General features: G+C 65.8%; 59 protein-coding genes and 1 riboswitch (1 of these 60 only partly in view). Of the genes, 39 read left to right on the top strand and 20 right to left on the bottom strand.

Features of this window, described 5'->3' with window-relative positions:
* Positions 1–111: riboswitch (SAM riboswitch) on the top strand (it extends 5 nt beyond the left edge of the window).
* Between the two features lie 50 nt (positions 112–161).
* On the top strand, positions 162–1,517 hold the full coding sequence (locus tag J1M87_RS17375; RefSeq protein WP_206490758.1) for an aminotransferase class V-fold PLP-dependent enzyme: 1,356 nt from the start codon (positions 162–164) through the stop codon (positions 1,515–1,517).
* A gap of 24 nt (positions 1,518–1,541) precedes the next feature.
* On the opposite strand, the gene J1M87_RS17370 is transcribed toward J1M87_RS17375, so the two are convergent.
* The 3 genes from J1M87_RS17370 to J1M87_RS17360 form a co-directional block, all read right to left on the bottom strand.
* Entirely contained in the window at positions 1,542–2,015 is a 474-nt protein-coding gene (locus tag J1M87_RS17370; RefSeq protein ID WP_206490757.1) for a YbaK/EbsC family protein, read from the bottom strand.
* A 67-nt stretch (positions 2,016–2,082) separates the two neighbouring features.
* Positions 2,083–3,042 carry an allantoicase gene (alc, locus tag J1M87_RS17365; protein WP_206490756.1) on the bottom strand — a complete coding sequence of 320 codons (960 nt, stop codon included), beginning with the start codon at positions 3,040–3,042 and terminating at the stop codon, positions 2,083–2,085.
* A 4-nt stretch (positions 3,043–3,046) separates the two neighbouring features.
* Positions 3,047–4,051 (bottom strand): hypothetical protein, encoded by a 1,005-nt coding sequence (locus J1M87_RS17360; RefSeq protein WP_206490755.1) that lies wholly within the window; start codon positions 4,049–4,051, stop codon positions 3,047–3,049.
* A 46-nt stretch (positions 4,052–4,097) separates the two neighbouring features.
* Here J1M87_RS17360 and J1M87_RS17355 point away from each other — a divergent pair, with 46 nt between their 5' ends.
* Complete coding sequence (locus tag J1M87_RS17355; RefSeq protein ID WP_206490754.1) at positions 4,098–4,742, top strand: TetR/AcrR family transcriptional regulator; 645 nt, start codon at positions 4,098–4,100, stop codon at positions 4,740–4,742.
* 28 nt (positions 4,743–4,770) lie between these two features.
* Positions 4,771–4,995 (top strand): DUF6480 family protein, encoded by a 225-nt coding sequence (locus tag J1M87_RS17350; protein ID WP_206490753.1) that lies wholly within the window; start codon positions 4,771–4,773, stop codon positions 4,993–4,995.
* A 37-nt stretch (positions 4,996–5,032) separates the two neighbouring features.
* On the opposite strand, the gene J1M87_RS17345 is transcribed toward J1M87_RS17350, so the two are convergent.
* Positions 5,033–5,530: a 2-oxo-4-hydroxy-4-carboxy-5-ureidoimidazoline decarboxylase gene (locus tag J1M87_RS17345; protein WP_206490752.1), complete on the bottom strand. Its 498-nt coding sequence runs from the start codon at positions 5,528–5,530 to the stop codon at positions 5,033–5,035.
* Between the two features lie 120 nt (positions 5,531–5,650).
* On the opposite strand from J1M87_RS17345, the gene J1M87_RS17340 reads away from it, so the two are divergent.
* The 3 genes from J1M87_RS17340 (at position 5,651) to J1M87_RS17330 (ending at position 8,101) form a co-directional block, all read left to right on the top strand.
* Positions 5,651–6,478, top strand: coding sequence for a crotonase/enoyl-CoA hydratase family protein (locus tag J1M87_RS17340; protein WP_206490751.1), 828 nt, complete (start codon positions 5,651–5,653; stop codon positions 6,476–6,478).
* Position 6,479: 1 nt separating this feature from the next.
* Positions 6,480–6,938 carry a MarR family winged helix-turn-helix transcriptional regulator gene (locus J1M87_RS17335; RefSeq protein ID WP_206490750.1) on the top strand — a complete coding sequence of 153 codons (459 nt, stop codon included), beginning with the start codon at positions 6,480–6,482 and terminating at the stop codon, positions 6,936–6,938.
* Positions 6,939–7,024: 86 nt separating this feature from the next.
* The gene (locus J1M87_RS17330; protein WP_206490749.1) at positions 7,025–8,101 is read left to right on the top strand and encodes a GGDEF domain-containing protein; all 1,077 of its coding nucleotides are present in this window, start codon (positions 7,025–7,027) and stop codon (positions 8,099–8,101) included.
* A gap of 45 nt (positions 8,102–8,146) precedes the next feature.
* On the opposite strand, the gene J1M87_RS17325 is transcribed toward J1M87_RS17330, so the two are convergent.
* A complete protein-coding gene (locus tag J1M87_RS17325) occupies positions 8,147–8,605 on the bottom strand; it encodes a PAS domain-containing protein (protein ID WP_206490748.1) in 459 nt (152 codons plus the stop codon).
* Positions 8,606–8,666: 61 nt separating this feature from the next.
* Complete coding sequence (locus J1M87_RS17320) at positions 8,667–9,158, bottom strand: inorganic diphosphatase (protein WP_206490747.1); 492 nt, start codon at positions 9,156–9,158, stop codon at positions 8,667–8,669.
* Between the two features lie 145 nt (positions 9,159–9,303).
* Here J1M87_RS17320 and dacB point away from each other — a divergent pair, with 145 nt between their 5' ends.
* The 19 genes from dacB (at position 9,304) to J1M87_RS17225 (ending at position 29,873) form a co-directional block, all read left to right on the top strand.
* A complete protein-coding gene (gene dacB / locus J1M87_RS17315; RefSeq protein WP_206490746.1) occupies positions 9,304–10,707 on the top strand; it encodes a D-alanyl-D-alanine carboxypeptidase/D-alanyl-D-alanine-endopeptidase in 1,404 nt (467 codons plus the stop codon).
* Complete coding sequence (locus J1M87_RS17310; RefSeq protein WP_206490745.1) at positions 10,704–11,804, top strand: zinc-dependent metalloprotease; 1,101 nt, start codon at positions 10,704–10,706, stop codon at positions 11,802–11,804. The genes dacB and J1M87_RS17310 overlap by 4 nt, the downstream gene beginning before the upstream one ends.
* A complete protein-coding gene (gene tilS, locus J1M87_RS17305; protein WP_374222400.1) occupies positions 11,780–12,784 on the top strand; it encodes a tRNA lysidine(34) synthetase TilS in 1,005 nt (334 codons plus the stop codon). The genes J1M87_RS17310 and tilS overlap by 25 nt, the downstream gene beginning before the upstream one ends.
* 11 nt (positions 12,785–12,795) lie before the next feature.
* On the top strand, positions 12,796–13,347 hold the full coding sequence (gene hpt / locus J1M87_RS17300; protein WP_206491377.1) for a hypoxanthine phosphoribosyltransferase: 552 nt from the start codon (positions 12,796–12,798) through the stop codon (positions 13,345–13,347).
* Positions 13,348–13,729: 382 nt separating this feature from the next.
* Complete coding sequence (gene ftsH, locus J1M87_RS17295) at positions 13,730–16,618, top strand: ATP-dependent zinc metalloprotease FtsH (protein ID WP_241257112.1); 2,889 nt, start codon at positions 13,730–13,732, stop codon at positions 16,616–16,618.
* A gap of 218 nt (positions 16,619–16,836) precedes the next feature.
* Positions 16,837–17,424 (top strand): GTP cyclohydrolase I FolE, encoded by a 588-nt coding sequence (gene folE, locus J1M87_RS17290; protein ID WP_206491375.1) that lies wholly within the window; start codon positions 16,837–16,839, stop codon positions 17,422–17,424.
* A gap of 19 nt (positions 17,425–17,443) precedes the next feature.
* On the top strand, positions 17,444–18,292 hold the full coding sequence (folP, locus tag J1M87_RS17285; RefSeq protein ID WP_206490744.1) for a dihydropteroate synthase: 849 nt from the start codon (positions 17,444–17,446) through the stop codon (positions 18,290–18,292).
* Positions 18,289–18,693, top strand: coding sequence for a dihydroneopterin aldolase (gene folB / locus J1M87_RS17280; RefSeq protein ID WP_206490743.1), 405 nt, complete (start codon positions 18,289–18,291; stop codon positions 18,691–18,693). Before folP ends, folB begins: the two co-directional genes overlap by 4 nt.
* Positions 18,690–19,235, top strand: a complete 546-nt coding sequence (gene folK / locus J1M87_RS17275) for a 2-amino-4-hydroxy-6-hydroxymethyldihydropteridine diphosphokinase (protein ID WP_206490742.1) — start codon at positions 18,690–18,692, stop codon at positions 19,233–19,235. The genes folB and folK overlap by 4 nt, the downstream gene beginning before the upstream one ends.
* Positions 19,229–19,702, top strand: coding sequence for a DUF3180 domain-containing protein (locus J1M87_RS17270; RefSeq protein WP_307830843.1), 474 nt, complete (start codon positions 19,229–19,231; stop codon positions 19,700–19,702). Before folK ends, J1M87_RS17270 begins: the two co-directional genes overlap by 7 nt.
* 90 nt (positions 19,703–19,792) lie before the next feature.
* Complete coding sequence (locus J1M87_RS17265; protein ID WP_206490741.1) at positions 19,793–21,139, top strand: DUF6779 domain-containing protein; 1,347 nt, start codon at positions 19,793–19,795, stop codon at positions 21,137–21,139.
* A gap of 114 nt (positions 21,140–21,253) precedes the next feature.
* Positions 21,254–22,168 carry a Rossmann-like and DUF2520 domain-containing protein gene (locus J1M87_RS17260; protein WP_206490740.1) on the top strand — a complete coding sequence of 305 codons (915 nt, stop codon included), beginning with the start codon at positions 21,254–21,256 and terminating at the stop codon, positions 22,166–22,168.
* Positions 22,165–23,064 carry a pantoate--beta-alanine ligase gene (gene panC / locus J1M87_RS17255; RefSeq protein ID WP_206490739.1) on the top strand — a complete coding sequence of 300 codons (900 nt, stop codon included), beginning with the start codon at positions 22,165–22,167 and terminating at the stop codon, positions 23,062–23,064. The genes J1M87_RS17260 and panC overlap by 4 nt, the downstream gene beginning before the upstream one ends.
* A gap of 45 nt (positions 23,065–23,109) precedes the next feature.
* On the top strand, positions 23,110–23,541 hold the full coding sequence (panD, locus tag J1M87_RS17250) for an aspartate 1-decarboxylase (protein ID WP_206490738.1): 432 nt from the start codon (positions 23,110–23,112) through the stop codon (positions 23,539–23,541).
* Between the two features lie 4 nt (positions 23,542–23,545).
* Positions 23,546–24,346 (top strand): type III pantothenate kinase, encoded by an 801-nt coding sequence (locus tag J1M87_RS17245; protein WP_206490737.1) that lies wholly within the window; start codon positions 23,546–23,548, stop codon positions 24,344–24,346.
* Positions 24,347–24,505: 159 nt separating this feature from the next.
* Positions 24,506–25,063 carry a cysteine dioxygenase family protein gene (locus J1M87_RS17240; protein ID WP_206490736.1) on the top strand — a complete coding sequence of 186 codons (558 nt, stop codon included), beginning with the start codon at positions 24,506–24,508 and terminating at the stop codon, positions 25,061–25,063.
* Positions 25,064–25,074: 11 nt separating this feature from the next.
* Positions 25,075–25,497, top strand: coding sequence for a rhodanese-like domain-containing protein (locus tag J1M87_RS17235; protein WP_206490735.1), 423 nt, complete (start codon positions 25,075–25,077; stop codon positions 25,495–25,497).
* Between the two features lie 36 nt (positions 25,498–25,533).
* Positions 25,534–27,057: a lysine--tRNA ligase gene (lysS, locus tag J1M87_RS17230; protein ID WP_206490734.1), complete on the top strand. Its 1,524-nt coding sequence runs from the start codon at positions 25,534–25,536 to the stop codon at positions 27,055–27,057.
* Between the two features lie 275 nt (positions 27,058–27,332).
* Positions 27,333–29,873: an ATP-dependent Clp protease ATP-binding subunit gene (locus J1M87_RS17225; protein WP_206490733.1), complete on the top strand. Its 2,541-nt coding sequence runs from the start codon at positions 27,333–27,335 to the stop codon at positions 29,871–29,873.
* Positions 29,874–29,889: 16 nt separating this feature from the next.
* Here J1M87_RS17225 and J1M87_RS17220 read toward each other — a convergent pair whose 3' ends face one another.
* Both J1M87_RS17220 and J1M87_RS17215 read right to left on the bottom strand, forming a co-directional pair.
* Positions 29,890–31,242, bottom strand: coding sequence for a serine hydrolase (locus tag J1M87_RS17220; RefSeq protein WP_206490732.1), 1,353 nt, complete (start codon positions 31,240–31,242; stop codon positions 29,890–29,892).
* An 86-nt stretch (positions 31,243–31,328) separates the two neighbouring features.
* Positions 31,329–32,489, bottom strand: coding sequence for a lipase family protein (locus J1M87_RS17215; protein ID WP_241257111.1), 1,161 nt, complete (start codon positions 32,487–32,489; stop codon positions 31,329–31,331).
* A 137-nt stretch (positions 32,490–32,626) separates the two neighbouring features.
* On the opposite strand from J1M87_RS17215, the gene J1M87_RS17210 reads away from it, so the two are divergent.
* A complete protein-coding gene (locus J1M87_RS17210; RefSeq protein ID WP_206490731.1) occupies positions 32,627–33,064 on the top strand; it encodes an OsmC family protein in 438 nt (145 codons plus the stop codon).
* A gap of 173 nt (positions 33,065–33,237) precedes the next feature.
* Positions 33,238–35,565, top strand: a complete 2,328-nt coding sequence (locus J1M87_RS17205) for a bifunctional diguanylate cyclase/phosphodiesterase (RefSeq protein ID WP_206490730.1) — start codon at positions 33,238–33,240, stop codon at positions 35,563–35,565.
* Positions 35,566–35,601: 36 nt separating this feature from the next.
* Here the strand turns inward: J1M87_RS17205 and J1M87_RS17200 are convergent, their stop codons facing one another.
* Positions 35,602–35,913: an antibiotic biosynthesis monooxygenase gene (locus tag J1M87_RS17200; RefSeq protein WP_206490729.1), complete on the bottom strand. Its 312-nt coding sequence runs from the start codon at positions 35,911–35,913 to the stop codon at positions 35,602–35,604.
* Positions 35,914–35,949: 36 nt separating this feature from the next.
* On the opposite strand from J1M87_RS17200, the gene J1M87_RS17195 reads away from it, so the two are divergent.
* Both J1M87_RS17195 and J1M87_RS17190 read left to right on the top strand, forming a co-directional pair.
* The gene (locus J1M87_RS17195) at positions 35,950–36,687 is read left to right on the top strand and encodes an alpha/beta fold hydrolase (protein ID WP_206490728.1); all 738 of its coding nucleotides are present in this window, start codon (positions 35,950–35,952) and stop codon (positions 36,685–36,687) included.
* A gap of 5 nt (positions 36,688–36,692) precedes the next feature.
* A complete protein-coding gene (locus J1M87_RS17190; RefSeq protein ID WP_206490727.1) occupies positions 36,693–37,502 on the top strand; it encodes an alpha/beta fold hydrolase in 810 nt (269 codons plus the stop codon).
* 22 nt (positions 37,503–37,524) lie between these two features.
* Here J1M87_RS17190 and J1M87_RS17185 read toward each other — a convergent pair whose 3' ends face one another.
* Entirely contained in the window at positions 37,525–37,869 is a 345-nt protein-coding gene (locus J1M87_RS17185) for a MerR family transcriptional regulator (protein ID WP_206490726.1), read from the bottom strand.
* 56 nt (positions 37,870–37,925) lie between these two features.
* Between J1M87_RS17185 and J1M87_RS17180 the strand changes: the two genes are divergently transcribed.
* Complete coding sequence (locus J1M87_RS17180; protein WP_206490725.1) at positions 37,926–38,504, top strand: alpha/beta hydrolase; 579 nt, start codon at positions 37,926–37,928, stop codon at positions 38,502–38,504.
* Between the two features lie 26 nt (positions 38,505–38,530).
* On the opposite strand, the gene J1M87_RS17175 is transcribed toward J1M87_RS17180, so the two are convergent.
* Entirely contained in the window at positions 38,531–39,415 is an 885-nt protein-coding gene (locus J1M87_RS17175; RefSeq protein WP_206490724.1) for an A/G-specific adenine glycosylase, read from the bottom strand.
* A gap of 90 nt (positions 39,416–39,505) precedes the next feature.
* On the opposite strand from J1M87_RS17175, the gene J1M87_RS17170 reads away from it, so the two are divergent.
* The 3 genes from J1M87_RS17170 (at position 39,506) to J1M87_RS17160 (ending at position 41,885) form a co-directional block, all read left to right on the top strand.
* The gene (locus J1M87_RS17170; RefSeq protein WP_206490723.1) at positions 39,506–40,132 is read left to right on the top strand and encodes a carbonic anhydrase; all 627 of its coding nucleotides are present in this window, start codon (positions 39,506–39,508) and stop codon (positions 40,130–40,132) included.
* Positions 40,133–40,224: 92 nt separating this feature from the next.
* The gene (locus J1M87_RS17165; protein ID WP_206490722.1) at positions 40,225–40,965 is read left to right on the top strand and encodes a hypothetical protein; all 741 of its coding nucleotides are present in this window, start codon (positions 40,225–40,227) and stop codon (positions 40,963–40,965) included.
* 50 nt (positions 40,966–41,015) lie between these two features.
* Positions 41,016–41,885 (top strand): hypothetical protein, encoded by an 870-nt coding sequence (locus J1M87_RS17160; protein WP_206490721.1) that lies wholly within the window; start codon positions 41,016–41,018, stop codon positions 41,883–41,885.
* Between the two features lie 27 nt (positions 41,886–41,912).
* Here the strand turns inward: J1M87_RS17160 and disA are convergent, their stop codons facing one another.
* The 3 genes from disA to J1M87_RS17145 form a co-directional block, all read right to left on the bottom strand.
* Positions 41,913–42,998, bottom strand: coding sequence for a DNA integrity scanning diadenylate cyclase DisA (disA, locus tag J1M87_RS17155; RefSeq protein WP_206490720.1), 1,086 nt, complete (start codon positions 42,996–42,998; stop codon positions 41,913–41,915).
* A 149-nt stretch (positions 42,999–43,147) separates the two neighbouring features.
* A complete protein-coding gene (gene radA, locus J1M87_RS17150; protein ID WP_206490719.1) occupies positions 43,148–44,545 on the bottom strand; it encodes a DNA repair protein RadA in 1,398 nt (465 codons plus the stop codon).
* Between the two features lie 55 nt (positions 44,546–44,600).
* Positions 44,601–45,209, bottom strand: coding sequence for a hypothetical protein (locus tag J1M87_RS17145; RefSeq protein WP_206490718.1), 609 nt, complete (start codon positions 45,207–45,209; stop codon positions 44,601–44,603).
* A gap of 288 nt (positions 45,210–45,497) precedes the next feature.
* Between J1M87_RS17145 and J1M87_RS17140 the strand changes: the two genes are divergently transcribed.
* Genes J1M87_RS17140 through rlmB form a run of 5 tightly spaced genes read left to right on the top strand, consistent with a single transcriptional unit; the run spans position 45,498 to position 49,559 of the window.
* Positions 45,498–45,986 (top strand): CarD family transcriptional regulator, encoded by a 489-nt coding sequence (locus tag J1M87_RS17140; RefSeq protein WP_206490717.1) that lies wholly within the window; start codon positions 45,498–45,500, stop codon positions 45,984–45,986.
* 18 nt (positions 45,987–46,004) lie between these two features.
* Positions 46,005–46,682, top strand: a complete 678-nt coding sequence (gene ispD, locus J1M87_RS17135) for a 2-C-methyl-D-erythritol 4-phosphate cytidylyltransferase (protein WP_206490716.1) — start codon at positions 46,005–46,007, stop codon at positions 46,680–46,682.
* On the top strand, positions 46,679–47,143 hold the full coding sequence (gene ispF, locus J1M87_RS17130; RefSeq protein ID WP_206490715.1) for a 2-C-methyl-D-erythritol 2,4-cyclodiphosphate synthase: 465 nt from the start codon (positions 46,679–46,681) through the stop codon (positions 47,141–47,143). The genes ispD and ispF overlap by 4 nt, the downstream gene beginning before the upstream one ends.
* A gap of 23 nt (positions 47,144–47,166) precedes the next feature.
* Positions 47,167–48,582 carry a cysteine--tRNA ligase gene (gene cysS, locus J1M87_RS17125; RefSeq protein ID WP_206490714.1) on the top strand — a complete coding sequence of 472 codons (1,416 nt, stop codon included), beginning with the start codon at positions 47,167–47,169 and terminating at the stop codon, positions 48,580–48,582.
* Positions 48,582–49,559: a 23S rRNA (guanosine(2251)-2'-O)-methyltransferase RlmB gene (rlmB, locus tag J1M87_RS17120; RefSeq protein WP_206490713.1), complete on the top strand. Its 978-nt coding sequence runs from the start codon at positions 48,582–48,584 to the stop codon at positions 49,557–49,559. Before cysS ends, rlmB begins: the two co-directional genes overlap by 1 nt.
* 118 nt (positions 49,560–49,677) lie before the next feature.
* On the opposite strand, the gene J1M87_RS17115 is transcribed toward rlmB, so the two are convergent.
* From J1M87_RS17115 to J1M87_RS17090, 6 genes are read right to left on the bottom strand one after another with little or no spacing between them, the layout of a single operon-like run.
* Positions 49,678–50,532 (bottom strand): biotin-dependent carboxyltransferase family protein, encoded by an 855-nt coding sequence (locus J1M87_RS17115; protein WP_206490712.1) that lies wholly within the window; start codon positions 50,530–50,532, stop codon positions 49,678–49,680.
* On the bottom strand, positions 50,529–51,131 hold the full coding sequence (locus J1M87_RS17110) for an allophanate hydrolase subunit 1 (protein ID WP_206490711.1): 603 nt from the start codon (positions 51,129–51,131) through the stop codon (positions 50,529–50,531). Before J1M87_RS17110 ends, J1M87_RS17115 begins: the two co-directional genes overlap by 4 nt.
* On the bottom strand, positions 51,131–51,889 hold the full coding sequence (locus tag J1M87_RS17105) for a LamB/YcsF family protein (RefSeq protein ID WP_206490710.1): 759 nt from the start codon (positions 51,887–51,889) through the stop codon (positions 51,131–51,133). The genes J1M87_RS17110 and J1M87_RS17105 overlap by 1 nt, the downstream gene beginning before the upstream one ends.
* A 10-nt stretch (positions 51,890–51,899) precedes the next feature.
* Complete coding sequence (locus J1M87_RS17100) at positions 51,900–52,778, bottom strand: metal ABC transporter permease (protein WP_206490709.1); 879 nt, start codon at positions 52,776–52,778, stop codon at positions 51,900–51,902.
* A complete protein-coding gene (locus J1M87_RS17095) occupies positions 52,775–53,608 on the bottom strand; it encodes a metal ABC transporter ATP-binding protein (protein ID WP_206490708.1) in 834 nt (277 codons plus the stop codon). The genes J1M87_RS17100 and J1M87_RS17095 overlap by 4 nt, the downstream gene beginning before the upstream one ends.
* A gap of 31 nt (positions 53,609–53,639) precedes the next feature.
* Positions 53,640–54,650 (bottom strand): metal ABC transporter solute-binding protein, Zn/Mn family, encoded by a 1,011-nt coding sequence (locus J1M87_RS17090; protein WP_206490707.1) that lies wholly within the window; start codon positions 54,648–54,650, stop codon positions 53,640–53,642.
* Between the two features lie 142 nt (positions 54,651–54,792).
* Here J1M87_RS17090 and J1M87_RS17085 point away from each other — a divergent pair, with 142 nt between their 5' ends.
* Positions 54,793–55,899 (top strand): LacI family DNA-binding transcriptional regulator, encoded by a 1,107-nt coding sequence (locus J1M87_RS17085; RefSeq protein WP_206490706.1) that lies wholly within the window; start codon positions 54,793–54,795, stop codon positions 55,897–55,899.
* The last annotated feature ends 24 nt before the right edge of the window (positions 55,900–55,923 follow it).

Here is a 55,923-nt window from a genome sequence, read left to right as displayed (position 1 = left end):
CGAGTACCAGCATCGAGCCCCGGCTAGCTGGTCGGCAACCCTCCTCCGCGGTGGGGTGCTCCGGGTGACGACCAGGCTGTGGCCGGAGAACCGGCGCGGCAAGCGCGGACTCGTTCACCCATTGCTCCGGTTGCGGGTCCCTCGAACGTGAGGGTGTTGCCATGACGTCTGTACTTTCTCGACCCTGCACTCCTTTTGCCCCTGTTTCGGGCACGGATCTGCAGGTGCCCCTGGTACAGGGCGGTACGTGCACGTACGCCAACTTCGACTACGCCGCCAGTGCACCGGCGCTGGCGGCGGTGACGGACCGAATCGCGGACCTGCTGCCGTTCTACTCGAGCGTGCACCGCGGTGCAGGTTACGCCTCGCGGGTATCGACGGCGGCCTACGAGAAGGCGCGGGTGACGGTCGCCGATTTTGTTGGTGCACAGACAGATTCGGTGGTGGTGTTCACCCGGAACACCACCGACTCACTCAACCTGCTTGCTGGATGTGTACCCGGCGACACCGTGGTGCTCGATATCGAACATCACGCGAATCTGCTTCCGTGGCGTGATCGTCGCGTGGTGACGGCAGCGTCGACATTGGCCGAGACGATCGACCGGCTCGAGGCCGAACTGGCTGCGAAACCGGCTGCGCTGCTGGCGATCACGGGCGCATCCAACGTCACCGGCGAAGTTCTGCCCATCGCCGAACTCGCAGCACTGGCGCACCGGCACGGCGCCCGCATCGTGGTGGACGGTGCCCAACTGTTGCCGCACCGACGCATCGACATCGCGGCACTCGGCGTGGACTACCTCGCGTTCTCCGGGCACAAGCTGTACGCCCCGTTCGGCGCGGGAGTGCTGGTGGGACAGCGTGATTGGCTCGACCTCGGCGAGCCGTACCTGGCCGGCGGCGGCGCGGTGCGCCGGTTGAGCGTCGACAACACCGAGTGGGCTCCGGCGCCGCAGCGACACGAGGCGGGAACCCCCAACGTACTGGGTGTCGCCGCACTCGCCGCGGCCTGCGAGACCATCGCCGGATTCGACGACGCCGCAGCGCAAAACCAAGAGGAGGAACTGTCGGCCCGGCTGCGCGAAGGGCTGGCAGCTCTGCCGGGCGTCGAGCAGCTGCACGTGTGGACCGACGCCCCCGAGTGCGTCGGCATCGTCACGTTCACCGTGGCCGGACGCGACCCCGGCGAGGTGGCAGCGTACCTGTCCGCCGAGCACGGCATCGGCGTTCGAGACGGACAATTCTGCGCACATCCGCTGCTCGCGAGGCTGGGGCACCCGGCAGGAGCCGTTCGAGCCAGCATCGGGCTCGGCAGCTCCTCGGCCGATGTGACCCGACTGGTCGACGCCGTGGCCGCTCTCGTGGACTGCGGACCGAAGTGGAACTACACCGAGGACTCCGGCTGGTGGAATCCGGTGCCCGACCCTCGGCCGTTTCCCGACCTGGTCGACGGGACCGCCGGGGTGGGATCCCCGTGCGCCACTCCCGCAGACGATCAGCGTGACGTGACGGCAGGCTGACGCGTCCCCGCACGCCCTAGCGGGTCATCGGACGTCGATGGCCAAACCGGCGGTGATCCGCAGCAACTCGGTGAACGTCGACCGGAAGATCGTGTTGGGATGCCCAGCGGCGGCCCAAATCTCTGTGTAGTCGGCCAGATCCTGGTCGATGAAAGTCTCGAGATTGGTCGGATGACCGACCGGGGCGATTCCGCCGATCGGCTGCCCGGTGGCGTGCTTCGCCGTCTCGAGATCTGCGCGCCGCAACGTGCCGCCGAGACGCGCACCCGTGTGGTCGAGATGAACGTTGTGCGCACCCGACACCAGCAGGAGCACCGGCTCGTCGCCCAACAGGAACACCATCGACTTGACTATCGCGCCCACATCGACACCCAGCGCCGCAGCGGCATCGGCAGCGGTGTGGGTGCCCTCCGGACTGTTCACCACCACACCGTGATGGCCGCGCGAAATCAGCGTGTCGGCGACATGGGCTGCATTCGGATGAAGTAGCCGGGACATTCTCCAACCCTATTGCCCCGCGAGCGTTTACGCAGGAGGCTTGCAGATCAGGGTCGTTCCGCGGGCTTCACTCCTGCAGATCACCGAACAGTCTCAATCGCGCCATGCCGCCGTCCGGGTAGATATCCATCCGGACCTCCGACACCGGGGCCTCGTGGTCGAGGACGAAGCGATGCCGGGTGTCGGGCTGCAGCCTCGTGCGCGGCAACAGCTCGATCCACTCGCCGTCTCCCAGACGTCCACGAAGCGATGCGGAGCCCGGCGCGTTGCCGAGGAAGCAGGTGGTGTCGAGCTCGGCGAGGCGGATCAACCCGGTTCCTGCCAACTGGACCTGAACCCAGTCGTTCGCATCGTTGCGTCTGCGCGAGGTCTCCCAGCCCTCACCCATCGACCGTGGAGGTCCCGGAAAGAGCAGATTGTTGGGGGAGCTGTAGAACATGTTGGAGCACGCCGAGACGTAGGCACCGTTTTCGAGCGCAGCCAGGTCCACCGGACCGGCCGCGAGGAACTTCGGGTCGGGTGTGCCCCGGCCGAGTACCCGCAGGCGCGCAACTCCGCCGTCCGGGTAGATCGACAGCTTCACATGCGTCCACCGTGCATCTGAGGCGACCTGGAACCTGTTCTCACTGTCGCCGTCGACCGGGCTACGGGAAACGATGGTGGTCCATTCGGTCTGTGTGCGCAGCTCGTCGGTGGACGGAAAGCCGTCCACCTCGGCAGCCTCGACGGAGATCTCCGGCGGATAGTTTCCGGTGAACCACGAGGTGTCGACGACGATCGCGGACACGACGCCGGGCGCGCCGAGACGGACGATCGCCTCGTCGTATCCGGCCTCGCGTCGTCGTCGGGTCTCCCAGCCGTCGTAGATCTGGCCCTTGTGCCCGAACGTCGCCGTCGAATAGTCGGCTTTGCCCGGGCTGACCAGATTCTCCTTCTCCGCGAACGTCTCGTCGTTTGCCCACACGACTGCGCCTCCGAGGGTGCGGACGGCGAGATCTGGCAGTGGCAGCGGGAAGGTGGCGGTCATGGAATCACACTTTACTGGCTGCGGGCGCAACGACCTGGGTGTGCGCGGACCGTCGACGCAGAGCCGACGCGATCAGCAGTAGCGCACCGACCGAGATGTAGAGCGCCAAACCGAGAGCGGGCTGCCCCACTCCTGTGCCCGAGAAGTACACGATGCTGCGCACGCCCTCGGTGCCGATGCCCGGGGTGATCCATCGCCCGATCGACGCGTAGAACGAGGGGAGCACGTCGGTCCCGAAAGCGCCTCCAGCACTGGGGTTTCCCAGAACGACGAACAGAACGATCGCGGCGGGAACAGCAGCGATGCCGATCAGTGCGCGCAGCCCCATGGTGAGAAGTCCGGTCGCGAAGACCACGCCGGTGCCCAACAGTGTGAGTGGAAACCAATGCCCGGCAAAGGTGTTCAGAACTCCGGTGGTGATGAAGGCTCCGAGTGCGCCGGAGGCGAGAGAGTACGCCGCAAGAATGCCGACGTGCATGCAGGTTTCGAGGCGTGACCTCGGAGCTTCGATCAGCAGCCCGAATGCGGCCGCCAGGAGGTAGCCACCGACCACCCAGCCCACCGACAGATAGAAGCCGGTCAGTCCTCGATTGTCGTGCGCACCGACCGGAATCTCGTCGCGAACCACGAACTGGCGGCCCTGGGCGGCGTCGACCTCGGTGAAGATCGACTGCAGTGCGCTCGCCACAGAGCTGCCCGCGGCACTGGCGGTGATGAGGGTGTCCGTTCCGTTCGCGCCGACGACGTATGCACCGAGAATGTCCCGATTGCGCAGCAGGGAGCGCACCTCGGCCGTGTCGACGGCAGTACGCGCATCGAGTGGGGTGCCCGCGAGGGCGTCGAGCCGATCTGCGGTCTGCTGGTCGAGGCCGTCGGGAAGACCGGCTTCGGTGACCACCGCTATCGGGATGGCATGAGGTGTCGGCTGATGAAACGCCGAAACGTAGCTGAGGATGAAGCCGAGCTGCAGTACCAGAACCGCGACGGCGAGCAGTGACATCTTGCGCATGGACGACTCCTTGTCGATACCCGAGGTATTGAATACTCTAGGTATCGTGAATGCCGTCGAGCAAGAAAAGTGGGAGCCGACACAGCCGCAACGCCGTCCCCAGCGCACGGATGTCCGAGTCCGGCTCCTCGCAGCCGCCGCGGAAGAATTCACCGAACATGGTTATGTCGCAGCCAAACTGACCGACATAGCCGATCGTGCCGGCTTCACCAAGGGAGCCGTCTACTCCAATTTCGAATCCAAACAAGCACTGTTCGCCGAGCTGTTGGCCATGCGCTCACTCGACCTCGCCGCCCGCGTGCTGGCGCACATCTCGGATCTGGACCCCACCGCGGCAGCCGGAGCAGGCGGCGGTGAAATCGCTGCCTGGGTGGTCGCCGAACCGCGCTGGCCGCTGCTGACCGTCGAATTCGGAATCCTGGCCGGACGTGATCCCGCCGTCGCCGATCGCTACCGCGCCGACCGTCGCGCCTTGCGAGGTGAACTCGAACGTCTCATCGCCGAGCGGGCAGAGGACTGGGGCGTCGGCGAGAAGTTCGATGCCCGACGCCTCGCGACGTCCCTGGTGGCATTGATCTCCGGATTGGCCGTCGAACATTCGGTGGATCCGGAGGGAATCGACGAGGCAACCATCGCCGATGCGATATCCGAATTGTTCGCCGGAGCGATAGCCAGGGCACATCTCGATTGAGCTACATCGCACCGGGTAAACGCGAGAGATGAACGCTCAGAATCCGGATCCGAACGACACCGCCGGCCTCGAACAGGGAGGCGGGGTCACTCCAGGAGACACCCCGCCGGCCGAAACTGCGGCGGGTGGCCCGAATCACGAACCGCCGCAGCGAAGCCGTCTCATGCCGGTCATCGTGATCTGCGTCGTGGCATTGTTGGCGATCCTGATAGCCGGTGGGCTGATCGGTCGTGTGGTCGGTCTGTTCGGCTGACTCGGACAGCGGCAGCCCGAGCGAGTTGGATGGCGTCTCAGTACGGAGGCCATCCGCCCTCGGGTCCCAGCAACCGTTCCAAACGAATGTTGTTGATCTTCGCCAGCTCGCCGATCATGACCCTGCGCTCGGTGGGGTCGTCGTTGTCGAGACGGTGGCCGAGATCGACCAGGATCTCGCGCGGCTCCAAGGCCTCGGGGGCGAACAACAGGCTCGCCACGTAGGCGTAGCCGAACCGCTGCTCGTACGCACGTGCTGCTGTTCCCAACGCCTCGCGCGTGTCGAAGTCCATCACCGTGCACACTTTGCTCGGCTCCGGCAGCGTCGACGCCAGCGAATCCACGTCGTCCTCGGACAGCTCGTTCAGTTCTGCAGCTGCCACGGAGAACAGTTCGGCGCGAGAGCGATACCGTCTCTTCTCGGCCACCCGTGACGCCCAGGTCACCGAGCAACAGCACTCGTACAGTGCGTGCACCGCTTTGCGACGCGGCAGGTCGTTGAAGGTGTCGAGGCCGAGTCCCTGATGCATCAGCATGCTTCGATGATGGGCCGGATCTGCATCGCATACCAGAGCTGAGCAGGGTCTTAGTCCAGATGTTACGCGCCGTAACATGCCGTGCGGGAATCCGTAGCGACCCCGCTAGGCTTGCCAAGTATGACGGAACGTACTTGGAAAGCCTTCTCGGTCGAGATCGCAGACCACATTGCGCAAGTGACCCTTCTCGGACCGGGCAAAGGCAACGCCATGGGGCCCGACTTCTGGAGTGAGAGCACGGAGCTGTTCGCGCAGTTGGACGTCGATCCCGAGGTTCGGGCGGTCGTGCTCGCCGGCTCCGGCAAGAACTTCACGTACGGACTCGACCTCGCTGCGATGGCAGGAACATTCGGTCCGCTCATGGCGGACCAGGCGTTGGCCGGCCCGCGGACCACGTTTCACGACACCATCAAGACGATGCAGAAAGCCGTCAACGCGGTCGCGGATTGCCGCAAGCCCGTTGTCGCGGCCGTTCAGGGTTGGTGCATCGGTGGTGGTGTCGACCTCATCACCGCAGCCGACGTGCGGTACGCCAGTGCAGACGCGAAGTTCAGTGTGCGTGAGGTGCGGGTCGCGATCGTCGCCGACATGGGATCGATGGCCAGACTCCCCGCGATCATCGGTGACGGCCACATGCGTGAACTCGCGCTGACCGGTAAGGACATCGACGCAGCTCGCGCCGAGAAGATCGGTCTGGTCAACGACGTGTTCGAAGACCATGAGGCCACACTCGCCGCGGCCCGCGCGTGCGCGGCAGCCATTGCCGCGAATCCCCCGCTGGTGGTGCAGGGCATCAAGACCGTTCTGGACCACTCCCGATCTGCAGGCGTCGACGACTCCCTGCGCTTCGTCGCGGTCTGGAACGCAGCCTTCCTCGCCTCTCACGATCTCACCGAGGCGGTCACCTCGGTATTCGAGAAGCGGTCTGCTCATTTCACCGGTAGCTGACATGGTCGAGTTCGCCGAGGAACTGGGCACACAACTGGTTCGACTGCAACGCATCCGGGAGCGCAACATTGCGCAGATCTCGTCCTCGGGCGGCGTCGACGGTGCCGCGTACGTATGCTTGTTCCGGCTGTTGCGTGACGGTTCGATGCGGTCGAGTGAACTTGCGGCAATGGTGAACTCGGATCCATCGACAGTCAGTCGCCAGGTCGCTCAGCTCGTGGAACGAGGGCACGTCGAGCGTCTGCCCGACGAGCGGGACGGGCGCGCCTTCGTTCTCGCGGTGACGCAGTCCGGTCGGGAAGTGGCTGCGGCGATTCAGCAGCGTCGGACCGACACTCTGGGCAGGGTGATCGGAGGATGGGAGCTCGACGACCGGGCATCATTGGTTGCGCTGTTGGATCGATTCTTGACCGATTACGAAACCATCGGGCCGGGACCCGCCGGACCGCAGCCCCGGTAACGTCTGAGCACCCGGTGGCCGATCGTCGGGGTGATCGGCAGCCATGCGAGGGCGCTCGTCGATTCAGCACGGATGGAGGGGGTGCAGTGCCAACCGGTCGCGGTGCGTCGCCACTGTCGTTCGACGCTGGATCACATACGAGTTCGGTCTGGCTCGAACGCCGGGTGGCGCGGGGCATTGCGCTGCTGGTGCCCTCGTTCGGTCTGATCGGGGTGATCGTGATGCTGTCCTCCGACGGTCCGGTCGGAGTGACAGCAACGGCCGTCTGCGTGGTGGTGTTGCTCTCGACCATCCCCGTAGGAGCCTGGTGGTGGTTGCGTTCCGTGGACGTCTCCCACATGCCCGGATGGTTCGTGGTGTACGCCGACATGGGCGTCTCGGCGATGCTGCTGTCTTTCGGAGACCGGCACCTGGCCCTCAACGGGGCGGCCCTGTTCGCGGTGATCGGCACCTATATCGCGTACTTCTCGCGACGGAACTTGCTCAAGTTTCACACTGCGTTCGTCAACGCCGTCATCGTGGTCCTCGCACTGCTGGCCCTGGTCGAGAAGCCGGACGATCCCGCCTCGATCCTCGCGCGGGTACTGGTGACGGTTCTGGTGGTCAACTCCGTGCTGGCGTTCCGTGCAGTCATTCGGCGTCAACTCGATCTCGCCAACACCGATTCGTTGACGGGCCTGCTCAACCGGCGCGGCCTGGAATTGCGGTTCCAGCGCATGATGGCCACTCCCGACGCGGAGGGCTCGGTGGCGTTGATGGTGGTCGACCTCGACCGATTCAAGCTGGTCAACGACACATACGGACATGCGGTCGGCGATCACGTGCTGCGGCGTACGGCCCGCAGACTCACTGCTGCCGCGGGTGGGCGGCCGTGCGTAGCCCGCACCGGAGGCGAGGAGTTCACCATCGCGCTGTCGGTCGCCGACACCACGGTGCGTCGTTGTGCCGACGAGATCCGCGAGGCGATCCACGATCCGCTGGACGAGGTGCCGGTCACCGGCAGTGTCGGCGTGGCGCTGATCGCGGGCAACCGTTGGTCCACTGCCGCAGAGTTCGGGAGCACCTCGGATCTGCTGCACAACGTTCTGCTCGACGCGGACACCGCGATGTACGAGTCGAAGCATGCGGGTGGAAACAAAACGACGGTGTACGCCGGCGAGTGACTCGCCGGCGCACACCGTCCAGGTACCTCGTCCGGGGAGGAACGATCAGCGCAGCGCGCTCTTGGGGTCGTTCCACAACTGATCGGTGAAGTCCTCGAGCGCGACGAGGACGATGGTGTCCTCGGTACGACGCAGGATCGACTTGCTGGCGCGCACCTGAACGATGTCACCGGTCTTGTCGGTCATCCGCCACAGAGAATCGGCGCGGGTGGCCACCGTCGTGAGAAACATGTCGGCGACGTTGACGCCCTCCGGAGCCCGATCGGGAAAGATGTCGTGCAGGTGGAAATCTTCACGTTCGGTGCGGTCGAGACCGAACAGATCGTCGAAGGCCTCGTTCGCGAACACGATTGCGCCGGTGGGGTCGACAGCGAGGATCGGCACGGGAATACGGTCGAGGACGACCGTCACCGGCAGATCGGGAAACTGCGTCGGGTCCGAGATCGGCCTCGATTCGAGATTCCGCCGATCACCGGCGGTGCCGTTGGAACTGCTGTCGGTCATAGGTCTCCCCAAACTGTATGTCGCCGGCTCACGGCCGAGACGAGGTGCGGTACCGAAACGATCAGTGACCCGGATTGTCCGTCAAACGCTTGATCGACGCAGCGATTTCGGCCTCGGCCTCGGCACGTCCCACCCAGTCTGCCCCGGTGACGTGCTTGTTGGGTTCGAGATCCTTGTAATGGACGAAGAAATGCTTGATCGCATCGAGCTCGAAGGTCGACACGTCGCTCAGATCCTGAATGTGATCCCAGCGGGTGTCGCCTGCAGGAACGCACAGCACCTTGTCGTCGCCACCGGCCTCGTCGACCATCTTGAACATGGCAACCGGGCGCGCCTCGACGATGACGCCGGGAAAGACGGACTCGGGCAACAGCACCAGTGCGTCCAGCGGATCGCCGTCCTCGCCGAGCGTGTTCTCGATGTAGCCGTAATCGGCTGGGTACGCCATCGCGGTGTAAAGGTAGCGGTCGAGGCGAACACGTCCGGTGACGTGGTCGACCTCGTACTTGTTGCGCTGCCCCTTGGGGATCTCGATGGTGACGTCGAACGGCACGTGCAGTCCTCACTGTCTTCGTCGAGCCCGTGGGCTCGAGTAGTTGCGGTATGTGTGTCGATGGTGGCGGCGCAAAGGCTACCGGACCCGAGGATACTGTTGACAGAACGATCTCGGGTAAGACAAGGGCAGTTACGGAGGAACGGTGGCGGGGCTGACACGGCGGTTCCTCGGTCCCACAGCGGGACGACGGCGCAGGAAGAAGCGGCTGGTACTGACGCTGTGTGCCGTGTTCGTGGCGATCCTCGCCGCAACGACAGCAGCGCTGGTACTTCCGTCGGTGTCCGACGGTGCCGAGATCACGATCGCACCGCCACCGGAGACGGTGTTGCCGAACCCGGAGATCACCCCGTTCCCCAGCTCCGCGCCTGCACCCACCTCCGCGGGTCTGGCGAACGCACTGGCCCGGGTGATCGACAACCCCGATCTCGGCACGTTCACCGGAACCGTCGCCGATGCGCAGTCCGGGCAGGTCCTGTGGTCGCAGAACCCCGATACACCGATGACCCCCGCATCGACGACCAAGGTGCTCACCGCGGCGGCAGCGATGCTGGCGCTTCCGCCGGACCACCGGGTCACCACCCGCGTGGTTCAGGGCACCGGCGAGGGAAACATCGTGCTGATCGCAGGCGGTGATCCCACGCTCACCGCACAGCCGGTGGGGACCGACGGGTTCTACCCGGGTGCCGCGCGGATCGACGACCTGGTCGAGCAGATCCGTCGCAGCGGAACCACCGTGCGCAGCATCACCGTCGACACCTCGATCTACTCCGGCGACACCATGGCCGAAGGCTGGTTCCCCGCCGACATCGGAGCCGGCTCGATCACCCCGATCGAACCGATCATGCTCGACGGCGGAAGATCACAACCACTGGTCGACGAGTCGCCGCGCAGCACCACCCCGGCCCTGGACGCGGGCCGTGCCCTGGCCGCGGGACTGGGCGTCGACCCGGCAGCAGTGACGACCGGCACGGCCGCCGAGGGTGCCGATCAAATCGCCTCCGTGCAGTCCGCCCCGCTCCGAAACCGATTGCAGCAGATGATCTATCGTTCCGACAACGTCCTCGCCGAGGCGGTCGGGCGTGAGCTCGCGATCGAGATGAACACGAGCGCAAGCTTCTCCGGCGCGGTCGCATCCATCGGACAGACCCTGTACTCCGCCGGATTCGACATGGCCGGCCTGACCCTGCACGATGCCAGCGGATTGTCGGTGGACGGGAAGATTCCGGCGCGGCTGCTCGATCAGGTGCTCACCTCCGCCGCCGGAAGCGAGCAGCCGTCGCTACGTCCCATGCTCGATTACCTGCCCGTTGCCGGAGCCACCGGAACGCTGTCGGATCGATACGCCTCGGGGGATCGCACCGGTGCAGGATGGGTGCGGGCCAAGACTGGAACCCTCTCCACTGCAAGTGCTCTCGCAGGTTACGTCGTGGATGTCGACGGTCGAATCCTGACCTTCGCGCTGATGTCGAACGATCGGCCGCCCGAGGCCAGTCGTCCCGCCCTCGATGCCGTGGCATCGACCTTGAGATCGTGTGGTTGCCAGTGAACAGCGGAACGCAAGCGAACAGCGAAAAAGCCCCACACACCGGGGAAAGCGAAGGCGCATCCGGATTCGCGGGCGCAGTCGACTGGTCCGTCGCCGCCAAGACCGGAATCAAGCTGGCCCGTAAAGGCCCGGCCACCTCCCGCTACACCGCGCAGGCGGCCGTGGAAGAGCTTGCCGCCGCATCGATTCGAGCCGAGGGGCCGGTCCGCGATACGACCGGTCTGGCCGACGGACTGCCCGTGCCCGACGCCCAGGTGGTCGACCGAGCAGGCTGGATCACCGCGGCCGCGTCGTCGATGCAGCATCTGACGGGCGACGACGACGAGCCGCCATCCGGGTTACTCGCCGGAAAGCCCGCCGGGCTGCAGGCCGGAGCGATGTTGGCGTTCTTGTCCGGTGCCATCCTGGGGCAGTACGACCCGTTCACCGGGGAACACGGAACATTGCTCCTGGTCGCGCCGAACGTGATTGCCGTCGAGCGGGCACTTCGGGTGTCGCCGAGCGATTTTCGGCTGTGGGTGTGCCTGCACGAGGTGACGCACCGAGTGCAGTTCTCCTCCGCTCCGTGGCTGGGTGGCTACATGCGGGAGAACGTCGGGGTGCTCTCCGACGGTGCCGACGAGCCCCTCACCGACCTCGCCGATCGGCTGACCGGTGCACTGAAGGCCCGCCGACATCCGGGCGGGGTGTCGAAGTCGGAGGATGCAGGCATCGTCGGCCTGCTGCGCGCCACCCAACCGCAGCCGCAGCGCGACGCCATAGACCGACTCCTGGTGTTGGGCACCCTGCTCGAAGGGCACGCCGACCACGTGATGGATGCCGTCGGACCCGCCGTCGTGCCGACCGTCGCCCACATTCGCAGTGCGTTCGACCAGCGTCGTCGGCGCAAGGTCGGTCCGCTGCAACGCGTCGTCCGCGCACTGCTCGGCATGGACGCGAAGATGGCGCAGTACGTGCGCGGCAAGGCGTTCGTCGACCACGTCGTCGGCGCGGTGGGGATGGAACGCTTCAACACCGTGTGGACCGACGCCGACACCCTGCCGTTGCTGTCGGAGATCGAGGCCCCGGACGCGTGGATCGCCCGGGTCCTGGGATAGCAGTGCACCGGCCCGCGCCGTCTGCCCTGTTACCGGAAGGGCGCGCTCTGCTCGAGATTCGGCATGCGGTGCGGGCCTGGTCGGCGGCCCATCCCGGGCCTGTCGCCGTCGCGTTGTCCGGTGGTGCCGATTCGCTGGCCCTGACGGCGGCGACCGTGGCCGAGGCACCGAACGTGCGTGCATTGATCGTCGATCACGGCCTGCAGCCCGGCTCGGCGGAGGTCGCCTCCGCCGCAGCGGCCCACGCCGTGAAGTTCGGAGCGGTGCAGGCACGGGTTCTGCAGGTGCAGGTGTCCGGTTCCGGTGGAATGGAAGCCGCCGCGCGACGAGCACGGTACGAGGCGCTGAACGCCGCACGTGGTGACGCCTCGGTCCTGGTGGCGCACACCCTCGACGACCAGGCCGAGACGGTCCTGCTGGGCTTGGGGCGCGGATCGGGGCCGCGGTCGATCGCCGGGATGGCGGAATTCGACGCCCCCTGGGGTCGGCCACTGCTGGGCGTCGAGCGCTCGGTGACCCGGGCTGCCTGCGTCGAACTGGGGGTTCGACCGTTCGAGGATCCGCACAACACCGACACCGACTTCACACGGGTGCGGTTGCGTCACGAGGTGCTGCCTCTGCTCGAGGACGTACTGGGAGGCGGCGTCGCCGCCGCGCTCGCGCGCACCGCCGAGCAGTTGCGCGAGGACGGCCTGGTGCTCGATGCGATGGCCGAGTCCGTCGTCGATGCGGATGCGGCCGAGATCGAGATCGCGGCGATCGAGACGGTCGAGCCGGCCGTTCGTCGCCGAGTACTGCGGCGCTGGCTGCTCGGCCGGGGTGTGAGATCGCTGACCGACCGGCAGCTCCGCGCGGTCGATGCCCTCGTCGAACGGTGGACCGGGCAGGGCGGAGTTGCGCTGCCTGGGGGAACGCCCGAGGCGAGGTTGGTGTGCACGCGTCGGCATGGCAGGCTGAGCGTCGGCCTGGAGAACGAATGAAGGGAAACCCCGTGTACGAGGGCGACATCGAATCGGTTCTCATTTCCGAGGAACAGATCAAAACGCGCACCCAGGAACTGGCAGACGAGATCGCCCTGCGATACCCCGAGGGTTCGCCCGAAGGTGACCTGCTGCTGGTCGGTGTGCTCAAGGGCGCGATCATGTTCATGACCGACTTCGCCAGGGCCCTGCCCATCCCGGCGCAGCTCGAGTTCATGGCGGTCAGCTCGTACGGCTCGTCCACGTCGTCCTCCGGGGTCGTTCGCATCCTCAAGGATCTCGATCGGGACATCACTGGACGCCACGTGCTGATCGTCGAGGACATCATCGATTCCGGCCTGACGTTGAGCTGGCTCAAGCGCAACCTCGCAACCCGATCGCCCGCGTCGTTGGCGGTGGTGACGTTGCTGCGCAAGCCCGAAGCCATCAAGGTCGACGTCGAGGTGGCGAACGTGGGCTTCGACATCCCCAACGATTTCGTCGTGGGATACGGCCTGGACTACAACGAGCGCTACCGGGATCTGCCGTACATCGGCCTGCTGGACCCCAAGGTCTACAGCTGAGTTCGGTTCGGCTTCGTGGGGGTACCCGGTTCGCGTGAATGGACCACCGACGCGCTCAGACGTGTGCAATGGTCCACTGACGCGCTCGGACGTGTGTGCAGTGGACCACTGACGCGTCGCGTGAATGGACCACTGACGCGCTGTGACGTGTGCAATGGTCCATCGATGCGGATAGGGTGCCCCAGAAGGTGGGGAACTGCAGGGGGAGTGCGGTCGTTGGAGGGGAAGAAGCGTCGACGCCGACAGGTGCGTGGACGCAGAGTGCCAGGTATGAGCGAGTCCGATGTCCGGGTCTCGCGGTAGCCTGGAGCATCCGGCGGGCAGGGAGCAGCCAGCGCGCGGGAGCGGACTGAAAGGACACGGCCGAGTCGGCTGAAGCTGTATGAATCGGAAGACAGTAATACGAAATCTTGCCATCGTTTTCGGCATTCTGTTGGTGATCTATGCCTTCAGTTACTTCGGTAACGACACGCGGGACTGGAAGACGGTCGACACCTCGGTGGCGATCGCCCAGCTCGACGACCGCAACGTCGAGTCCGCGCAGATCGACGATCGCGAGCAGCAGATCCGGCTGACCCTCAAAGAGGCGTCCGACGCCACCGACAATCAGACCAAGATCATCGCGAAGTACCCGGCCTCGGCATCCGAGCAGATATTCGACAAGGTCGACTCCCAGGGGTTGACCAGCTACAACACCACCGTCTCCCAGGAAAGCTGGTTCAGCTCGTTCCTGCTGCTGATCCTTCCGATGGTGTTGATCCTCGGCGTGATCATCTTCGTGATGAGCCGTATGCAGGGCGGCGGCCGCGGTGGCGTCATGGGCTTCGGCAAGTCCAAGGCCAAGCAGTTGACGAAGGACATGCCCAAGACCACCTTCGCCGACGTCGCAGGCGCGGACGAGGCCGTCGAGGAGCTCTACGAAATCAAGGACTTCCTGCAGAACCCGTCGCGGTACCAGGCGCTGGGAGCCAAAATTCCGCGCGGCGTGCTGCTGTACGGGCCTCCAGGAACCGGCAAGACGCTACTGGCCCGCGCCGTCGCTGGCGAGGCAGGCGTCCCGTTCTTCACCATCTCGGGCTCGGACTTCGTCGAGATGTTCGTCGGTGTGGGTGCATCACGCGTACGCGATCTCTTCGAGCAGGCCAAACAGAACAGCCCCTGCATCATCTTCGTCGACGAGATCGACGCCGTCGGACGGCAGCGCGGCGCAGGTATGGGCGGCGGGCACGACGAGCGCGAGCAGACACTGAATCAGTTGCTCGTCGAAATGGACGGTTTCGGTGAGCGCACCGGCGTCATCCTCATCGCCGCCACCAACCGCCCCGACATTCTCGACCCGGCCCTGCTCCGTCCCGGCCGTTTCGACCGTCAGATCCCGGTCGGCGCTCCCGACCTGGCCGGCCGTCGGGCGATCCTGAAGGTGCACGCGGCGGGCAAGCCCGTCGCTCAGGACGCAGACCTCGAAGGTCTCGCCAAGCGAACCGTCGGAATGTCCGGAGCCGACCTGGCCAACGTCATCAACGAAGCAGCCTTGCTCACCGCGCGCGAGAACGGCACGGTCATCACCGAGGCCTCGCTCGAGGAATCCGTGGACCGCGTCGTCGGTGGCCCGCGCCGCAAGAGCCGCATCATCAGCGAGCACGAGCGCAAGATCACCGCGTACCACGAGGGCGGGCACACTCTCGCCGCGTGGGCGATGCCGGACATCGAGCCCGTCTACAAGGTCACCATCCTCGCCCGCGGCCGCACGGGTGGCCACGCGATGACCGTGCCCGAGGACGACAAGGGCCTGATGACCCGGTCGGAGATGATCGCTCGACTGGTCATGGCCATGGGTGGACGCGCGGCGGAGGAGCTCGTCTTCCACGAGCCGACCACCGGAGCATCCTCGGACATCGACCAGGCGACCAAGATCGCCCGCGCGATGGTCACCGAATACGGCATGAGCAGCAAGCTCGGAGCCGTCCGCTACGGGCAGGAACAGGGCGATCCGTTCCTCGGCCGTTCGATGGGCCAGCAATCCGACTTCTCGCACGAGGTCGCCCGTGAGATCGACGAGGAGGTGCGCAAGCTGATCGAGGCTGCGCACACCGAGGCGTGGGCGATCCTCAACGAGTACCGCGACCTACTCGACACCCTTGCATCCGAGCTGCTCGAACGAGAGACACTCACGCGCAAGGATCTCGAGAAGATCTTCCACAGCGTGACCAAGCGGCCGCGCATCACCCTGTTCAACGACTTCGGTGACCGCAAGCCCTCGGACAAGCCGCCGGTCAAGACTCCTCGTGAACTCGCCGCCGAGCGCGGCGAGCCGTGGCCCCCGGTGCCTCCGGCCCCGAAGCAGCTTCCGCCGCAACAGATTCCGCAGCCGAGCTACTCCGGATCGCCGCAGCTGAGCAAGGGTGGCTACCCGAACGGAAGCAACGGATACAACGGCGCACCGCCCCCGGGTAACCAGACCAACGGTGCCCCGACGAACGGTGCCCCCACGAACGGTGGCCCGCCGAACGGTGCACCCCCCAACGGGGGTCCGCCGAACGGTGCTCCCGGCGGCGCGCCCACTACCGGTGCCGGTCGCCGCGGTGGCCCCGTCGGTGGTTACGGCGAGCCGTTCAACGGCGGCGCACCCAACGGCGGTGCTCCCAACGGCGGTGCACCCAACGGCGGCGCTCCGAACGGCGGTGGATATTCCGAGGGATACCGCCGACCAGATCCTCGATCGGGGCCCAGCACCGGTTCGCGGCCGGACTACGGCGCTCCGGCCGGATGGTCTGCTCCGGGCTGGCCGCCGCGCGATCAGCCGTCGGTGCCTCGCTACCAGGGGCCGAGCACGCCGCCCCAGGGGCCGCCGAGGCGTGATCCGTCGGCATCGGACGAGAATCGATACGAGCCGACACAGGGACATCCGACACAGGGACAGGACCCGACGTATCGGCCACCGCAGGCGTACCAGCCGCCCGGCAACCCGCAGCCGTCGTACCAGCCCCCGCAGTATCAGCCGGATCCGTTCCGACCGGATACCCGCGATCAGGGACGGACATCTCGGCACGCGCCGCCGTACGCCGAGCACGGGGACGACGGAGCAGCACGTGAACCGTCGACTCCGACGTGGGAGGTTCCGAACCCCTCGCAGAACTACCCCCTGCCCGGCGACGAGCGGTCCGATGACACCCCGTCCGAGGATTCCCGGGGCGGGGAGGGATCCGAGGAACACGGCAACGAAGGTCCCCAGACGCAACGTTGGGAAGGGCCGGGCGGTTCTTACCGCTGACCTGATCATTAGGCTTGCTGGGTCGACTCGTCACGGTCGGCCCAGTACGCCGTTCGAACCGTGCTCTGAGTCGAGGTTTCGGTCCATTCGGGACCGAAGCAGCAGGCCCAGCTGTCACATTCGCGGAGCCCAACCGGAGGGACGTTCACGTGTCAGTCAATCGGACCGTCGAGTCGACAACGGACTCGGCACAAGCCCCGGTAGTCGAACAACAGACGGTGGCCTTTGCCACCGGATCAGCTTTCGATCAACCTCGCGCCGAGGCAGCGGTGCGGGAGCTACTGATCGCAGTGGGGGAGGATCCCGATCGTCCTGGCCTGCTGGACACCCCGGCTCGGGTCGCGCGCTCCTACCGCGAGATATTCGCCGGTCTCTACACCGACCCGGACACGGCGCTGAACACGACGTTCGACGAGGGACATCAAGAACTCGTTCTCGTTCGCGACATTCCGATGTTCTCCACCTGTGAACACCACCTGGTGTCGTTTCACGGCGTCGCTCACGTCGGATACATCCCGGGTAAGAGCGGTAAAGTCACCGGACTGTCGAAGCTGGCGCGCGTAGTGGACATGTACGCCAAGCGTCCACAGGTGCAGGAGCGTTTGACCAGCCAGATCGCCGACGCGTTGATGCGCAAACTGGACCCGCGCGGGGCGATCGTGGTGATCGAGGCCGAGCACCTGTGCATGGCGATGCGCGGCATCCGCAAGCCCGGTGCCAGCACCACCACCTCGGCCGTGCGCGGTCTGTTGCAGTCCAGCGCGGCGTCGCGCTCGGAAGCACTGGACCTGATTCTGCGGAAATGACCGAGCCGGCCGATTCTCGATGATTTCTGCGCGGAGTATTCCCCCGGCACCCGTCGTCATGGGCGTTCTGAACGTCACCGCCGATTCGTTCTCCGATGGTGGTAGGTACCTCGACGTCGATTCCGCCGTCGAGCACGGATTGGCGATGCATCGTCGCGGTGTCGGCGTCGTCGATGTCGGTGGTGAATCCACCCGCCCCGGTGCCGACCGGATCGACCCGGCCGTCGAGGCCGAGCGGGTGGTGCCCGTGATCACGGCACTGGCCGCCGAAGGCGTGGTCACGAGCGTCGACACGATGCGCGCCTCGGTGGCCGCGGCCGCAATCGAGGCCGGGGTGTCGATAGTGAACGACGTCTCGGGTGGCCGAGCCGACTCGGCCATGGCCGGGGTGGTCGCCGACGGCGGGTTGCCGTGGATTCTGATGCACTGGCGCGCCGCCGGACCCGAGTACCGACATGCCGGATCCGCCGACCGATACGACGACGTGGTCGAAGACGTACGGCGCGAACTTCTCGAACAGGTGGACCATGCGGTCGATGCCGGTGTCGACGCATCGCGGATCGTGCTCGACCCCGGTCTCGGGTTTGCCAAGAACGCCCACCACAACTGGCAACTGCTCCGCGGCTTGCCGAACCTGGTGGCGGCAGGTTTCCCGGTTCTCGTCGGTGCCTCTCGTAAACGCTTTCTCGGATCGTTGCTCGCCGAGGCCGACGGTACGCCGCGCCCACCGGACGGACGCGAGATCGCCACGGCCGTGGTGTCGGCGCTGGCGTTGGCCGGCGGAGCGTGGGGTGTGCGAGTGCACGAGGTCCAGGCTTCACTCGACGCGGTCGCCGTCGTCGGGGCATGGCAGGGTGATCGGGCATGAGTGAGATCAGCGTCCGTAGCGGCACCGGTACGCGTCGCGGCGACCGCATAGAACTGCGTGGCCTGACCGTGCGCGGCAATCACGGAGTGTTCGACTTCGAGAAGCGAGACGGCCAGGACTTCGTTGTCGACATCACCGTCTGGATGGATCTGCGCCCCGCGGCCGAGTCCGATGATCTGACCGCAACGCTGCACTACGGGGAACTCGCCGAGCATGCCGCCGCCGTTGTCTCCGGCCCGTCCAGAGACCTGATCGAGACGGTCTCCGCCGAGATCGCCGAGGTCGTGTTGGCGTACGACTCCCGCGTCGAGGCGGTGGAGGTGGTGCTGCACAAGCCGTCGGCTCCCATCCCGCTGTCGTTCGCAGACGTGGCAGTGGTGGCCTACCGGGAACGGCCGTGACCCGGGCCGTGCTGTCGATCGGCAGCAACATCGGTGACTCTCTGGGGCACTTGCGTTCTGTGACTAATGAACTGGGCTCCAGGGCGACGGCCTGTTCGCCCGTCTACCGATCCGCTCCCTGGGGCGGGGTGGAGCAGCAGGACTTCCTCAATGCGGTCCTCGTGGTGCAAGACGACGCCTGCGACGCCTGGGATTGGTTGCGGCTGGGGCAACGGTTGGAGGAGGCAGCGGACCGCGTCCGCGTGCAGCGCTGGGGTCCGCGAAGCCTCGACGTGGATGTGGTGGTGTGCGACGACGTGATCAGCGCGGACCCGCAGTTGATCCTTCCGCATCCCCGCGCGCACGAGCGGGCGTTCGTGCTGATGCCGTGGTTGGACATCGAACCGGATGCGAGCTTGCGCGTCGGCGACCGCGATGTCCCGGTGATCGAGTTGCTGGGTCGATTGAGTGCGCAGGAGCGGGCCGGAGTCGTGAAGCAGGAGTGGAGCCTGTCGGAACGACTGGATGGGCGACACGGAGGCGCAGGTGAACGGTCGTGGTGACCAATCCCACCAAGGTCTGGGACGTAATGGGCCTTTTCCTTGTTGCTTCGGTCGGAACCTGGCTATTGGTTCGGGTTTTCTACGGGTCGTTTCCGCCGATTCCGGTGTATGCCGGGGCGTCGTTGTATCTGGTTGCGGTGGTGGAAGTGGTGACGGCGGTGATCGTGCGCAATCGCATCGCCGAGCGTCGGGTGGGTACCGGTCTGCATGATCTGCATCCGGTGACGGTGTACAGGGCATTGGTGCTGGCGAAGGCATCGTTGCTGGTGGGGACAGGTGTCGTCGGAGTGTGCAGCGGGTTCTTGGCGTATGTGCTTCCGCGCGCGGCGACGGTGCGTGCAGCGTCCTCCGATCGGCCCGGAGCGATCGTGGCACTGGTCGCCGGGCTGGCTGTCGTCGCCGCTGCGGTGTGGCTGGAGCAGTGCTGCCGGACTCCCAAGGACCGGGACGACGAACATTCTCGGTAACGCATTGATTGTTTGATTGTTACCTCGGTTGTGTAAGCGATCGGTCCGGGGTGACTATTTGCGAACGAATTGCCAGTTACCCTTGTGAACATGACCGATCAGACTCGCGCAAAGAAGGGGCGCCGTAACAGGCGCAGTGCGAGCCAGCTGTTTCTCGCGGCGCTCGTGGTGTTCGGGATCGTCGCCAGCGTGCTGTTGCTGTTCACCGAGAGCGTGCAATGGATGCGGGTCGGTGTGCTGTCGGCTCTGTGGGCCGCGGTGATCGGTGCCTTCGCGATGACGAAGTACCGCCGAGAGGCGGCCGCCGACCAGACGAAGGCCAAGGACCTTCAGACGGTGTACGAGTTGCAGTTGGCTCGGGAGATCTCGGCGCGACGCGAGTACGAGATGAATGTCGAGGCTCGGCTGCGGAGCGAATCGCGGATGGAAATCGACGAAGTCGCCGCGTTGCGCAATGAGCTGGCCGCGCTCCGCCAGAACCTGCAGGTGCTGTTCGACGGCAATTTGCCCACTGAGCGCGTCGCCTTGCGGGCCGAGGCGATGAGGATGCAGGAGCTCGGCGGTCGCCGTTACGACAGTTATCAGCCAGCACCGTCCGGGCTGTACGTCCCCGGGGGTGGAAGCGGCAACGGTCCCTCGGGTCCGGACACCGGTCTGAGCGGTGTCGGAACCCCGTACGACGAACCGGTGACGGCCGAAACCTCGGTGGTGTACCCGGATGATCCGGATCAGATGCCGCAGGCCACCGGTGCGTCGACGGCATCGCAGTCGCAGGAGCGGTACTCCGAGTACTCGGAGGAGTCCGAGCCGGACGAGGCCGATTCCTACGCCCAGCCTGCTGCGCAGGCTCGCCCCGACAGTGCGCCACGACCAGCTGGACGAGTCACTCCGCCCAGCTCGCCTTTCACGGCATACAACTTCGATCAGACGCGTCCGCCGGTCGCCGAGCCGGAACCGGCGACGGATCACGAACCAGCTACCGACTACGAACCGACGACGGATTACGAACCGGCGACGGACTACGAACCGGCGACAACAGCTGCGGCTGACTCCGCCGACGAGGCTGCCGACTACGCCGCTGATTTTTCGACCGCTGATTCCTCCACCGCATTTTCGTCGACCGACTATTCGGCGGAACCGGCATACGGATCCACCTCGGCCGAGTGGGACGGTGTCTCCTCCTCGCGTGCCTCGCTTCGCGATTCGGCGGATGCGTTCTTCGCTGCCGATCGCGACTACGAGACACCCGCCGAGGACACGTCAAAGACTTCGCGACGGGGCCGTCGCCGTGCCGAGTCGACGGAAGAGGACGCGACCGGAGCGCACTCGAACGGCAGATCGGTGGCCGAGATCATGGCGGGCCTGCAAGGTGGGGACGCGGCCGATGCGGCCAACCTCGATTCGGGGACGCGTCGCCGCCGCCGTCGCGCAGACTGAGAACCAGATCACACCTGGCTTCCCTGGCACGCGAGCCCTCGCGGTCGCTATTGTTCCCTGCAGGACGTCTGGTACCCGCCGCGCGGGACTGGAACGAACGAGAGGAAATTTTCGGTGACCTCATCAGGGTTCACTGGTGGTCTGTCCCCGGCTCGGTTGACCGTTGGTGTCGTCTCGGCCGGGCGGGTGGGGACCGCATTCGGTGAGGCGCTCGAACGCGTCGGGCACGTCGTCGTCGGTGCCGCCGCCGTGTCGGATGACTCCATCGCCCGGGTTCGATCCAGATTGCCCGAGTCGCAGATTCTGCCGGTCGACGAGGTGGCTCGCCGCGCGGAATTGCTGATTCTCGCTGTCCCGGACAACGAGTTGGCGTCGATCGTTGCAGGACTGGCGGCCACCGGAGCGGTGGCACCGGGCAAGTTGGTGGCGCACACCTCCGGTGCGAACGGAGTCGCCGTACTCGAGCCCCTTGCCGCCCTCGGAGCGGTGCCCCTCGCCATTCATCCGGCCATGACGTTCAGCGGCGGAGTCGAGGACACCGATCGGATGACGGCGGCGTGCTTCGGCATCACCGCAGGCGATGAGATCGGCTACGCCGTCGCGCAGGCCCTCGTCCTCGAGATCGGCGGCGAGCCGGTCCATGTGCCCGAGAACAATCGGGCGCTCTACCACGCGGCCCTCGCGCACGGTAGCAATCACCTCGTCACGCTCGTGGTCGATGCCGTCGAGGCACTTCGGGTTGCGTTGTCCGGACCGGGCTTTCCCGGATCCGACGCCGAACGCGGTGTGCCAGAAAGAGTTCTGGCTCCGCTACTGGAAGCTGCGTTGGACAACGCGTTGCGCAAGGGGCAGTCGGCGCTCACCGGGCCGGTTGCCCGAGGCGACGCGGCGGCAGTCGGCAAGCACCTCGAGGTTCTAGAGGATGTGGATTCGCGCATCGCCGCGGGGTACCGAGCGTTGTCGTTGCGGTCCGCGCAGCGCGTCGGTGCCCCCGCAGCTCTGATCGAGATTCTGGAAGGGAAGCAATGACGCTCGCGGGTAGCTATACCAAGGGGCAGTTGACTGTTCACCACGATCCCGCGGTGATCTCGTCCGTGTCGAAGGCCTTGCGCGGTGTCGGCAAACAGGTCGCTCTCGTGCCGACCATGGGCGCGTTGCATGCCGGCCACATCCAGCTGGTGCGGCAGGCGAAGCTCACCGGTGCGGTGGTGATCGTGTCGATCTTCGTCAACCCGTTGCAGTTCGGCGTCGGCGAGGATCTCGATGCGTATCCGCGCACCCTCGACGCCGATGTGGAGCTGCTTCGATCGGAGGGCGTCGAACTGGTCTTCGCGCCGTCCGCGGCCGAGATGTACCCGTCCGGACCGCGCACCACGGTCCATCCCGGCCCGATCGGTGCCGAGCTCGAAGGAGCGAGCAGGCCGACGCATTTCGCCGGCATGCTCACCGTCGTCGCCAAGCTGCTGCAGATCGCCGCGCCCCATCGCGCGTACTTCGGTGAGAAGGACTACCAGCAGTTGACGTTGATTCGGCAGATGGTGCGAGATCTGAACTTCGACGTGGACGTGATCGGTGTTCCGACGGTCCGTGAGCGGGACGGTCTCGCGTTGTCCTCACGAAACCGCTACCTGGACCCCGAACAGCGCGATGCTGCGATGGCGCTCTCGGCGGCGTTGGTGGCCGGTGCGCACGCGGCAGCGGGTGGAGTCGAGGCCATCCTCGCCGCTGCCCGCGCCGTCCTGGACGAGGTGCCGCTGGTGCACGTGGACTACCTGGAGGTGCGTGACCTACATCTCGGGCCGGCTCCCGAACTCGGGGACGGACGACTGCTCGTGGCGGCCAAGGTCGGCACCACGAGATTGATCGACAACGTCGGTGTCGCCGTCGGCACCGGGTTTCTCGCAGAAGTCGAGCCTGCGCAATGACCAGAACGAGTAGTTCCGAAGATCCGAAAAGTGGAGAGTGACAGCATGTTTCGAACGATGATGAAATCGAAGATCCACCGCGCCACCGTCACGCATGCGGACCTGCATTATGTCGGTTCGGTGACCGTCGACCAGGACCTGATGGAGGCGGCCGATTTGCTCGAAGGCGAGCAGGTCACCATCGTCGACATCGACAACGGAGCGCGGCTGGAGACATACGTGATCACCGGTGAGCGGGGCAGTGGCGTGATCGGAATCAACGGAGCCGCAGCTCATCTGGTGAACCCAGGCGACCTGGTCATCTTGATCGCCTACGGCGTGATGAACGAGCAGGAAGTGGCGGACTACTCCCCGCGGGTGGTGTTCGTCGACGAGAAGAACCGCCCGGTCGAGCTCGGTAGCGATCCGGCGCATGCGCCCGCAGGCTCGGGGCTGATCACTCCACGCGATCTGCGGGCCGATTCCGTGCTGGTCTGATTCGATGCTACTTGCGATCGACGTACGCAACACCAGTACCGTGGTCGGATTGTTCACCGGTACGGGTGATCACTCGAAGTTGCTGCGTGACTGGCGCATTCGAACGGATCCGCATGTGACGGCAGACGAGCTGGCGCTGATGCTGCGCGGATTGCTCGGAGCCGAAGCAGAACAGATCACCGGAATCACGGCGCTCTCGACCGTGCCATCGGTGCTACGCGAGATGCGCACCATGCTCGCACGCTACTGGGATCACGTGGTGCACGTGGTGGTCGAACCCGGCGTGCGGACCGGTGTGCCGCTGCTGGTGGACAATCCCAAAGAGGTCGGTGCCGATCGCATCGTCAATACCCTTGCTGCACATGACTTGTACGGGTCGGCGTGCATCGTTGTGGACTTCGGAACCACCACCTGCGTCGACGTCGTATCCGGCAAAGGGGAGTTCCTCGGCGGTGCCATTGCTCCCGGTCTCGAAATGTCCGCATGGGCGATGTCCACTCGTACCGCAACGTTGCGCGAGGTCGAGATGATTCGGCCGCGCTCGGTGCTGGGCAAGAACACCGTGGAGTGCATTCAGTCCGGCACCATCTTCGGATTCGCGGGCCTGGTGGACGGGCTCGTCGACCGAATCCGGCGGGAGGTGCCCGAGCTGAGCGGAGTGGATACCGCCATCATCGGTACCGGAGACATCGCCGCACTGATCCTGCCCGAGTCGACCACGATCGAGCATCACGAACCGGACCTCACTCTCGAAGGTCTGCGGCTGGTGTACGAACGCAACATGGCAAAACGGCGTCCGCGCTGACTGTTTCGACGTCGGGCGTCCGGTGCGTTGCGGGCTGCCGCTAGCGCATCGGGCGCCGGTGTGTCAGAATCGTCGGCGTGATGACGTGCATGGCCACCCAGGAGTGTTGTCGAGGCTGACCCCTGCCTCGTTCGTTACACACCCCTGGAGTAGAGCTTCATGCTTTCCACACCTGTGTTTTCTGCATCCTCTTCACCCCGTTCGCTCGCGACGTCGCCGACGCGGTTACGCCCGCACGACCTGCTGCGCAGTACCGATCAGGGCGCATCCGACGTGCTCGACGGCCGCTTCGATCACCTGCTTCCCGACGGCGGTCGCTGGCCCACCGACGAACGTTGGGCCGGTCGCCTGCACTCCGACGACGACCTGGACCTCTGGCTGATCAGTTGGGTTCCCGACCGGGCCACCGAACTCCACGATCACGCGGGTTCGCTCGGGGCGATGACCGTCCTGAGTGGCTCCCTTCTCGAATATCGCTGGGCTGGAACCGAACTGAAGCGACGACGCCTCGGCGCGGGAGACCAGGCAGCGTTTCCGCTCGGATGGGTGCATGACGTGATGCACGATCCGGCGTCCACCACCACCGGCCCCACGCTCAGCGTGCACGCCTACTCGCCACCTCTGACGGCGATGTCGTATTACGAAGTGACCGAACGGTCGACGCTGCGTCGTACCCGCAGCGAACTCACCGATGAACCCGAGAAGGCCGCGCTGTGACCATCCACACCATGACCATCGTCGAAATGCTCGAATCCGCGCGCGAGACCATCGACAGGATGACCGTCTTCGAGCTGCGCGACGCGGTCGAGCGCGGCGCCGTCGTCGTCGACATCCGACCGCAGGCGCAGCGCGCGGTGGAGGGAACACTTCCCGGCGCTCTGGCCATCGAACGCAACGTTCTCGAATGGCGTCTCGACCCGACGAGCGATGCGCGCCTGGCGATTGCCGTCGATCACGACGTCGAGTGGATCGTCATCTGCTCCGAGGGGTACACCTCCTCTCTGGCCGCCGCGTCTCTGCAACTGCTGGGTCTGCGCAAGGCCACCGATCTGGTCGGCGGATATCAGGCACTGAAATCGGCGGGTCTGCTCGCTGTGCTGACGCAGGCACAGCACTGCGTTCGCGAGGCCGAGGCCGTCGCCGCGCACTGACTGTCCACCTCTGCGCGGACTGTAAAGTGTGTGCGCGTGAGTGACACAGCTTCCCCTCAGCAGGCCGACGACACCCCGGAGCAACTACGGATTCGTCGTGCCAAGCGCGCTGCGCTGCTCGAGCGCGGGGTCGAGGCGTACCCGGTGTCGGTTCCGCGCACCCACTCCCTGCTCGAGATCCGAACCCGTTTTCCCGAGCTCGAGGCAGACACGACGACGGGTCTGATCGTCGGAGTCGCCGGGCGCGTGATTTTCGTGCGCAATACCGGCAAGCTGTGCTTCGCCACGCTGCAGGAGGGCGACGGAACCCAGCTGCAGGCCATGATCAGCCTGGCGGGCGTCGGGGAAGACGCGCTCGCGGCATGGAAGTCCGACGTCGATCTCGGCGACTTCGTGTTCGTACACGGCGAGGTCATCAGCTCCCGCCGCGGCGAGCTGTCCGTCATGGCCGACGGCTGGCAGATCGCATCGAAGTCGTTGCGGCCGTTGCCCGTCGCGCACAAAGAACTCAACGAAGAGACGCGGATCCGGCAGCGCTACCTGGATCTGATCACCAACCCCACCTCGCGCGAGACCGCACGTAAGCGCATCGCCGTCGTCCGCGAACTGCGCAATGCCCTCGAGCGTCGCGGCTTCCTCGAAGTGGAAACTCCGATGCTGCAGACCCTGCACGGCGGTGCGGCCGCCCGTCCGTTCGTCACCCACTCGAACGCGATGGACACCGACCTGTACTTGCGGATCGCGCCGGAGCTGTTCCTCAAGCGGTGCGTCGTCGGCGGCATCGACAAGGTCTTCGAGATCAACCGAAACTTCCGCAACGAAGGTGCCGACTCCTCGCACTCGCCCGAGTTCGCGATGCTCGAGACGTACGAGGCCTACGGCACGTACGACGATTCGGCGAAGATGACCCGTGAGCTCGTCCAGGAAGTGGCCGTCGCGGCGCTCGGGTCGACGGTCGTCACGCTGCCCGACGGCACCAGCTACGACCTCGGTGGCGAATGGACGACGCTGGAGATGTACCCGTCGCTGTCGAGCTCGCTCGGGTTCGACGTCACCCCCGACACCACCGTCGACGAACTGTTGGCGATCGCCGACAAGGTCGGAGTCGAGGTGCCACGTAAGGACGGCGTCCCGATCTACGGTCACGGCAAGTTGGTCGAAGAACTGTGGGAACACCAGGTGGGCGACGCCTTGACCGAGCCGACGTTCGTCCGCGACTTCCCGGTCGAAACGTCGCCGTTGACGCGTCAGCATCGCAGCAAGCCCGGCGTCACCGAGAAGTGGGATCTCTACGTTCGCGGATTCGAGCTGGCCACCGGGTACTCCGAACTCGTCGATCCGGTCATCCAGCGCGAACGATTCGAGGACCAGGCGCGTCAAGGTGCCGCGGGCGACGACGAGGCCATGGTCCTCGACGAGGACTTCCTCGCCGCGATGGAACAAGGCATGCCGCCGACCACGGGAACAGGCATGGGCATCGACCGGTTGTTGATGGCACTGACCGGGTTGGGCATCCGCGAAACGATCCTGTTTCCTATCGTCAAGCCATCACAGGCCTGACCGGACGGTCGGGCTCTGTTCGCCAGCAGCGGACAGTGAGTGGGAAACGTTTTGCATCGTGCCTGCGTTATCAACAATAAGCAGGCAAGGCAGTCCGCAGTCGAGGACGGTCGCGCAGCATTTCGGGGGTGGAGGGTCGGCGTTCGTGACGTCGGCCAACTACAGTGAGACGCAGTCTTACCTTCAAATGCACAAGCGACCGTAGCGTTGAGGACACTGCGGCGCTAGAAGAACTGGTGGGCGAGCTACCACCCGCCAAGAAGTGAGGGAGAGCGATGTTCGAGAGGTTTACCGATCGCGCGCGGCGTGTTGTCGTCCTGGCTCAAGAAGAAGCCCGGATGCTCAACCACAACTACATCGGCACGGAGCACATTCTGCTCGGCCTCATCCACGAGGGCGAAGGTGTAGCAGCCAAGTCCCTCGAGTCGCTGGGCATCTCCCTCGAAGGAGTTCGCAGCCAGGTAGAGGAAATCATCGGCCAGGGGCAGCAGGCTCCGTCCGGTCATATTCCGTTCACTCCGCGCGCCAAGAAAGTGCTCGAGCTCAGCCTCCGCGAGGCGCTGCAGCTCGGCCACAACTACATCGGCACCGAGCACATCCTGCTGGGTCTGATCCGCGAAGGCGAAGGCGTCGCAGCTCAGGTCCTGGTCAAGCTCGGAGCCGATCTCAACCGCGTCCGGCAGCAGGTCATCCAGCTGCTCTCGGGCTACCAGGGCAAGGAGCCGAGCGAGTCCGGCAGCGGCCGCGGCGAGGCGGGCACCCCGTCGACGTCGCTGGTGCTGGACCAGTTCGGACGCAACCTGACCCAGGCCGCGCTCGAAGGCAAGCTGGACCCGGTCATCGGCCGCGCGAAGGAAATCGAGCGCGTGATGCAGGTGCTCTCGCGTCGTACCAAGAACAACCCCGTCCTCATCGGCGAGCCCGGTGTCGGTAAGACGGCCGTGGTCGAAGGCCTGGCCCAGGCGATCGTCAACGGCGAGGTTCCCGAGACGCTCAAGGACAAGCAGCTCTACACCCTCGACCTCGGTTCGCTGGTGGCCGGCAGCCGTTACCGCGGTGACTTCGAGGAGCGCCTGAAGAAGGTGCTCAAGGAGATCAACACCCGCGGCGACATCATCCTGTTCATCGACGAGCTGCACACGCTCGTCGGCGCAGGTGCTGCCGAAGGTGCCATCGACGCAGCATCGATCCTCAAGCCCAAGTTGGCTCGTGGCGAACTGCAGACCATCGGTGCCACCACCCTCGACGAGTACCGCAAGTACATCGAGAAGGATGCCGCCCTCGAGCGTCGTTTCCAGCCTGTTCAGGTGGGCGAGCCGACCGTCGAGCACACCATCGAGATCCTCAAGGGTCTGCGCGATCGCTACGAGGCGCACCACCGCGTCTCGATCACCGACGGTGCTCTCGTCGCGGCCGCCACGCTGGCCGACCGGTACATCAACGATCGGTTCCTGCCGGACAAGGCCATCGACCTCATCGACGAGGCGGGCGCGCGGATGCGTATCCGCCGAATGACCGCACCGCCAGACCTGCGCGAGTTCGACGACAAGATCGCCGATGCGCGCCGGGAGAAGGAATCGGCCATCGATGCCCAGGACTTCGAGAAGGCTGCGAACCTGCGCGACAAGGAGAAGACCCTCGTCGGGCAGCGTGCCGAGCGAGAGAAGCAGTGGCGCTCCGGCGACCTCGACGTCATCGCCGAGGTCGACGACGAGCAGATCGCCGAGGTGCTGGGCAACTGGACCGGCATCCCCGTCTTCAAGCTCACCGAGGAGGAGACGACGCGTCTGCTCCGCATGGAAGACGAGCTGCACAAGCGGATCATCGGCCAGGTCGAGGCAGTCAAGGCCGTCTCCAAGGCGATCCGTCGTACCCGTGCAGGTCTGAAGGACCCGAAGCGTCCCTCGGGCTCGTTCATCTTCGCCGGCCCCTCGGGTGTCGGTAAGACCGAGCTGTCGAAGGCGCTGGCGAACTTCCTGTTCGGCGAGGACGATGCCCTGATCCAGATCGACATGGGCGAGTTCCACGACCGCTTCACCGCCTCGCGTCTGTTCGGTGCTCCTCCCGGATACGTCGGCTACGAAGAGGGTGGTCAGCTCACCGAGAAGGTGCGTCGTAAGCCGTTCTCCGTTGTGCTGTTCGACGAGATCGAGAAGGCCCACCAGGAGATCTACAACACGCTGCTGCAGGTCCTCGAAGACGGCCGTCTCACCGACGGCCAGGGACGCACGGTCGACTTCAAGAACACCGTGCTCATCTTCACCTCGAACCTGGGTACCTCGGACATCTCGAAGGCAGTGGGCCTCGGCTTCTCCTCGGGTGAAGGCACCGGCTCGAACTACGAGCGGATGAAGCTCAAGGTCAACGACGAGCTCAAGAAGCACTTCCGTCCCGAGTTCTTGAACCGTATCGACGACATCGTCGTGTTCCACCAGCTCACCAAGGACGAGATCATCCAGATGGTCGATCTCATGCTGAGCCGAGTCGAGGGTGCGCTCAAGAACAAGGACATGGCCATCGAGGTCACCGAGAAGGCGAAGTCGTTGCTCGCCAAGCGCGGTTTCGATCCCGTCCTGGGTGCGCGGCCGCTGCGTCGCACCATCCAGCGCGAGATCGAGGACCAGCTGTCGGAGAAGATCCTCTTCGGCGAGATCGAAGCCGGCCAGATCATCCTGGTCGACGTCGAGAACTGGGACGGCGAAGGCGCGGGCGAGGACGCGAAGTTCACGTTCCGCGGCGAGAAGAAGGCAATCATCGTCCCCGACGAGGTCCCGGTCGACCTGGCCAAGGCCACCGGAGACAGCGACAGCGAGTAAGTTCCACGGCACACGACTACGGGCGATCCTCTTCGGAGGGTCGCCCGTTGTCGTGCCCGGGGCTTCTGGTCCGTCCGGCCCGGGCGACGAGCGCACCAGCGATGACAACCAGTTCGGCGAGCACGATCCAGAACAGCAGGGTCACATCCGGAGCCCAGCGGGCCAGGGTCGAGATCGGCGCTCCGGCGAGTGTGGGTAGCGAGAAGTAGAGCAGTGCGCCTGCGCCGAGGGCAGCGAGGATGCGCGCGGGTGCCCATCGTCCGGGAGCAGTTCGGAATCGGATCAGCGTCGCCGCCGCACATACCGCCAGCGCCAGCGCGAGGGCGGTCGATCCGATCAACGCCAGGTGGTAGTGCCCCAGGCCGGAGACGTGCGGCTCGTCGATGCCGAGTCGAGCGAGTACGAGCGAGCGGGCACCAGAGGCAAGGGCGTCGGCCTCGAGTTCGCCGTATCGGTTGGTCGCGAAGACCACGGCCAGATGGCGTTCGGGGATCAGTGCGACATGGGTGAAGTAGCCGGGGACGGCACCGGAATGCCATCGCATCTCGGTTCCGTCGGGCAGAGTTTCGACGTACCAGCCGTACCCGTAGCCCGTACCGGAGCCGGTGGGCACCGTTTCGGGCCTGTTCGACGCGGCAGCTGTCAGTTGCCGGGAGGCGTACCGCGAGAGCTCGTCGATGGAACCACCGAGATAGCCGTAGCCGAGACCGGCGCCGTCGATGCCGGTGTCGACGCGTCGGGGGAAGGTGAAGAACGGGACGTATCCTGGTGCAACGGCGTCGGCGGTGTGAACTCCGGTCTCACGAGCCACGACCTCCGCGAACGGTTCGCCGGTTTCCTTTTCGACGATCGCCTGTAGCAGTAGATAATTCAAGCTGGAGTACCGGAAAGTGCCGCGGTCGGCGGCAGTGACGGTGAGGGTGGGCACGACGTCGAGGGCCCGCTGCGTACGTCCCCACTGGTCGAGGTCGTCCACCTGGTGGGGTAGTCCGCTGGTGTGGTGGATCAGGTCCTCGATCGTGACCTCCTCCGAGAGAATCGAATCGCTCTCCGGTAGAACAGAATTGACGGATTCCTCGAGGGACAGCCGCTGATGATCGACGAGGGCGTGCACCGTCGCAGCCGTCACCGACTTCGATACCGAACCCCACACGAACGGTGTGCGGGCGTCGACCGGGACACCGTTGCCGTCCACTCCGAGCTCGATGTTCTCGATCACTCGGTCTTCGGAGACGACCCGGAAAGCCACCCCCGGCAGACCCAGCTCCTCGGCGAGCACCGCGACGTCCGAGGAGGTGTCATCGGCGGGCATCGTCGGGGATGCGGTCAGGACTGCTGCGACGGTCAGAAGAGCGTGCACGATGCGCATGATCGGAGTGAATCAACGGCACCGTGTTCGACGCCTCGGTGAACACCCTGATTTCTTGCCTGAGATCAGTGTTCCTGGGCGTTGTTTCAGTCCGTGCGGACGAGTCCAGCGATCCAGGGCAACACGTCCTCGTAGGCAGCCAGCGCCCCGGGAAGATGATTGGTGCCCGGATAGGGGAGGGTCGGAAACTGGTATTCCCGGTAGGTGACGTCGGCTCCGAGGCTGTGCCAGCGTCGTAGCAGTGTGCGGCTCTGCTCCACCGGTACGGTGTCGTCCTCGACTGCGTGCGCAAGGTACACCGGCATGGCGGGGGCGATGCGTCCGACGGTGTTGGCGTCGGTCAGCTCGGCCAGCGCGGGGTCGTCCGAGTGCGCGCTCAGTGGTCGGCCGTCACGGGTGAGGTCTCTGGTGTGCACCATGTCGGAGGCCGCGGAGTCGGTGGTGCACCATTCCTGTGCGGCGTCGAGCACAGCGAGCCCGTCGGGGTGGAAGAGGGAGCGGATGCTCTCCGCCCGCTCCGGATAGGCGTTGATCATGCCGTCGACTGCGAAGAGCACCGCGCTGCCCAGGGTGGTGTTGTCCAATGGCTCGATGTTGAGCCTCGGGTCCGCCGGCGGCGCGCCGACGTACGCTCCGACGACGGTCAGTTCCGGGGCGTAGGTGGCGGCGAGTTCCGCTGCGGCTGCGGAAGCGAAACCGCCTTCGGAATAGCCGAACAGGACCACCGGGGTCGAGGGATCGTCGGCGGCCGTTCTGGCTGCGTCGAGCAGGGCTCGGCCCGAGGCCAGCCGGTTGAGGTAGGTGTGTCCGCCGGGAGTGCCGAGCCCTTGATAGTCGGTGGCGACGACGCGGTATCCGGCCAGGAGCAGTGGCAGGATGGCCGGCGACGAGCCGACGGTTCCCAGGACTGCGGATCCGGCGCAACGATCGGCCATGCCGGAGGTGCCGGGTGCATAGGCGATCACCGGTCGCGGGCCGGGACCCGGCCACGGAGCGATGGGAACAGCGCTGTAGCCGGAGACGGTCATGGGTCGGTCGTGGGTGTCTGTGGACCGATAGAGAATGCGTTCGATGTCGAAGCCCAGTCCGAATCCTTTGGGCGTGCCGAGCGGTAGTTCTCGGACCACCTCGCCCGGGGTTGCGGTATCGATCGTGGCGACCGGTGTGTCGTAGAAGTCGCTGAGCCGATCGGCCTGGGCCGGGGGAGCCGAGGTGACTGCCGCGATCGCCACCATGCTGGAGGTCATCGCTGCCGTCCGCAGGAAGTTCCGCACCTGTCGCACCCTTCGTGTCGGGATTCGCACACTCGATGGCTGCGCCACCTCGCTGAGGTTAGCCTGGGTGGAGGCCCTGCACAGGGTCGACAACGGAAGGAATCGGTTCGATGCCAACTCGTACTTCACGCACAGCTTGGAACGGCACTCTGGAACAAGGTTCCGGTCAAGTCGAGCTGTCCAGTTCCGGCGCGGCTACATTCGACGTGTCGTTTCCCAAGCGCGCGGCCGAGAACGCCGACGGCACGACCAGCCCGGAGGAACTGATCGCCGCAGCCCATTCGAGCTGCTACGCGATGCAACTGTCGGCCCTGATCGCCGAGGCCGGCGGCACTCCGCAGAGTCTCGAGGTCACGGCCGATGTCTCGCTCGGTCCGGACGAGCCAGGGTTCAAGCTGACCGGTATCGCCCTGACGGTCCGAGGCGAGGTGGACGGCCTCGACGCCGACGGTTTCGCCAAAGCAGCTCAGGCGGCAAAGGAAACGTGCCCTGTCAGCAAGGCACTCACCGGCGTCGAGATCACCTTGGATGCAGCTCTGGAGAGCTGAACGGGTCGTTACCCCGATGTGAGACTGGCGAACCATCGATGGGTTTGAAATAGTTTTCTTTTTGACCCATCTGTGGATTCCTCGGTGACGAATCGAGGGCAACGTCGGGTTCGATCGGCTGATGCATACGTTCGGGGTACGCACCGACCGACCCAGGAAGGATCGGTCCCACTGTGTCGTGGACGCGGTTCCTGGGCCTGGGCGCGCTCGCGGTGGCGGCGTACGCGATCACCCCGGCTGGATTGCTCCAGAACTCGATCTACGCAATCGTGCTTCTGGCCACCGTGGTGGTCTGCGTCCGCCGCTACCTGCAGGAATCCGGGCCGGACAAGCGGGCGTGGAAGTACCTGGCCCTCGGTATCGGGTGCTGGGGTATCGCCGATGCTTTCGTGGCCATGATGGAAGTCGGCGACGGGCGGGTCCCGACGTTCTCGGCCGCAGACGGGTTCTACCTTCTCGGCTACGCGCTCATCGCCGTCGGCGTTGCCCGAGCGGCAGACGAAAATGGGCTGGTATTCGGGCGTGAAGAACTTCTGGAAGGTCTGATCGTCGCGGTCGGTGTCGGCCTCTTCACCTGGATTTTCGTCATCTCCGACGATTCGGGCGAGTCGTTGTCCTCTGCGATCGCGACTCTGCCTGCCACCGCGTATCTCACCGTCGATGTGTTCCTACTGACGCTGGTCGTAATCCTCTATCTGCTGACTCGCTCGACCACTGTTCCCTTTCTCGCCGCCGCGGTGGGCGTCGGGCTTCTCGTGCTGGCGGATTTCGCGACCTATGCCGGGGTCACCAGCACCGAGCTCTACCGGTCGACCCCGCTGAACACGCTGTGGCTGGCGGCCTATGTGTGCTTCGGAGTGGTCGCCGTGCACGTCACGGACGAGACGATCGTGCGGGTCGACAGGTCCAACCCGTTCGCATTCGGTCGGGCGAGGTTCGCCTGCCTCTCACTCGCGGTGGCCATCACGCCGCTGGTGATGGCAGTGCAATTGGCCCGCGGTGTGCCCGTCGGGCAGTGGGGTTGGGTCATCGTGGTGTCCTCCGCACTGGTCATCACCCTCGTAGGGTGCCGGGTGGCATGTTTTCTCGGGACGCTGCGCAGGCAGGCCGAAGTGCTGGAGGACGTCGCCCGCACTGATGCGGTCACCGGACTCGCCAGCCGCCGCCTGCTCCGTGAGCGTTTGGACACCATGCTCGCCACGCGAGGCGACGCCGAGGTCTTCACCCTGGTGGTGGACATCGATCGCTTCGCGCAGATCAACGAGACCTTCGGGTACAGCGTCGGAGACACCGTCCTGCGCGAGTTCGGCCATCGTCTGGTCGCCTCGGTTCGATCCGGCGATCTGGTCGGCCGTCTCGGAGGCGATCAGTTCGTCGTGGCGATGCGCAGGCGCGCTACCCAGATCGATATCGCCGACACTGCCGTACGGCTGCAGTTCGCAGTGAGCAGAACGATGTTCGTGCACGACATCAATGTTGCTCTCGACGCGACGGTCGGAATCGCCTCGACGCAGGATTCCGTGGCATGTCCTCATCGATCGCAGGAGTCCGAGGCCAATCCAGCGGAGGCCAATCCAGTCGATGCCGAGGCGATGCTGCAGCGCGCGCACGTGGCGCTGACAGCCACCAAGGCCGGCCACGCCCACGTGGGGCAGTACGAGCCCGAGATGGATCGCGACCGGCACAACCAGATGCGGTTGCTGGGAGAGCTCGACAAGGCAATTCGCGATCGTCAGCTGCGGGTGTTCTTCCAACCGTGTCTGGATCTGGCGTCCGGCAGCGTGGATCGCCTCGAGGCGCTGCTGCGGTGGCAACATCCGCGTGAAGGTCTGATCGGTCCGTCGATCTTCCTGCCCGACGCCGAGCGCACCGGCATGTTGCCTGCCATCACCGCGCTCGTGCTCGACGAAGCTCTTGCGCAGTGCAGCGCCCTGCGTCGACGCGGCATCACAGTGTCGGTGTCGGTGAACCTCTCGGTTCGGAACCTGCTGGACGAGACGCTCGTGGAACAGGTCTCCGCGGCGCTGGCCAAGTATTCCGTTCCAGCGCACGCCCTGGAATTCGAGGTCACCGAGACCACAGCGATGACCGACCCGGTGCGCTCGGTGAACGCGTTGACATCGCTGCGTGCGCTGGGTGTCACCATCGCCATCGACGATTACGGCACCGGCTACAGCTCGTTGGCCTATTTGCAGAGCTTGCCGGTTCAGACACTCAAGATCGACCGCTCGTTCGTGTCGAAGATGAACACCGACGACACGGATGCCTCGATCGTGCGCTCGACCGTGGACCTGGCTCGAAGCCTCGGGATGCGGGTGATGGCCGAGGGCGTCGAGGACGCGGGCACGCTCGATGCGCTTCGACTGTTGGGCTGCGACGGAGCCCAGGGCTATTTTCTCGGTGAGCCCATGGCCGCAGAGTTCCTGGCCGACGCGGTGATCAGACTGGATTCGGAGATGCCGACGAAACTCGAGTGGGAGCTTGCCCGCCAACACATTTGATCCGGATGACTGGCGCTGCGTCGGCACTCCTTCGGCTCAGGACGGGGCAGGCACGTCCAGTACTACCTCGAATTCGAGCAGCGATGCGCCGGCGGAGACCGGTTTTCCGCTGCGCTCTCCGGCGTGAGCCTGCCTCGACGGTCCGGCAGACCATGCCTGGAACGACTCCTCGTCTTCCCACTGGGTGACGACGAAATAGCGTGACTCACCCTTGACCGGCCGGAGCAGCTGAAAACCGAGGAAACCGGGGGAGCCGTCGACCGAGCCTGCCAGCGCGGCGAAGCGCTTCTCGAGTTCGGGTCCCGCGCCTTCGGGGACGTCGATGGCGTTGATCTTCACAATGGACATGCTCGCGAGATTACTCCGCCGATATGCTCGGCAACGATGCTCTACGACGAGGGTGGATCCGGCCGTTCGATTCTGCTGCTGCACGGGCTGATGGGCAGTGCAGCCACGTGGCGTCGACAGGTTCCCTGGCTTCGAGAATTCGGGCACGTGCACACCTACGACGCGCCGGGCCATCGACGGCCGCCGACGCCGGATCTGACGACCGAAGCCTTCGTGACCGACCTTCTCGAGCATTTGGAGACCCTCGGTCCGAGTGTGCTGATCGGTCATTCGATGGGAGCGCTGCACGGCTGGTGTGCGGCGGCGCGTCGACCCGACTTGGTCACTGCCCTCGTGGTCGAGGACATCGCACCGGATTTCCGGGGCCGCACCGCCGACGACTGGGCCGCGATGATGCGGGCCTGGCCGCAGCCGTTTCCCGATGCCGACGCCGTCCGTCGGTACTTCGGAGATGTTGCAGGGCAGTACTTTCTGGATTCTTTCGACCGCAGTGACGACGGGTGGCGACTGCACGGCGAGATCGATACCTTCGAAGCGATCTCGCAGGAGTGGGGGACGAGGCACTTCTGGGACGAGTGGGATCGCGTCGACGCTCCGGTTCTGCTGATCGAGGGCGAACACACCATCACTCCGGCCGGTCAGATGAGTCGGATGCACTCGCGCAGGCCCGGATCGACATATGTGCTGATCGAACAGGCTGCGCACCTGATCCACGACGAAGCGCCCGAACAGTATCGAGTGGCGGTCGAGGCGTTCCTGCGCACACTAGAGTGAGCCGAATGCCGCTCGCGAAGCTCAACGGAATCGACCTCAACTACGACGTCACCGGCGATGGCCCACTGGTGGTGTTGGTGATGGGCACCGGAAGCCCGGGCCGCGTGTGGCGTACCCATCAGGTTCCGGCCCTGGTGAAGAGTGGATATCGCGTCGTCACCTTCGACAATCGTGGTATCGCACCATCTTCCGAGTGCGCGGGAGGGATGACGCTCGACGATCTGGTCGCCGATACCGCTGCTCTCATCGAGCACCTCGGCGGCGGGCAGGCACGTGTCGTCGGCACCTCGATGGGTGCCCGCGTCACCCAGGAACTGGCCTTGGCCCGGCCGGATCTGGTCTCGCATGCGGTGATGATGGCCACGTTCGGTAGGACCACCGCGTTCCGTGCGCATCTGTCGAAGGCCGAGAAGGACGTGCACGATGCGGGAATCGAACTACCCGCCTCGTATCGGGCGGCGATGACTGCGATGCAGAACTTTTCACCGAAGACCCTGGCCGACGACGCCGCGATCGGTGATTGGCTGGCGGTTCTCGAGTACTCGGGTGGCCGCAAGACTGCAGGCATGCGGGCGCAGATCGGACTCGAAATGCGTGCCGGGACAGATCGATTGACGGCGTATCGACAGATTTCGGCGAAATCTCTGGTCATCGGTTTCGCCGACGATCGGATGATTCCGGTGCAGCAGTGCCGCGACGTGGCCGCGGCGATACCAGGAGCGCAGTACGTCGAAATCGCCGACACCGGCCACTTCGGCTACCTCGAACGCCCCGACGCGGTCAATGCCGCGATCATCGAATTTCTCTCTCGGTAGCGGCATCGCGGACGGCGTCGGGCTACGAGGTCAGTGCGCCGAGACGCGTCCGTGTCTGCTCGAGTGCGGCGTGTTCTCGCTCGAGGCGGCTGGCGATCGCGTCCACCTCTGCGCGGAGTCGAGGGCACATGTCCAGGGTGACGCCATGGTCGCCGGTTCGTGCGCAGTCGAGGTACCGGCCGATGGTGGCCATCGCGAGCCCCGCGCCGATCATGGTCTTGATCTGCAGCACCCGCGGTACGTCGGACTCGGCGTACACCCGGTAGCCGTTGGGATCGCGATGGGGAACGAGTACCCCGTGACTGTCGTAGTGGCGTAGGGCGCGCGCCGACACCCCGGTTCGCGCGGCGAGCTCGCTGATCAACATCTGTTGCCTCCCTGACTTGACCTTCTCGCCGGCGTCAACCCTTATCGTCCGGCAGCATGGCACACACAACCAGCAGACGAGCCGTGATCTTCCACGGCTACAGTGCGACGCCCGAGGATCATTGGTTCGGTTGGCTCGCCGACCGATTCGACAGTGCGGGAATCCCCACGCTCATCCCTGCACTGCCCGATCCTGCGTCGCCGGACCGGGACCGTTGGACGGCACAGGTGGCTATGACGCTCGGGACGCCGGGACCCGACACGATCGTGGTCGCGCACAGTCTGGGCTGTCTTGCCGTCCTGCGGCACCTCGCCACCCTCGTGGGGCCGTGGCGGATGGGGGCGCTCGTGTTGGTTGCAGGGTTCGTCGACCCGCTACCGGCGCTACCCGATCTCGATGGCTTCGTTGGCGGCGGCGTGACGCTGTCCGGGATGGCCGATCGTGTCGGGTCGATCTCGGTTCTGCGCTCGGACGATGATCCGATCGTTCCGCTCGCGCACACCGACCGTCTGGCTCGACTGCTCGAGACGCCGGTGCAGATCGTCCCCGGCGCGGGCCACTTCCTCGCTGGCGATGGAGTCACCTGCCTGCCGCCCGCTTTCGATGCCGTCACCCGAGGTGCCCCGGGGCGGTGACTGCCTGACCGGACCGGTCGCTGATCTCAGCCGTCCGAACCCTCGCCTGCGAGAGCGAACAGGCCCGATTCGGTTTGTTCGATCAACCCGTCGGTCAGCAGGGAATCGAGCGCACGATCGCGTTGGGTCGGATCGGTCGGCCAGACGATGTCGAGCCGAGCCCGCTCGACGGGGCCGGGGCTCTCACGCAGGACCGACATGAGCTTGCCGCGGACCTGACGGTCGGTGCCGGCGAACTTCTGTACCTTCTTCGCAGGCCCGGTGTGCGCGGGCCTACCTGCCTCGATCCAGGCGCACTGCGGTAGCGGGCACAACAGACAGGCCGGATTCTTGGCGGTGCAGATCAGTGCGCCCAGTTCCATCACCGCTGCCGAGTACCTGGCGGCGCGGGGGACACTCGTCGGGAGCAGGCCTTCCATATCGGCCAGATCCCTTGTGGTGGAGGGGTTCGCGGGCTCGGCGTTGCCATGCAACGCGCGGGCGACTACGCGTCGTACATTGGTGTCCACCACAGGAACTCGTTGGCCGTATGCGAAACAGGCAACAGCCCTGGCGGTATAGGCGCCGATGCCGGGCAAGCTCAACAATGTCTCGACATCGCTCGGCACCTCGTCGCCGTGATCCGCGGCGAGCACCCGAGAGCACTCGTGCAACCGCAATGCCCGACGCGGATAACCCAACTTGCCCCACGCACGCAGCACCTCGGCCTGCGAAGATGCGGCCATCGCCGACGGGACCGGCCACCGCTGCACCCACTCCTCCCAGATCGGCGCGACTCGCACCACCGGCGTCTGCTGCAGCATGATCTCGCTCATCAGGATCTGCCACGCGCTCACGCCGGGGCGACGCCACGGCAGGTCGCGCCCGTCGGTGTCGAACCACCCGAGCAGAGCTTCGGCATCGATCGGCAACTTCTGGTGCCCCTCTCTCGGTGTGCAGTCGGTTGCACCCGCCGAAAACCCGACTCGCCGGTAACCGGATGCACGTGCACAATGAAACCCATGCCTGCTTCGAATCCTATCGCTGCCTGGAAGTCACTCAAGGAAGGCAACCAACGGTTCGTCTCCGGAGAGGTCCTGCACCCCTCGCAGGGCGTCGAGGACCGTGCTCGCCTCGAAAGCGCTCAGCACCCCGGTGCCATCCTGTTCGGGTGCGCCGATTCCCGTGTTGCAGCCGAGATCATCTTCGATCAGGGCCTCGGTGACATGTTCGTCGTGCGCACTGCCGGTCACGTGGTGGACTCGGCCGTTCTGGGCTCCATCGAGTACGGAGTCGCTGTGCTCAAAGCGCCGCTGATCGTCGTCCTCGGCCACGATCACTGCGGCGCGGTCCAGGCGACGGTCGACGCACTCGGCAGCGGAGACGTCCCCGGCGGATACATCCGCGATGTCGTCGAGCGCGTCACTCCGTCCGTGCTCTCGGCCCGCCGCGACGGTCACGAAGCCGTCGACGAGTTCGAGGCACGGCACGTCCAGGAGACCGGCAACCTGCTGATGCAGCGCTCACGCATCGTGGCCGAGACGGTCGCGGCAGGCGATCTGGCGATCGTCGGGCTCACGTATCAGCTGTCCAAGGGGCGCGTGCAACTGCGTGAGGTCATCGGCGAGATCGGCGAACAGCCCGCCTGAACCCACCTGAGCCGGGGAACCGACGGTTTCGCTCCCGCGACACGCCGCGTGGGCTCAGGGATAGGTTGCCTCCGGCCGCATACGGTTGATTCGTGTTGGAACCGACCGGGCCATTGCCTCCCGAAATCTACTGGCGACGCCGCGCGCTCGCCATCGGTGCGGCCGTTGTCGTCCTGGGCTTGATCGTGTGGTTCATCGCCTCGCTCAGTGGCCGCTCCGACGACCCCGAAGCCGCTCCCGCCGGTGTCGTCGCACCGTCCACCACCTCGGCTCTGCCGTCACCGAGCTCCACCGCCACCCCAGGCGATTCCGGGGGCTCGGGCGGCGGGTCGGGCGGTTCCGGTGGTTCGGGTTCCGGGGGCTCCGGCGGCGGTTCCGACTCCGCCGGCGGCGGTTCCACGGCGGCGACCGACAGCGGTGCGCCGGCCCCGGTGATCTCCAACCAGTGCCCGGATCAGTCCCTCGCGATCAAGGTGACGCCCGACAAGGCCACCTACCGGCTGGGTGAAGAGCCTGTGTTCACCGTGATCATCACCAACATCGGTTCGACCGAATGCCAACGCGATGTCGGTGCCGGATTGCAGCAAGCGCTCGTCTACACCCTCGACAATCAGCGCATCTGGTCAAACATCGATTGCTTCCCCAACGCGGCATCCGATCTCCGGACGTTCAAGCCGGGCGAGCAAGCAGGTTTCACGGTCAAGTGGTCCGGAACCAATTCGGTTCCCGGATGCGGCGACGAACGCATCCCCGTCGGCGTCGGTGCCTACCAGGCGATCGCGCAACTCGGCGAGCTCAAGAGCGTGCCGGAGCCGTTCAACATCACCGGCTGACTGTCGGCTCCGGCTCCGCAGCGGCGCCCTCTCGAGTATGTTCGGTAGTCATGACCACGCCGACCGCGCTCGCCCGCGCCGCCTACCGAACCCTCGAGCCTTTCCACGTCACCTCCTATTTCAATCCGGAGCTGGCGTCGGCGTACGAGGACACCGGTCTCGACGGTCACGCGTGGTACGTCGGTGCACGCGCAGCCCCGATGGGGCAGTGCGCACCGAGCGTCGTTGCTGCGGCGTTCTACAACTTCAACCCGGCGCTCATCGAGCGTGTTTGGCCGGCCGCCGTTGCCGCCGGTCTGGACACGATCTCCGAACGCCGATGGACGCTGCTGGATTCGGTCCTCGGCACCGCCCTGGGCACCCTCGCCGCAGACAAGGAGATCGCGACGATCGCGGATCGTCTGCGCGAGATCGGCGACGCGGCATCCTTCGCAGGACGACCGCTCTCGGCCGCGTGGCATGCCGCCGATCGCCCCGAGGTACCGCACCTCGCCCTGTGGCACTCGATCACCGTTCTGCGTGAGTGGCGTGGGGACGGGCACCTCGCCGCATTGATCGACTCGGAACTCGATCCCACGGAAGCCGCCGTTTTCCACGAGGCGCACCGCACCGCACCGGAGCCCGGCCGTCGAGCACTCGGCAAGCGGATCACGCAGCTGACGCGGCAGTGGTCCGAAAGCGAATGGGGAAGTGCTGCAGAACGACTCGCGACACGCGGGCTGGTCACCATCTCCTCCGAGGGGGAGACGCTGACAGAGGACGGGGTCGCCCTCGACAGCCACATCGAGGAGCGCACCGATGTGATGGCCTCGGCCGTCTGGCGCGATGTCCCGGATGCCGAGGAGCTGATCACCAGTGTGCGACCGTACGTGAAAGCCGTGATCGACGCCGGGTTCCTACCGGGGACCAAGAAGCGCTGAACAAGGTCTTGACAGTCGTACGGTGTTCTAGTCGTACGGCCCCGAGATCGAGGCCTCGGCCAGCCGGGACAGACCTTCTCGGATGTGCCTGGCCCACAGCCCACCGATGCCGTCGACCGATTGCAGGTCGGCGGCGGTGGCGGCGAGCAGCCCCTGCAGCGTGCCGAACGCGCCGACGAGCCGGTGGATCTGGCTGAACTGCAATCGCGGAACCCGGGTCAGTACTCGGTACCCCCGGGGACTCATCGGGGTGTCGAGGGCCTCGATGGTCGCGGGATAGCCGAACGCGCGAGCGAGGGTCGTCAGATCCAGCAAATCGACATCGGTCAGCTTGTCGAGGGCGGCGAGTGCCTTCTCCACCCCGGTGGTGCTCGACGGTTCGTTACCGGCCAAGTAGTCACGCACGATCAGCTGACGATCGACATCGTTGTCGCCCAACAGTTCCTCGAGCTGGAGGGCGAGCTGGCGTCCGTCGGTGCCGAGTTCGAGGACGTTCTGCTCGATCTCCACCGACACTCGCCGCACCATCTCCAGCCGTTGTGCGACGGTCAACGCATCGCGCAAGGTCACGAAGTCTTCGATCTCGACGACCGAGAGTTGCCGCGTGTTCTCGTCCAGCCGCGCCTTGTAACGCTCGAGGGTGGCAACGGCCTGATTGGCGCGCGAGAGGATGGTGGCCGAGCCCTCGACGACGTGTCTGATGCCACCGATGTAGACGCTGACGATGCTCATCGACTGACTCACGGAGACCACGGGATACCCGGTCTGCATCGCGGTGCGCTCGGCGGCGCGGTGCCGGGTACCGGACTCGACGGTGGGGATCGTGTGGTCCGGTACCAGCTGGACGTTGGAGCGAACGATGCGCGTGCAGTCGGTCGAAAGCACAACTGCGCCATCCATTTTGGACAACTCACGCAGCCTGGTCGGTGCGAACTCGACATCGAGCTCGAAACCGCCGTCGCAGATCGACTCGACTTCCTCGTCGTAGCCGAGAACGATCAATCCGCCCGTGCGCCCCCGCAGAATTCGTTCGAGACCGTCACGCAAGGCAGTTCCCGGTGCGAGCCGGGCGATGGTCTCGCGCAACGCTGGGGACGGTGTCGAGCTGTCCATGGCCAACCCCCTCGTGTCGTGTCAGCGTGTCGACCGAACGCAGTGGACCTCAGCTCGTGCTGTGGATACTTCGCGTGCGAACAAACACTACTGCGCTGCTCCGTGCGGACAGCCCGATAAAGAATACTGCCCGGTGTCATACGGGCCCGTCATACGGGTCGCATACGTGTGTAGGTCAACGCCTCGCCGACGTTGGTGACTGTCTTGACCTTGATGCCGTCGGGGATGGGTCCGGCGTCCTGGGGAACGATGGCGTAGTTGAAGCCCAGGCGCGCAGCTTCGGCGAGACGGCGACCCAACCCCGCGACGCGGCGCACCTCTCCTGCCAGGCCGACCTCGCCCATAATGACCATGCCCGAGGGCAGGGGCTGATCGCGAACGGCGGACGCCACAGCGGCCGCGAGCGCAAGATCTGCCGAGGGTTCGCTGGTACGCATGCCACCGACGGTGGCCGCATAGACCTCGGCCTTGGACACCCTGACCCCGCACCGCCGTTCGAGGACGGCCAGGATCATCGCCACGCGGGCATGGTCGAGTCCGCTGACCGCACGCCTGGGAGAGGGCATCGCGGTATCGACGATCAGGGCCTGCAGCTCCGCCAGCAACGGCCGTTTGCCGTCCATGGTGACGGTGACGGCCGTCCCGGGGACCGAATCGCCTCGGTGATGCAGGAACAATCCGGATGGATCGCTGATGCCGACGATTCCGGTCTCCCGCAACTCGAAACATCCGACCTCGTCGGAGGCACCGAACCGATTCTTCACCCCGCGAATCATCCGCAGGGTGGAGTGCTTGTCACCCTCGAAATTGAGCACCACGTCGACCAGATGCTCGAGGGAACGCGGGCCGGCCACCGCGCCTTCCTTGGTGACGTGTCCGACGAGCAGTACCGCGACTCCGGTGGTTTTGGCCAGCGTGGTCAAGGCGCTGGTGATGGCGCGAACCTGGGTGACACCGCCGATGACGCCGTCGACGTCCGCGGCGAGCATCGTCTGTACCGAATCGACGATCAGCAGGCTCGGCGCGACCTGTTCCACGTGTCCGAACACAGTGGCCAGATCCGACTCGGCGGCGAGAAAGACGCGCTCGTGCACGGCACCGGTGCGGTCGGCACGCAACCGGACCTGCCCCGCGGACTCCTCGCCCGTGACGTAGAGCGCGCGTCGATCCGGTGCCGAGCGGGCCCAACGGTGAACCACCTCGAGTAGCAGGGTGGATTTGCCGACGCCGGGTTCACCGGCAAGCAGCACCACCGAACCGGGGACCAATCCGCCGCCGAGGACGCGGTCGAACTCGTCGATACCGGTGGTGTTGGCCTGCGAGGTGGCGCTGCTGATGGTGGTCAGAGCGGCCGCAGGCGTCGTCGGGATCATGGCCCCGCCTCCGGAGCGCAGTGCAGACGCGCCTGCACGAGACGTCAGCGGAGCTGCGGTGGCCGCCACCTCGTCCATCGAGCCCCAGTCACCGCATTCGGGACAGCGGCCGACCCACTTCGAGACGGAGTGATGACATGCAGAACAGCGGTAGCTCGACTTCAGTTTGACCACGCCGGGAGCCTAACGATCGGCACCGACAGTACCGCGCGACCTGGGCCGCGAGGGGTCAGTGTCCGCCGCTGTGCTCGGTGACTGCGTCCTCGGAACGCTCCAGCTCGTGACCTGCATCGACCGGCACGTTGACGACGACCTCGCCTGCATTCGCGAACTCGAAGGTGACCGGCAGCGTCAGGCCGGGCCGAACATTTTCGCTGATGTCTGCCATCTCGACCTTGATCAGCTGGATCGGCACCAGCGGATCGTCGAGCTGAGTGTCCGCGGGTGAGCCTGCACCGAGAGCAGTCAACGGCTGGATCTCGTTGCTGCCCGATTCCGCTTCGTCGACGATGGTGATCTGAGCCTCGGGCGACGAGATGTCGGTCAGTTCGTCGGTGACGGCCGGGCTGGAGTTGATGGCCGTGAAGCCGAGCTCGACGGTGCCGCCCGGCTCGATGCTGTATTCCTCCGAGTTGGGGTACACCACATGGACATTGCGCAGTTGAATGTCTCCGACATCAACGGAGTTGCCGTTGACCGCGGCCACCTGACTTGCCGTCTGGGAAATCTGACCTGCGCCGCACGCAGTGAGGGCCAACGCACCTCCGGCCAGAAGAGCGAGGGCGGCGGCCGTTCTGCGGTGGCGGCCAAGCGGTGTCGCAGCGTCGATTGCAGTCACTTCGGTCGTCCTCCATGTGGTGCCGGGCCGGCTCGGTCCATATTGTCCACTAGGGAGAGTAGTAGTTCTCGTCCACCGGCCGCTCGTGGGGTCCACCACCGGCCGAAGGATGCCAGGTAAGGGTGCCTGCCGCCAAGTAAGGATGCGGAACGGCACGGTCCTCGATGTGGCCCCGGATACACGTCGGCGCGTCTGTGTCAACCCCTGATTCGGTGCCACTATGCCCCTGACCTGCACCGTTGATATTGGGCGTGGTATTCTGGGTAAATCGAAAGGGGCACTTGTCACATGATTTTCAAGGTCGGAGACACCGTCGTTTACCCCCATCACGGAGCGGCGCTGATCGAAGCGATAGAGACACGCACCATCAAGGGTGAACCGAGAGAGTATCTCGTTCTGAAGGTTGCGCAAGGCGACCTCACCGTTCGAGTCCCCGCAGACAATGCGGAGTACGTAGGCGTTCGCGACGTCGTCGGGCAAGAAGGCCTCGACAGAGTCTTCCAGGTGCTCCGCGCACCGCACACCGAAGAGCCCACCAACTGGTCGCGCCGCTACAAGGCGAACCTGGAGAAGCTTGCTTCCGGTGACGTCAACAAGGTAGCCGAGGTCGTCCGCGATCTGTGGCGACGCGAACAGGATCGTGGACTGTCGGCAGGCGAGAAGCGCATGCTCGCCAAGGCACGTCAGATTCTGGTCGGTGAGCTGGCACTGGCGGAAGGAACCGACCAGGCCAAGGCCGACACCATGCTCGACGAAGTTCTCGCAACAGCGTCGTAGATCGACAGTTTTTTCAGAGTGAACGGTACTTCCGGCGACGTGGTCGCCCTGGTACCCGCTGCAGGCAAAGGCCTTCGGCTCGGATTCGACGAGCCGAAGGCATTCGTCTGTCTGGGTACCGACTCTCTTCTGACGCGGTCCGTTGACGGGCTTCGAGCGTCCGGTGCGGTCGATCGCATCGTCGTCATCGTTCCTGCGGATCTGGTCGATGCCGCCCGTGACCATGTCGGTGCCGATGTGATCGTCGTGGCAGGTGGTCTCGAGCGCACCGATTCGGTGCGAGCCGGCCTCGATGCCGTCGGCGACGCCGCAGTTGTGCTCGTCCACGACGCCGCTCGTGCCCTGACCCCGCCGACGTTGATCGCTCGCGTCGTGGCCGAGGTACGAGCAGGCCGCTCAGCCGTCATCCCGGTCCTTCCGGTCGTCGACACGATCAAATCCGTCGACATCATGGGCGCGGTGATCGGCACACCCGATCGCGCGAGTCTGCGCTCGGTGCAGACCCCTCAGGGCTTCGACGCCGAGGTGCTACGCCGCGCCTACGACGCGACCACGGACATCTCCACCGACGACGCGGGCTTGGTGGAGCGCATCGGCGAGACGGTGCACACCCTCATCGGCGACGAGCTCGCGTTCAAGATCACCACCCCACTCGATCTGCTGCTGGCGAAGGCGCTCGTGAAAGGCGAACTATGAGAGTCGGCATCGGCACCGATGTTCATCCCATCGCGCCCGGTCGGCCGTGTTGGCTGGCCGGCTTGCTGTTCGAGGACGCGGATGGGCTCGACGGGCATTCCGACGGAGACGTCGCCGCCCACGCCCTGTGCGACGCGTTGCTGTCGGCGGCGGGACTGGGCGATCTCGGTTCGGTGTTCGGCACTGGGCGTCCGGAATGGGACGGGGTCAGCGGAGCGGCAATGTTGACCGAGGTCAAACGTCTGCTCGACGCCGACGGGTACGCGATCGAGAACGCGGCGGTGCAGATCATCGGTAATCGGCCGAAGATCGGGCCGCGCCGAGTCGAAGCGCAGGAGGTTCTCTCCCGCGTGCTCGGTGCACCGGTATCGGTGTCTGCGACCACCACCGACGGCCTCGGGCTGACCGGCCGAGGTGAAGGAATCGCGGCCGTCGCGACCGCACTTGTCGTGACGGGGTAATACCACCGGTAGCATTGCTGGTCGTGACCCTTCACCTACACGACACCGAGACGAGGGCCTTGCGGGAATTCACCCCCTTGGTCCCTGGCCATGCATCGGTGTACCTGTGTGGGGCGACGGTGCAGGGCGAACCTCATATCGGCCATGTGCGTAGCGGTGTCGCCTTCGACGTACTGCGGCGGTGGTTGCTGGCGCACGATTACGACGTCGCCTTCGTTCGCAATGTGACCGACATCGACGACAAGATTCTGAACAAGGCCCGAGACGCCGGTCGTCCGTGGTGGGAGTGGGCTGCGACGTACGAGCGTTCCTTCACCTGGGCCTACGACCGACTCGGGGTACTGCCGCCGTCGGCGGAGCCGCGCGCCACCGGGCACATCACACAGATGGTCCAGTTGATCGAGCGTTTGATCGAACGCGGTCACGCCTACGCCGACGAGTGCGGGGACGTGTACTTCTCCGTGCAGAGCTTTCCGGGGTACGGCGCGCTGTCCGGTCACAAGCTCGACGACGTCCACCAGGGTGAGAGCGTCGCGGAGGGCAAGCGCGATCCCCGCGACTTCACTCTGTGGAAGGGCGCGAAGCCCGGCGAGCCGTCGTGGCCGACGCCGTGGGGTGACGGCCGTCCGGGCTGGCATCTCGAATGCTCGGCCATGGCCGAGAACTACCTCGGTGCGGATTTCGACATTCACTGCGGAGGGCTCGATCTGGTGTTCCCGCACCACGAGAACGAGCGGGCGCAGTCGATGGCGGCCGGTGACGGCTTCTCGCGGTACTGGCTGCACAACGGCTGGGTGACGATGGGCGGAGAGAAGATGTCGAAATCTCTCGGCAATGTTCTCTCGGTACCGAATGTGCTCAAAAATGTTCGGCCGCAAGAGCTTCGGTTCTATCTCGGCGGCGCGCACTATCGCTCGATGCTCGAGTACTCCGATACGGCGCTCGAGACCGCCGCCGTGACGTACCGGGGCATCGAAGGGTTCGTCAAGCGAGCCGTCGAACGGGCCGGTGAGGTACCGATGGGCAAGTGGACCACCGGATTTGCCGAGGCCCTCGATGACGACTTGGGAGTTCCCAAGGCGTTGGCCGAGATTCACGCCACCGTCACGCTCGGCAATACCGCGCTCGAGTCCGGCGATCTACCGGCGGCAGTGGAGTACGCAGGCAGTGTGCGGGCGATGCTGGACATCCTGGGCGTCGACCCGCTCGATCCCCACTGGACCAACGACAGTGGTTCCGACGCAGCAGCTCTCAGTGCCCTCGGCGTTCTGGTCGAGGCCGAGCTCGAGCGTCGCGCAACGGCAAAGGCGACCAAGGACTGGGCCGCCGCAGACGACATACGAACAAGACTGGCTCAGGCCGGGATAGACGTGACAGATACACCCAACGGGCCCGAATGGTCGCTGGGTACGAGCAAGACCGACGAAGCAGGTTTGTGATGGCAGGCAATTCGAGTAGACGCGGCGCAGTCCGCAAGGACGGCACCAAGAAGGGGCAGGTCGCCGGTTCCGGAGGCAAGCGTCGTAAGGGTCTCGAAGGGCGAGGCGCTACGCCGCCTGCGTCCGAGCGCACCAAACATCCCGCTGCGCGTCGGGCCAAGCTCGCGGAGAAGTCCGCACAGAACCGCGGCGGTGCAGGCCGGGCGGGTGGCCGACCGGCCGGACGCAAGGCAGAGGACGGTCCCGAGGTAGTGCTCGGCCGCAACCCGGTTGTGGAGTGCCTGCGCGCGGGAGTGCCTGCGACGGCCCTGTGGGTCGCCGTGGGTACCGACAGTGACGAGCGGCTCAAGGAAGCCGTTCAACGGGCCGGAGACGCACGCATCTCCATCCTCGAGGTTCCCCGCTCGGACCTGGACAAGCTCAGCGCCAACGGATTACACCAGGGCCTTGCGCTGCAGGTGCCGCCCTACCGCTACGCGCACCCCGACGATCTGCTCTCGAACGCGCGCACGCATCAGGAGCCCGCTCTGTTCGTGGCTCTCGACAACATCACCGACCCGCGCAATCTCGGTGCGGTGGTGCGCTCAGTGGGTGCGTTCGGCGGCCACGGCGTCGTGATCCCGCAGCGTCGCAGCGCGAGCGTGTCGGCCGTCGCGTGGCGGACCAGCGCAGGCGCGGCTGCGCGGCTTCCGATCGCACGCGCAGTCAATCTGACTCGCACACTGAAGGATTGGCAGTCCAAGGGAGTCACGGTTGTCGGCCTCGACGCTGGCGGCGACACCGACCTCGACACCTTCGACGGCACAGGCCCGGTCGTCATCGTCGTCGGATCCGAGGGCAAAGGCCTGTCGCGTCTGGTCAGCGAGACCTGCGATCACATCCTGTCGATCCCGATGGCTGGGCCGGTGGAATCGCTCAACGCATCCGTGGCCGCGGGCGTCGTGCTGGCCGATATCGCGCGGCAGCGTCGGGCGTAGTCGGACGTTCTCCTCGCGAACCTCACACCCTTTGTGGCGACCTCACACACCGGCTCTCCCGTGATTGCGGGTGTGAGGTCTGCAGAACGGGCGCGCGGTCGATCGGCAGCGGCGGGGATCAGTGGGCCCGGCGGAAATGGACGGTCGTTCCCGGCGTGAGTTGCGCTGCGGCGCACACATCGGCCGCGGTGACGACGGCGATCACCGGGTAGCCGCCCGTGACGGGGTGGTCGGCGAGAAAGAGCACCGGCTGCCCGGACGGCGGCACCTGTAGGGATCCGAGAATCGTTCCTTCGCTGGGCAATTCGCTGTCGATGGCGCGGGTCAGCGGCTCGGAGCCGTCGAGCCTGATCCCGACGCGATCGGTGTCCTGCGTGACCGTCCACGGCTGTGCCAGCAGAAGCGACCTGGCCCGTTCGGTGAACCAGTTCTCGCGCGGACCGAACGTGACGTGCAGTGTGGCCCCGTTCGACGGCGGCGGCACGAAGTCCGCGGCGGGCCACAGCTCGCTGTCGTCGCCGATGGCGAGCACGTCGCCGGGGGAGATCGCCGCAGGCCCGAGACCGGACATCGTGTCCGTCGCACGGCTACCGAGAACTGCCGGGACGTCGATCCCACCCCGCACGGCCAGATAGCTGCGCAGGCCCCAGGTGGGTGTGGACAATTCGAGTTCCTGACCGGCTCGGACCGCAAGAGTCGAATACAGTCCCTGCACGGTGCCGTCCACGCGGCAGATCACATGCGCCCCGGTAACGGCGACCAGGACGTCGAACTCGGCACGCAGCCGGAGACCGCCGAACGTCACTTCCAGAGTGGCGGCGTCGGAGTTGTTGCCCACCAGTCTGTTCGCTGCATCGTGCGAGCGCAGATCCGCAGCACCCGAGCGCCCGACGCCGATCGACGCGTGCCCCGGCCTGCCTCGATCCTGGACGGTGCACAGCGGCCCGGTCTGCACGATGGTGAGGGCTTTCATGCTTGCTCGAATCTGACTTCGGTGCCCGGGCGCAGCAGGGCCGGTGGATCCCGATCGAGATTCCACAACTGCGCGTCGGTGTGCCCGATCAGCTGCCACCCGCCCGGGGACGGCCGCGGGTAGATGCCCGAGAACTCCCCTGCCAGCCCCACCGAACCGGCAGGAACACTGGTCCGGGGCGATGTGCGGCGCGGGACGTGCAGTCGCGAATCGGTGCCGACGAGGTAGCCGAAACCGGGTGCGAAGCCGCCGAACGCCACCGTCCACCTCTGACCGGTATGGGCTGCAACGACGTCCGCGGTGGACAGGCCGGTCAGGCGGGCAACCGCGTCGAGGTCTGCGCCGTCGTAGACCACCTCGATCGTGACGGTCTCGGTCCGGTCTGCGGTGCTCGGGTCGACGGGGTCGGCGGCCGAGATCCAGTCCAGGACAGGCTGCCTCGTCCCTTCGAACATCACCAGCACGCTCCGCGCGGCAGGAACCAGATCGATGACCGCAGATGGCGGGTCGGCTGCCAGCGCGCGATAGTGGGCCATCGTCTCGTCCAGTCCGTCGAACTCGACGAGCACAGCGCGCTCACCGGCCGAGAGGATACGCATCAGGCGAAGGCGGTGACGTCGATATCGTTGGTGCGCAGCATCTTCGATACCGCGGTGGCCATCGCGACCGCACCGGGTGAGTCGCCGTGCAAGCAGATCGACTCGGCCCGGACGTCGACCCGCGAGCCGTCCACCGCTGCGACGGTGCCGTCGGTGACCATCATCAAGACCCGCTGCGCGACCGCGTCGGGGTCGGAGAGCACCGCGCCGGGTTCCGAGCGCGAGACCAGCGTCCCCTGCGGTGTGTAGGCGCGGTCGGCGAAAGCCTCTGCGACAGTGCGGAGCCCGGCCCGCTCGGCCTCCTCGAGGAACACCGAACCGGGGAGCCCGAGGACCGGCAGGGTCGCGTCGTACGCGGTGACGGCGTCGACCACGGCCTTGGCCTGCTCGCGGTGGTGCACGATCGCGTTGTACAGCGCCCCATGCGGTTTGACGTAGGCAATGGCCGAGCCGGCGACCTGGGCGAGCGCGTCGAGAGCGCCCATTTGGTAGATCACATCGGCGGTGAGGTCGGCAGGGGAGATATCGAGGAAGCGACGACCGAACCCGGCGAGGTCGTGATAGCCGACCTGCGCTCCGATTCGCACGGCGGCGTTCGACGCCGAGCGGCACGTGCGCAGCAGAGTGGTCGGGTCACCGGCGTGAAACCCGCAGGCGACGTTGGCACTCGAGACGAGGGCGAGCATGGCGTCGTCGTCGCCGAGAGTCCACGCGCCGTAGCTTTCGCCGAGATCGGCGTTGAGGTCGATGGACGTCACCCTCGACATCCTATGCGGCAACCAGCCGTCCGGAGCTGGCCTTGCGTGCTCCGCCGATCGCGCGGCAGATCAGGTAGATCACGAACGAGATGGTCGTGACGAACGTCGAGACCGGCAGACCGGGAGCGAGCGAGAGCAGGATCCCCCCGACAGCGGCGATCTCCGCGAACAGGATGGACAGCAGCGTCGCCTTGAGCGGGCTGGCGGTCACCCGAGCGGCGGCAGCGGCCGGAGTGATGAGGAGCGACAGAACCAGAAGTGCCCCGACGATCTGAACGCCGAGCGCGCACGCGACGCCGACGAGCACGGCGAACACCACCGAGAGTGCGCGAACCGGGACACCGCGGGCAAGCGCCACCTCGGGATCGGTGCTGGCGAACAGCAGCGGGCGGTAGACGACGGTGAGGACGATGAGCACCGCCACAGCGCACACCAGCAACAGTTGGATACCGCTCTGACCGACGCCGACGATCTGACCGATGAGCAGCGAGAAGCTGGTGCCGGTTCGGCCCGGATAGAGCCAGATGAACAGCACCGACAGGCCGAGGCCGAAGGACATGATGACGCCGATCACCGAGTCGCGGTCGCGGGCCTTGTTGCCGAGGAGCGCGAACATCACCGCCGCGACGACGGATCCGACGATGGCCCCCAGTCCGACGGTGATGCCGACGAGCAGAGCCGCCGAGGCACCCGTCAGCGAGAGCTCACTCGATCCGTGCACGGCGAAAGCCCATTGGCGGCTGACGATCAACGGGCCGAGTGCGCCTGCGAGCAGACCGAGGATCGCGGCCGCGATCAGTGCCTGCTGAACGAAGTCGTACGTCAACAGGTTTGCGGTGGTGTGGAAGTCGAGCATCTTCGAGAATGCGTCCAGAACCTTCTCGTTCATGCTGTGCTTTCTCCGTCCTGCGGCACAGGCGGGTGGTGAGCCCCGGCCGAGCCGAGCGCATCGATCGAATCGCCGGTTCCGACGACGACGAGCCGACCGCGAACCTTCAGTACCTCGACTTCGGTGCGGTACAGCTCCGACAGCACCTCGGTGGTCATGACTTCCTCGGGAGTTCCGATCCGGAACCGGCCGTCGACGATGTAGACGATGCGGTCGACCAACGGAAGGATCGGATTGATCTCGTGGGTGACGAACAGTACTGCTGTGTCGTGCTCGCGTCGTCGGCGATCGATGAGGCTCGAAACCAGAGATTGGTTGGCGAGATCGAGGCTGAGCAGGGGCTCGTCACACAGCAGCACCGATGGATCGCCGACGAGGGCCTGGGCGATGCGCAGCCGCTGCTGCTCACCGCCGGACATCGAGCCGACGGGCGCGCCTGCAAACGAATTGGCATCGACCTGGTCGATCGCTCGTTGCACCGTCTCCTTGCGCTGCCGCATACCGCGCAGGCCCATGCCCCACCGATGACCGTCCCAGCCCAGGCCGACGAGATCGCGTCCGCGCAGCGGCAGATCGTCGTCGATATTGCGTTGTTGGGGGACGTACCCGACACCCGACTGACCGCGGCGGACGGGGTTGCCGCCGATCGCGGCCGTGCCGGAGGTGAGGTGATTCTGCCCGAGCAGCACTTTGAGCAGAGACGTCTTGCCGGACCCGTTGGGGCCGAGAACGGCAACGAATTCACCCTTCTCGACCGTCAGATCCAGGTTCTGCCACAGGGTGCGCTCGCCGAACGCCAGACCGGCGTCGCGCAGTTCTACAGCAGACATGTACTACAGCTTTCCATCACGCCGGATCGGTCTAGGAACCGGTGGTGAGCGCGGCCTGCAGATCCTTGGCAGCCTTGGTCTGCCATTCGATGTAGGTCATGCCTGCGGGCAGTGTTTCGGTCACCTCGACGACGGGGATTCCCGCGGCCTCGCTGGTGGAGCGAATGTCCTGGGTGACCGCGTCCTCGGTCTGGATGTTGTACACCAGCGCGCGAACGGACTTGGACGTGAACAGATCTCGCGTCGCCGCGATGGACGCCGGTGACGGATCGTTGCCTTCCTCGATGGAGTCCTTGAAGTCCTCGGGGGTGCGATCGTCGAGATCGGACTCCTCGAGGAGGTAATGCGCGATCGGTTCGGTCTGTGCCACCGGCGCACCGGGGAAGTCGGCGGCGATCTGGTCGGTCACGTCGGTGATCGCGTGGACCTGTTCGTGGAAGGTCTCGGCGTTGGCGGTGTACTGGGCGGCGTTGCTCGGGTCGAGCTGGCCGAGCTTGTCGGCGATCTCCTCGGCGGTGTGGGCAGCGACCTCGGCGTTGTACCACACGTGTTCGTTGACCTCGCCGTGTGCGTGGCCGTCCTCGGAGGTGGTGTGGGCTTCGGTGTCGGAGCTGGACTCCGAATCGTGATCGTGGCTCTCGTCGAGCAGGGAGAAGGCGTCGACCGACGGCACGTCCTTGCCTTCGGAGTCCAGGATGTCCTCGATGAACTGGTCGTAGCCACCGCCGTTGTAGACCACCAGCGAGGCCTCTGCGACGGAGGCGGCGTCGGCCGGGCTCGCCTCGTAGGAGTGCGGGTCGGCCGAGGGGTCGGAGATGATCGACGTCACGGTCGCGAGGTTGCCTGCAACCGCCTCGGCGACGCTTCCCCACACGTTCGTGGACGCCACAATCGTGATCGGACCGTCGACGGGGGTCGCGGGGGCCGACTCTGTGCTCGCGGTCTCGGTGGAGCTACACGCGCTGAGAGTGAGGGCTGCGGCGCAGGTCAGGCCAACTAGAGCAGTGAGCTTGGTCCCGGACGGGCGAGAGATGGGCGACATCGGTGGACTCCTGATGAGCGAGACTAGACGTTAATGGAAACCGTTACCGTTGTACTCTAGCGCGCACCGGGGTCGGCGATCGAATCGGACGATCGGGACCGCGAGTTTTCCTGCGGCGCGTAGTGGGACTAACGTCCCGGTTATGGCCAGGTCAAGCGAACCGCGACGTCAAGCGACGTTGGCGTCGATCGCTGCCGAACTGAAGGTCTCACGCACCACCGTCTCCAACGCCTACAACCGGCCCGATCAGCTCTCCCCGGAGCTTCGCGAACGCGTCCTGCAGGCAGCAAAACGTCGCGGCTACGCAGGCCCCGACCCGGTCGCGCGATCGCTGCGCACCCGCAAGGCCGGGGCCATCGGACTGCTCCTCACCGAAGCCCTCAGCTACTCCTTCCGCGACCCCGCCGCCATGAGCTTCCTCGCCGGTCTCGCCGAATCCTGCGAAGCCGCCGGACAGGGCCTGTTGTTGATCCCGGCCGGAGCCGAACGCGACGACGTCCAAGCCGCCGCCGTCGTCCAACAGGCCGGAGTCGACGGTTTCGTCGTCTACTCCGTCGCCGACGACGACCCGTACCTCGCAGCGGTACGTGAACGGCACCTACCGATCGTCGTCTGCGATCAGCCGCGCAACATCCCCGAAGCAGCCCTCGTCGCCATCGACGACCGAGGTGCCATGAAAATGCTTGCCGAACACCTGATCTCACAAGGGCACGAACACCTCGCAGTGCTGTGCATGAGGCTCGGACGCGACCGGCGAGATGGCGTCGTACCCCCCGGGCGGTTGGCGGAGAGCCACTTCCACGTACAACGCGAACGAATCGCCGGAGTGCAAGCGGCCATGATCGACGCCGGACTCGACCCCGACACCCTCACCGTCGTCGAACGATTCGACCACACCGTCCGCTCCGGCCACTCCGCCGCCGCCCAAGCACTTCAGGCCAACCGCGAGACCACAGCCCTGCTGTGCACCACCGACGTCATCGCCCTCGGCGCACTGAACTTCGCGAAAGTCTCCGGAATCGATGTGCCGGGCCAACTCTCGGTCACCGGATTCGACGGCATCTCCGACGCCATCCGCGAGAACCTCACCACCGTGCGCCAAGACGCCGAAGAAAAAGGCCGCCGGGCGGGCAAACTGGTGCTCTCCTCCTCGCACTCGGGCGTCGTCGCCGCCGAAACGCTGCCGACCGAACTCGTCCGAGGGCGAACAGCAGGATCGCCGCCGGAGCGACCGCCCGCTATTGCCTGAGCTGGTGTCGACAGCCCGCCCGCC

This window comes from Rhodococcus sp. KRD162 (genome assembly GCF_017168335.1).
Lineage (GTDB): Bacteria > Actinomycetota > Actinomycetes > Mycobacteriales > Mycobacteriaceae > Rhodococcoides.
This window is presented reverse-complemented; position numbering and strand designations above follow the sequence as displayed.

What these genes read in the sequence shown, in the direction of transcription:
- J1M87_RS17375 (WP_206490758.1), top strand. Translation starts at nt 162, where the DNA reads ATGACGTCTGTACTTTCTCGACCCTGCACTCCTTTTGCCCCTGTTTCG.
- J1M87_RS17370 (WP_206490757.1), bottom strand. Translation starts at nt 2,015, where the DNA reads ATGTCCCGGCTACTTCATCCGAATGCAGCCCATGTCGCCGACACGCTG.
- alc (WP_206490756.1), bottom strand. Translation starts at nt 3,042, where the DNA reads ATGACCGCCACCTTCCCGCTGCCACTGCCAGATCTCGCCGTCCGCACC.
- J1M87_RS17360 (WP_206490755.1), bottom strand. Translation starts at nt 4,051, where the DNA reads ATGCGCAAGATGTCACTGCTCGCCGTCGCGGTTCTGGTACTGCAGCTC.
- J1M87_RS17350 (WP_206490753.1), top strand. Translation starts at nt 4,771, where the DNA reads ATGAACGCTCAGAATCCGGATCCGAACGACACCGCCGGCCTCGAACAG.
- J1M87_RS17345 (WP_206490752.1), bottom strand. Translation starts at nt 5,530, where the DNA reads ATGCTGATGCATCAGGGACTCGGCCTCGACACCTTCAACGACCTGCCG.
- J1M87_RS17340 (WP_206490751.1), top strand. Translation starts at nt 5,651, where the DNA reads ATGACGGAACGTACTTGGAAAGCCTTCTCGGTCGAGATCGCAGACCAC.
- J1M87_RS17335 (WP_206490750.1), top strand. Translation starts at nt 6,480, where the DNA reads ATGGTCGAGTTCGCCGAGGAACTGGGCACACAACTGGTTCGACTGCAA.
- J1M87_RS17325 (WP_206490748.1), bottom strand. Translation starts at nt 8,605, where the DNA reads ATGACCGACAGCAGTTCCAACGGCACCGCCGGTGATCGGCGGAATCTC.
- ftsH (WP_241257112.1), top strand. Translation starts at nt 13,730, where the DNA reads ATGAATCGGAAGACAGTAATACGAAATCTTGCCATCGTTTTCGGCATT.
- folP (WP_206490744.1), top strand. Translation starts at nt 17,444, where the DNA reads ATGATTTCTGCGCGGAGTATTCCCCCGGCACCCGTCGTCATGGGCGTT.
- folB (WP_206490743.1), top strand. Translation starts at nt 18,289, where the DNA reads ATGAGTGAGATCAGCGTCCGTAGCGGCACCGGTACGCGTCGCGGCGAC.
- J1M87_RS17265 (WP_206490741.1), top strand. Translation starts at nt 19,793, where the DNA reads ATGACCGATCAGACTCGCGCAAAGAAGGGGCGCCGTAACAGGCGCAGT.
- panC (WP_206490739.1), top strand. Translation starts at nt 22,165, where the DNA reads ATGACGCTCGCGGGTAGCTATACCAAGGGGCAGTTGACTGTTCACCAC.
- panD (WP_206490738.1), top strand. Translation starts at nt 23,110, where the DNA reads ATGTTTCGAACGATGATGAAATCGAAGATCCACCGCGCCACCGTCACG.
- J1M87_RS17245 (WP_206490737.1), top strand. Translation starts at nt 23,546, where the DNA reads ATGCTACTTGCGATCGACGTACGCAACACCAGTACCGTGGTCGGATTG.
- J1M87_RS17240 (WP_206490736.1), top strand. Translation starts at nt 24,506, where the DNA reads ATGCTTTCCACACCTGTGTTTTCTGCATCCTCTTCACCCCGTTCGCTC.
- J1M87_RS17235 (WP_206490735.1), top strand. Translation starts at nt 25,075, where the DNA reads ATGACCATCGTCGAAATGCTCGAATCCGCGCGCGAGACCATCGACAGG.
- J1M87_RS17225 (WP_206490733.1), top strand. Translation starts at nt 27,333, where the DNA reads ATGTTCGAGAGGTTTACCGATCGCGCGCGGCGTGTTGTCGTCCTGGCT.
- J1M87_RS17220 (WP_206490732.1), bottom strand. Translation starts at nt 31,242, where the DNA reads ATGCGCATCGTGCACGCTCTTCTGACCGTCGCAGCAGTCCTGACCGCA.
- J1M87_RS17215 (WP_241257111.1), bottom strand. Translation starts at nt 32,489, where the DNA reads ATGACCTCCAGCATGGTGGCGATCGCGGCAGTCACCTCGGCTCCCCCG.
- J1M87_RS17210 (WP_206490731.1), top strand. Translation starts at nt 32,627, where the DNA reads ATGCCAACTCGTACTTCACGCACAGCTTGGAACGGCACTCTGGAACAA.
- J1M87_RS17200 (WP_206490729.1), bottom strand. Translation starts at nt 35,913, where the DNA reads ATGTCCATTGTGAAGATCAACGCCATCGACGTCCCCGAAGGCGCGGGA.
- J1M87_RS17195 (WP_206490728.1), top strand. Translation starts at nt 35,950, where the DNA reads ATGCTCTACGACGAGGGTGGATCCGGCCGTTCGATTCTGCTGCTGCAC.
- J1M87_RS17190 (WP_206490727.1), top strand. Translation starts at nt 36,693, where the DNA reads ATGCCGCTCGCGAAGCTCAACGGAATCGACCTCAACTACGACGTCACC.
- J1M87_RS17185 (WP_206490726.1), bottom strand. Translation starts at nt 37,869, where the DNA reads ATGTTGATCAGCGAGCTCGCCGCGCGAACCGGGGTGTCGGCGCGCGCC.
- J1M87_RS17180 (WP_206490725.1), top strand. Translation starts at nt 37,926, where the DNA reads ATGGCACACACAACCAGCAGACGAGCCGTGATCTTCCACGGCTACAGT.
- J1M87_RS17170 (WP_206490723.1), top strand. Translation starts at nt 39,506, where the DNA reads ATGCCTGCTTCGAATCCTATCGCTGCCTGGAAGTCACTCAAGGAAGGC.
- J1M87_RS17160 (WP_206490721.1), top strand. Translation starts at nt 41,016, where the DNA reads ATGACCACGCCGACCGCGCTCGCCCGCGCCGCCTACCGAACCCTCGAG.
- disA (WP_206490720.1), bottom strand. Translation starts at nt 42,998, where the DNA reads ATGGACAGCTCGACACCGTCCCCAGCGTTGCGCGAGACCATCGCCCGG.
- J1M87_RS17140 (WP_206490717.1), top strand. Translation starts at nt 45,498, where the DNA reads ATGATTTTCAAGGTCGGAGACACCGTCGTTTACCCCCATCACGGAGCG.
- ispF (WP_206490715.1), top strand. Translation starts at nt 46,679, where the DNA reads ATGAGAGTCGGCATCGGCACCGATGTTCATCCCATCGCGCCCGGTCGG.
- rlmB (WP_206490713.1), top strand. Translation starts at nt 48,582, where the DNA reads ATGGCAGGCAATTCGAGTAGACGCGGCGCAGTCCGCAAGGACGGCACC.
- J1M87_RS17115 (WP_206490712.1), bottom strand. Translation starts at nt 50,532, where the DNA reads ATGAAAGCCCTCACCATCGTGCAGACCGGGCCGCTGTGCACCGTCCAG.
- J1M87_RS17110 (WP_206490711.1), bottom strand. Translation starts at nt 51,131, where the DNA reads ATGCGTATCCTCTCGGCCGGTGAGCGCGCTGTGCTCGTCGAGTTCGAC.
- J1M87_RS17100 (WP_206490709.1), bottom strand. Translation starts at nt 52,778, where the DNA reads ATGAACGAGAAGGTTCTGGACGCATTCTCGAAGATGCTCGACTTCCAC.
- J1M87_RS17095 (WP_206490708.1), bottom strand. Translation starts at nt 53,608, where the DNA reads ATGTCTGCTGTAGAACTGCGCGACGCCGGTCTGGCGTTCGGCGAGCGC.
- J1M87_RS17090 (WP_206490707.1), bottom strand. Translation starts at nt 54,650, where the DNA reads ATGTCGCCCATCTCTCGCCCGTCCGGGACCAAGCTCACTGCTCTAGTT.
- J1M87_RS17085 (WP_206490706.1), top strand. Translation starts at nt 54,793, where the DNA reads ATGGCCAGGTCAAGCGAACCGCGACGTCAAGCGACGTTGGCGTCGATC.